Origin of the sequence: Paraburkholderia nodosa (genome assembly GCF_001718195.1) — a bacterium.
Classification (GTDB): Bacteria; Pseudomonadota; Gammaproteobacteria; order Burkholderiales; family Burkholderiaceae; genus Paraburkholderia; species Paraburkholderia nodosa_A.
The window spans coordinates 282,401-339,128 of record NZ_MCNV01000003.1 but is presented as its reverse complement, the minus strand read 5'-3'; the positions used below and the strand labels follow the sequence as shown (position 1 = coordinate 339,128).

The following is a 56,728-nucleotide window of genomic DNA, read 5'->3' as shown; positions in this document are numbered from 1 at the left end:
CGCCGCACATCACTGTTTTTTTTGTCCGTGACCTGGATGCTTGGCTCGCCACCAAGGCCAGCACGAGTGCCGCATCGCGCGCGGCGCAACTCAAGCGCGTGAGCGCGCACCGCGCGAAGCACGGCGAAGCGGATGCAGCGATGGATCGCGCAGCTGAACTGCTTACTGATGCCGAAGCGGCGGCAGCACTGGGCGAAACCGTCGAGACGATGCGCATGTGGGCCGCAACCCGCGAGGGTCGCATCAAGCCTGTATTCCGGTATTTGTGTGAGGGGCGGCGATGGCGGGCGGCCGATGTCCGCGCAATCGCGGGCGCGCACATTCCTATTGCGACGTCGTCGTAATGAAAAAAGGCCCGCTGCATTACGCGAGTGAGCCAATTGAATCAGCAATGAAAACCATTCTTACAGAAACGAAAGACATTCATCAGGCACTGGCTGACGCATGCCGGGAGGCCGGCATCGTGCCGCCCACCGAGCTTCCGCCCGCCGATGACAAGTTCCACCGGGCCGATGTTGCCGGCGCGAAGAACGGCCGTGGCGACGCGACCATCAAGCTGTTTCGCGACGGCGACGGCGGCATTGTCTGCAACTGGCAATCCCGCGAGCCTCTCGCTTTCTTCGTGAAGAACGACAGCGCGCTCTCCGACGAGGAGCGAGCCGAACGCGAGCGCCGCAGCGACGCGGCCCGTCGTGAGGCCGAAGCCGAACGCGAGCGCATCGCGAAAGATGGAGCGGCGAAAGCATTTGCGATCTGGAGCGCTGCCACGCCCGCCGATGTGGGCCATCCGTACCTGATGGGAAAGGGTATGAAGCCGGTAGAAACACTGCGCGAAATCGACGTGAAGAAGGCGAAGGCGCTCGCCAGTTGGGCACCGTATGCCAAGGGTAAGTTCTTGCGGGGGCGCTTGCTGGTTGTGCCGATCCATTCGGCTGACGGCAGGCTGATGAGTGTCGAATTCATCGACGTGGTGGGCTTAAAGTCCGCGCTCAAGGGCGCCGTGAAAGATGGCGGGTACTGGTCCGCTGTGCCACTCGAACCGCATCACTCGCGGTTGATCGTCGCCGAGGGCGTCGCGACAGCGCTCTCGATCCATGAGTCCACCGGTACACCCACCGTAGCGGCACTCACGTGCGGCAACCTCCAGAACGTGGCTGTATCGATGCGCTCGCAACATCCCGACGCCGAGCTGATTGTCGCCGGCGACATCGGCAACGGCTCCGACGACGCCCGCAAGGCCGCGCTCGCGGTGGGCGCGCGGCTCGTGTTCCCGGACTTCGGCATGCAGCGTCGCGACGATCAAAGCGACTTTAACGACCTGATGCAGACGCATGGCGTCGACGAGGTGCGCAGGCAGATCGAGGCCGTGACTGCGCCTGACGCGGAGCGCGAAACCGCGCCGACTGAAACGGACGACGAGGCGATTGCGCGGCTCGCAGCACTACCGCCGATGGCCTATGACCGAGCGCGCAAGCATGAAGCCGCGCATTTGAAGGTGCGGCCGGCCACGCTCGACCTGATGGTCAGACAGGCGCGCGGCGACGCCGAGACCAACGAGGCTGCGCCCTTCGAGGAGATCGAGATGTGGCCGGAACCGGTGGACGGCGCCGCGCTGCTCGACGATATCGCGGACACGCTCGCGCGCTTCGTCATCTGCGACGGCGAAATTATGGCCGCCGTCGCCTTGTGGTGCGCTGCTTCGTGGCTAGCGGAGTCGGTCGGCGTCTGTCCGATCCTCCTCATAAATGCGCCGGACAAGTCGTGCGGCAAGACGCTGTTGCTGTCACTCGTCGGGCGGCTCGTGCCGCGACCCGCGCAGGCCGCCAGCATCTCGCCGTCGGTCCTGTTTCGCATGATCGAGAAGTACCGGCCGACGCTTCTGGTTGACGAGGCGGAAACGGTACTGACCAAAGACGCGGAGGATTTGCGCGGCCTGTTCAATGCCGGTCATACGCGCGATTCGGCGTATGTCTGGCGTAGCGTGCCGGTTGGCGACGACTTCGAACCGCGCCGCTTTCGCGTGTTTGGCTTCAAGGCGCTGGCCGGCATCAACGCCGACCGGCTGGCGGAGACGGTGACAAGCCGCTCGATCATCGCGACTCTGCGGCGCAAGCTTCCCGGCGAAAAGATCGAGCGGCTGCGCCACGCCGAGCCGGACCTGTTCGATACGCTGCACGCGAAACTGGCGCGCTGGGCCGACGATCATGCGGAGACCGCCCGCAACGCCCGCCCCGAGTTGCCGGACGCACTGGGCGACCGTGACCAGGATAACTGGGAGCCACTGTTGACCGTCGCGGACCTGGCCGGCGGCGACTGGCCGGAACTCGCGCGCACGGTGGCGCTCAAGCTATCCGGCAACGGCGATGCATCGCAGAGTGCAGGCGCCGAACTTCTCGACAACATTCGGGACATTTTCGCGCGCCTTAACGTGCGCCGGATCGCGATGGCGGATTTGCTGGCCGAGTTGCTGATTGACGACGAGGCGCCTTGGCGTACGTGGAACCGCGGACACGAAATGACACTTCGGCAGCTGGGTAAAAAGTTGTCGGAATACGGAATCCGAAGTCAGACGGTGAAGATCGACTATCAGTCACCGAAAGGCTTCAAGATCGAGCAATTCACCGATGCGTTTGCGCGATATTTGCCTGTTGCGCTGACTACACCGTCCCCGTCGGTCACCGGGTCACCGGCCAATACTGGCGCGGGTTTTGCGGTGACTGGAGTCAAATTGCGCGATCCGGCAAAAACGCCTTTAGTCACCGTGAAACCCTTGTCGGACGGGCAAAGTGACCAGGTGACCGGCGGAAGGGAGGTAGCCGGCGAAGCGGAAGAAATTTTCGACAGAAGCGGCCGGCATGAGCGGGCGCGGAGCTGAAGCTTTTATGGACGAGACCATCGAGCTGATCGAACGCGCGGCGGCCCTTGGCGTCGGTTTCCGTCTGGACGGCGAGCGCCTGCACATGACCGGCCCGAAGGACGCGCGCGACCTGATCCGGGACGAGGCAACCGAACGCCGGTCGGAACTGATCGCGTATCTGCGCGCGAACGGCGGCGCCACTGAACCGGATGGCGGACTTTCGCTCCCCTGGGGGCCGTACCTAGACGCCGACGATGTGCGTGAATTGCGCACCGAACTGCGCGCGGCGATCGAGGCGTTGTGCGAGCTAGAGAACTGGCCGGACGCGCTTCTTGTCGACGTGATGACGCGCGCGATGCGCGGGCCGCTCAGTGACTTGTTGCCGAACGTCCATCACTTCCACCAACGGCTCGACGCCGTGAAGGCCGAAACGGCGGTGCGCGCGGTGCTGACAGAGCGCACGTGGCGTTACGACCAAGGACTGAGGTGAGCATGAAGATCGACGCGGCGCAGGCCGAAGCGTGGGCGAAGCCGGCGGTTCAGGGTAAAGCGGCGGAGACAGTCTCCGCCATGAAGCCACGCCAGACAGGGCTTCTGGAACATCCGACATTGTTTCCCCCGCTCCTTCCCACACGCGCCGCGTATGCTGTCATCGCGTCGTGCACGTAATACGGATGTGAAGTAGATCAGCAACCGGAGATCGGCATGACGAACGAAACGAAGCCCCGGCGCACCAAACGCGCCAGCCCGTCGCGGCGGGCTGCATGACCGGCGACGCGCTGAATTTTTGAGGTGAACCACCTAAAAGGAGGCGACGATGAGCAACGAAACCAGGACCGGGCTCCCGGATGCAACGGTCTATGTGCAGAACAACACACATACGCCATTCGTAATGCGCGACTACCGTGTGCCGCCGTGTTTTCAGCGCACGTGGTATCTCGAACCGCATCGTGTCATGCCGGTTCCGGCTGACGTATGGGCCGATTGGGTCAATGGCTCGTTTGACAGGTGGGCGCAGCGCGAGTGCGGCGCGCTGGCCGAGGTCACGCGCGAGCGATACGAAGCGCAGTCGCAGTCGTTGCGCGATTGGGAAATCACCGATCGGGACGCGTATGAATGGGCAATCGCGCAGCAGGAGGCGGAAACGAATGCGTGGAAAGAGACCCGGAATGAGTTCGGCGACTGCTGACGTGGTATGCATTACTAAACAATGGAGGGGTCGGCCGTGAACGAAACGAAGGATATGCACGACGCCAAAGCCGCCGCTGCTGCCCCCGCCGGTGGCAAGTCTGCTGGCAAAGCCGCCGCTCCCGCTGCCAAACCGGCGCAGGCCTCGGCCGTCAGCCGGAACCGTCGCCTCAATACCGACCCGGTAGCGCGCGCTGCAAGTGCGGCAGAGAGCGGGGGGGCCACCAGTCACGCCCCGACGCCCGCGACGCGCCAGGCTCCGCGCGGGCACACTTGGAACGCAGCGCTGAAACGATGGAGGTGAGCCATGAAGGCGCAGTCTCTAAAACCGGCTCCAGCCGGCGACGCTGACAGCGAAGCGCCGGCCGGACCGGCACCACAGGCAATCGAGCCCTGGCGGCTCGATGAAGCGAAGCTCATAGGCGCGCTCGACGCGCTGCACGCGAAATACGATGACGTGAACGAGCGCATCCGCGCACTTCACGCACGTCCGGCGCAGCCGCCCGATTCAGCGGCACAGCGCGAACAGCTCCAGAGGCTATACGACGAACGTGCGGCGCTGGAGCTGCACGGCACCGAAGCGAACCTGCGCAGGTTCGACAGCGAGCACGCCGAACAGATCACGCGGCTGCGCGCCTTCATCTCGTCGGCCAGCGATGAATCCGGTCTTGAAGGCGCGCGCCGGCGGGCATTCAGGCACGCGCGGAACGAGCTCGAACGTGAGCGCGCCGGGCTCGAAAGCGAACTCGAATTGTTGCTGGTTGAAAACCTTCCGCCGGTGATCGAGGCGATGCAGGTCCGCTTTGAGCGGACGATTCACGAAGTCTCGCAGCTTGCCGGGCAGATCCACGCGCTGTGCGCGCTCGGTTACGGCTACGGCAGGCGGCCTTATCTGAGCGGACTCGAACGATTCCGGCGGGACTACTTCCCGCGATGGGCGTATGCGCAGCGCGTGATAGATGAGGCATCCCGGCGTCTGATGGAGCGCATCCGCCCGTTCGAACGGGACTGAATGTTTTCGGGTTGCGGCCGGCCGCCCCCGCTCCTGGTTCTACCGGCGGCCGTCCGCTTTTTTACAGGGAGACCCATCATGCTCTTCTGCGATGTTATCAATCCGCGTACCGGACTGCGCGACTGCGATTGCAGAGTGGTCGCGGACGCAACCATCATGCAACTCGTCAATAACCCCGCCTTGCCGGTCGAAAAACGGCTCGAACGGATTACGCGGCTGCTCGGCGCGCAGTGGGCGGATGTGGACCCGGACGCGCGACGCCGTATTGTCGACTTAGCGCTGCGCATGGCGATGCAATGGCGCGACGAGGCGCGCGCGGCATGGATCAAACGCATCACCGCGACGGCTGCGACGAAGTTCGCGACGCAGGACGGTCTGCCCGACCCGGACGCCGCCCGCGTCGATTACGTGCGCCGGCTGCGCGAGGGACCGGGCCGCAGCGCATAGGCGCGTGGCGGTGGATTATCTGCAACGCTTTGGGGGGTGCAATCTGGTTGCAGATATTCGATGAACGGAGGGCATGATGCAGCGTGGCAAACCGAGATTCGAGGCGACAGACGCCGACCGGCGTGTCGTCAATGCGTTGGTCTTGAGCGGCGTGCCATTGCTCAACATCTGCCAGCACGTCATCAACCCCCGCACCGGCCGGCCGGTCAACTACCGGACGCTAGCGCGCGTGTTCCGCACCGAGATCGAGACGGCGGTCGAGGACGCCAACGGCAAGGTGACGCGCAACTTGCTCCGAATCGCGACGATGGAGAAAGAAAGCGCGCCGGTCGTGGCGGCGGCGATTTTCTGGCTGAGAACGAAAGGCGGCTGGCGCTATGCGGACGAAGCGCCGCTGCCCGCGCAGACTGATGAGCCGATGGTCGAGAACGAGGAAACCGCGCGGCGGATCATGGATGAGGAACTGCGCAAATATGGCCGCGTACGGCTGACCGATCCTGAAGCGTGACAAAAGCCCCTTTTGGTTTTTTTTGGGGCACTGCCCCTCCGAAGAGCATTTCTGTTTTAACTGGCGCGCCACTCGCGCGGGCACGCCTGCCGACGGGTGGCCATTGCTGACGAATGCGCAACGTTGGCCTGCGTTGTAGCGCAGTATCCTTCTTTCCGAGTCCATGATAAATTGTTACGGAACGTAACACGAAACAATCCAAAAAGCATAAATATGAATATTAATTTTACACGCTTTTCGATAATAGGCCTTCATGGGAAATACGACATCGAAATCCCTATTTTCGATAATAAAATAATCTTGATCGGCGTGAATGGATTGGGAAAAACAACGGTCATTAATTTCATTTATTTTGTTCTGACGGATCAGTGGTCGAGGCTGATGGATTATGATTTTTCGGCGATTGAATTGACTCTGAATGGCCGGGAGATTGTGATTTCAAGAGGGGATATTGCAAGTAAAATTGGCGCTCAGCGACGTCACAATAGACTGGTGGCCCGATATTCGTACAAGTCTCCATATCCGCGATCCGTGGTTTCAAAAATCTTTTCGCATCCGTTATTCCGTCATTTGAGAAATAAATCGGATTTTCCGATGGAGGGTGTGCTTCATAAGATTGCAGAAGACACTGGTGTCTCCGCGTTAATGATCCGCCGCATGATTGCCGATTTCCCTTCGGATGCGCAGGAAGAGTTGTTCAGTGAATTTCATGAGCCGAGGTGCTTTACTGAATTGTCTGAAATTCTCGAAAATGGCGGGATAAAGCAGGTTATCTATATGCCGACATATCGAAGAATTGAGCAAGATATTAAGGCAATTTTCCCTCTTGCAAGCGAAGAAGAACTCAAGAAACTTGCGACGTCAATGGGGGTAATCAATAAATCGGGGCCGCGCGGTTATGTCGAGCTGGTGCAATTCGGCATGCAGGACGTCGAAACAATTCTAGCGACGGAGCTGGGGCTCATCGAAAATAAAACGAGAGAACAACTGACCGGGCTAACCGCGAGTTATCTTCAGGATATCATTCGTAGTCGCGCGGATACCATTGAGCCGTCCGTAATTGCTTCTATGACTGACCCCGTCGTGGAAAGGGTGCTGAAGCGGGTTGAAGAAAACACGCTGAGCGCTGAAGACAAATCCGCTATCCAAAACTCTATTCGACGGATGCGTGCTGGCGATGGCGCCCCCGCTGTAGCGCGTGACCTATATCTGACGTATTTCTTCTCTCGCCTGTTGGAAATCTATACAGACTTGTATCGTCGGGAGGAAGCGATCAGGCGGCTCGAGGAAACCTGCAATAGTTATCTTGTTGGTAAAAAGCTACGTTACAACGACGGGAATTTTACCGCGCGTGTCTTCGATAGAGATGGAGCGGAGCTGAGCTGGCGCGCACTGTCGTCCGGCGAAAAGCAGGTGGCTTCGCTGTTCACGCACCTGTACTTGTCACGGGAAACTTCCCAGATTGTTTTAATTGACGAGCCGGAGCTATCGCTTTCCGTACGCTGGCAAAAAAATTTGTTGCCTGACATTTTGAATTCTGGGAATTGTGATTTGCTGGTTGCTGTCACGCATTCGCCATTTATTTATACAAATAGTCTGCGTGGTCATGCCGTGGATCTGGCTAAGTTGATTAAACCTCACACATCGAAATCGTAAAAATATGGATTATGTCGAGGAGCTGGAGGCCGAGGCTAGAAATGCAGAATCGGTGTTCCATGAATTTACGCTGACGATTGCAGATGTCCCGGAGGACGCTTTTTTTGGTTTTTTCGAGGGCGATGAGGATCCAGCCTTTTATATGGCACATATAGCACCCAGACTTAACGGGCGACAATTTATCTCCTTCATATGCAATGGGCGCACTGAGGTGCTAAAAGCCAATGAAATGATTTTGTCAGATGGGAGATCCGTCGAGAGAACTCTGTTTTTTGTCGATAGAGATCATACTGAGATTATGGGCGGCGCTCAAAATGATTTGCCTGGGAATGTATTTCAAACGTCGTTCTACTCTATTGAAAATTATCTAATTTGCGACGAAGTCTTTAGAAGATTTTGGGTCGAGCGTCTCCATCTTTCGGTGAGGGATTCAAGGTTTGACGGATATTTAAGTAGATTTAAAAAACTGCGTGGTTCGTTTTTGAAGCGTGCAAGAATTTTGATGGCAATTGTCTTGTTCGGGAGAGGAATTGATGGAAGGGGAACAATAAAGCTTAATTTGAATAATGTGCAATTTGATCGGGTGATACGAATTGATTTTGGAAATGAGAGGTGCGCGTATCGAAAAAAAGCCGGGAAGCATTTCCTTGCTTCGTCGAATATATCGCAGTTGCCTCAGAAGCCGGGTAGTGCTGAGTTGAGGATGATCTATCGGAAGTATTTGGCTCCTTTAGCGCCAAGTGTGTATGTTCGGGGTAAATATGAACTGTGGTTTTTTTGGAAATTGTTGACTTCATTCACGCGAGAGCTGGGTGACCGTGAAGCGGCAAAGTCGTCTGGGGCCAGACGAGCCACTCCCGCGTGGAATTTGCCAGAGTCTGGTTGCGTCGAAGGACTTGCTTCGCTAATTTCTTGTCCCGCTCAGCTCGCCCAGTTCCTCGACGCGCGCATCCTTGCAGCTTCCCTAAATAAAGTACCTGCGTAGGGGGAAGTGCAGCAGTTGGTAGGCTCGCATTGGCTGGGCCTACCGTCGAAACGAGCGCCCGCAAAACCTCAACGCGACGCTATGCTGCTGAGGGGGCATTTGCAGATCGCGCTCCTGGATCGTCAATCTAGCGGGATACGGCGAACGTCTTAAACTGGCCAAAGGTTGCGTCATAAGCCTACGTGTCGTCCAGTTGAAGCGTACTTCAACCGGGACGTCGGGTGTCGCGCAAAGTGCGTCAGATTGAGGCGTTTTCGCGATTGGTTGACACGGCAGCATCAACGACGCTCGTCCGGGTACGTCAAGAATCGCGGCCGTGCCCCAAATTGTGGATAATCGTCTGCGTGTTCCGGCGATGGCGCGCACCCGTGACGCGCCGGGATCGCGGCAAGGCCATCCTCCGGGATGTGCGCGGCGTGCCCGGAACATACGCCCGCGTACTCCAGTTCCTTAAACAGGCTGGAGGTTAAGTATGAATGAAATCAGTGACGAACTGGCCGCGCAGATCAAACGCGGAGTGGCCGAACTGGCGGCGTGCGAAAAAGCCAGAGAGCGTGAGGAGCAGGCTGCCCGGATTGCGCGCGAGCAAAACCGCAAGCTTGCCGAACACGCTGAACGCGAGCGCTACGCCGAAATAGTGGCGGCTACGGTTGCACACTTCCGCGCCCAGCGTTGAACGAGCAATAGCGCAGTAAAGGGGCGGCTCTCCGGAGCCGTCCTTTATTTTGCGGGTTCCGGGCTATCCCCTCGACATGAATCCCGTGCCACGCTGGCGCGCTTCTGGAGGGATCTGCGCTGCCTGGAGTGCGCGCACCATCGATGCGAGGCGCTCATCCTCGCGCGCCTGCTGGAGTCGTTCGTGATCAACGGTGCAGAAGGCGCTACTGTTGGCGCGTGGAACCGCGATGACCAGATAGATCAGGGCGAGCGGGAAGAAGATCAGGAAAAGGAGCAAGGTCACGACAACCGACACCGGTTTGTACTGGTGCAGGGTCTGTTTCTGGCAGATCGGGCAGAACTGTTTTCGGGTTCGCATGGACGCTCCTCATCTTTGATTGCAAAAGAGAGGGTCGATGCGGCCCTAGGTCATTTCAAGGCGGCGAACTGCGGCGAACCGGCGCACGAGCTGCGCGTCGCGATGCGGAGTGTGGGATAGGGTGTGGGAATTTCCACAGCTCGCCCGCAGACCCTTGTCGGGCGGGGCATGCTGGCGGAGGCGGTGAGATTCGAACTCACGGAAGGGTTACCCCTTCGCCGGTTTTCAAGACCGGTGCATTCAACCACTCTGCCACACCTCCGAAGCCGCGCATTGTAACCCGAAACGCACGCGCGACGGCAGTCGCACAGGCGACCGGCGTCGACCTCAGTGCGGGTCTTTCAGGAACAGCGCCTGCAAGTCGTTGAGGAAGCGCTGCCCCAACTCGGTCGGCGCGATCTTCTCGTAATCGCGCGTGATGAGGCCGCGCCGCTCCGCTTCCTGCAGCGCCGGTTCGATCGTCGTGATCGGCAGGCCCGTGCGCTCGATGAAACGATGTACCGGAAACCCTTCCACGAGCCGCAGCGCGTTGAGCATGAACTCGAACGGCAAATCGCGCGCGCTCACTTCGTGCTCTTCCTGGACCGGCGTGCCCGCGCGCGCCTGCTCGATAAAGGTCGCCGGATGCTTGTAGCGCGCCTGGCGCACGATACGGTTCGGAAACGAGAGCTTCGTATGCGCGCCGGCGCCGATCCCGAGATAGTCGCCGAAGCGCCAGTAGTTAAGGTTATGCCGGCATTGGCGATCCGGCTGTGCGTAAGCCGAAACCTCATAGCGTCCGTATCCCGCGCCCGACGTGCGCTCGTGAATCCAGTCCTGCATGTCGGCGGACTGGTCGTCGTCGGGCAGGGCGGGCGGAAACTTGGCGAACAGCGTGTTCGGCTCGAGCGTCAGGTGATACAGCGACAGATGCGGCGGCTTGAACGAGAGCGCCGTATCGATGTCGGCCTGGCATTCCGCGAGCGTCTGCTGCGGCAGAGCGAACATCAGGTCGAGGTTGAAGTTGTCGAAAGTATTCGCCGCGACCTCGACCGCATGGCGCGCCTGCGCCGCGTCGTGAATGCGTCCGAGCGCCTTCAGATGCGCCTCGTTGAAGCTCTGGATGCCCACCGAAAGCCGGTTCACGCCGCTCGCGCGAAACTGCGCGAACTTCGCGGCTTCGAAGGTGCCTGGATTCGCTTCGAGCGTGATCTCGGCGTCAGCGTCGAGCGGCAGCAGGGCGCGCACGTCCGAAAGCAGTCGATCGAGACCCGCCGCGGAAAGCAGGCTGGGCGTGCCCCCGCCGATGAACACCGTATGCACCTGGCGCCCCCAAACGAGCGGCAGCGCCTGTTCGAGATCGGCGCGCAGCGCGTCGAGGTAATCGTCTTCGGGGAAGCGTTCGCCCTTCCATTCATGCGAGTTGAAATCGCAATACGGGCACTTGCGCACGCACCACGGAAAATGCACGTAGAGCGCGAGCGGTGGCAGCGACGTGAGGCGAATGCTGCCAGGCATCGTGAACGACTGGACCACTTCGATGCCGATTCGATGCTGCTGGCTCACGCTTCCTCCTGGAGGCGCGCGAGCAGTTGGCGCAGCGCGATGGCGCGATGGCTCGACGCGTTCTTGAGCGCCGGATCGAGCTCGGCGGCCGTGGCCTCGAGTTCCGGAATGTAGAAGTAAGGGTCGTAGCCGAAGCCGTTGTCGCCGCGCGGCACGTCGAGTATTACGCCGTGCCAGCGGCCTTCGGCGATGAGCGGCTCGGGGTCGTCGGCATGGCGCACGAGCGCGAGCACGCAATAGTAGTAACCGCGGCGATCCGCGTGATCTCTCAGGTTCGCGACGAGCAGCGCGTTGTTCGCCGCGTCGCTCTTCTCGCCCCCCGCAAGCTGCGCGTAACGCGCCGAATACACACCCGGCGCGCCGTGCAGTGCGCGCACGCACAGGCCCGAGTCGTCGGCGAGCGCGGGCAGCCCCGTGAGCTTCGCCGCGTGGCGTGCCTTGGCGAGCGCGTTTTCCACGAAGGTGGGGTGCGGTTCCTCGGCCTCGGGCACGTTGAGTGTGCCTTGCGGCACGAGCTCGATGCCGGCCGCGCCGAGCAGCGCCGCGAACTCGCGCAGCTTGCCTGCGTTGTTCGAAGCGAGCACGACGCGCGAGAGCGCGTCCGCCGCGGTTTTAGCCGCTGAATCCGGCTGCAGATCAGCCATGCGAAATCTCCAGCGCCGCCTTTTGCTTCTCGATCAGCGAGCGGATGCCGCTTTGCGCCAGATCGAGCAGTGCATTCAGTTCTTCTCGCGAGAACGGCGCACCTTCCGCTGTGCCCTGGACTTCGACCATGCCGCCCGAGCCCGTCATGACGATGTTCATGTCGGTGTCACACTGCGAGTCTTCGTCGTAGTCGAGGTCGAGCACGGGCACGCCGTCGTATACGCCCACCGAAATCGCGGCGACGTAGTCGGAGATCGGCGAGCGTTCGATGCGGCCCGTGGCCAGCAGCTTCGAGACGGCGTCGTGGGCCGCCACGAACGCGCCCGTGATGCTCGCCGTGCGCGTGCCGCCATCGGCCTGCAGCACGTCGCAATCGATGTTGATGGTGCGCGCACCCAGCGCTTCGAGGTCGAACACGGCGCGCATCGCGCGGCCGATCAGGCGCTGGATTTCCTGTGTGCGGCCCGTTTGCTTGCCGCGCGCGGCTTCGCGGTCGCTGCGCGTGTGCGTGGCGCGCGGCAGCATGCCGTATTCGGCGGTGAGCCAGCCCTGGCCCTTGTCGCGCAGGAACGGCGGCACGCTTTCGGACACGCTCGCGGTGCACAGCACCTTGGTGTCGCCGAACTCGACGAGGACCGATCCTTCGGCGTACTTCGTGTAGTTGCGGGTGATGCGGACTTCGCGAAGCTGGTCGGCGGCGCGGCCGGAGGGGCGCTGGATGGATTGGGTCATCGTGAAGGTGCGCGAGGGCACGAGAGGGAAGGGGAAAGCGTGATTTTACCGCCTCCGCGCGCCTCGCGACGGGCACGCCCGGAAGGCGGCGGGAGCGCGAAAACGGGGTCGCCCCGGCCAGGCGGACCGCGCAGCCCGCGCTTGCGAAGGCGCGCCCTCAAAAATGGGATAATGCGATTTCTCCGCCCCGCGCTTTTCGTCCATTCGCGACAACACGCCGGGCGCCTCGATTTCCTCGCCGTGACCCGCGCGCCCAGCGCACGACGCCACGGCTTTCTTCGCGAGACGAACCATGATTTACAGCATGACCGGCTATGCCAGCGCCACGCGCGAGCTTGCTGCGGCTTCGGGCACGGGCGGCGCGAGTGTCTCCGTCGAATTGCGCACGGTGAATTCGCGCTTTCTCGATCTGAATTTCCGCATGCCCGAAGACGTGCGCGTGTGCGAGCCCACGCTGCGCGAAATGCTGATGACGAAGCTCTCGCGCGGCAAGGTCGACATCCGCATCAACATCCAGAAGAGCGAGCAGGGCGCCAATGCGGGCGCGCTCAACCGCGATGCGCTCGACCAGCTCGCCGGGCTCGAGCGTGCGGTGCTCGAAGCGTTTCCCGAGTCGGGTCGTCTGCGCACGGGCGAGATCCTGCGTTGGCCCGGCGTGCTGGCGGAAAGCGGCGTGGCGCCCGAGGTGCTGCGCGACGCCGTGCTCGGCTGTGGCAAGCAGGCCATCGCCGACCTGATCGAAGTGCGCGCGCGCGAAGGCGCGCAGCTCGCCAACATGCTGCTCGCGAACGTGACCGAAATGGAGGCGATCGTCGCGCGCATCACGCCGCTCGTGCCGGAGCTGATCGCGAAGCACCAGCAGAAGATCGTCGAGCGCCTGCAGGAAGCGCTCGGCATCGCCGCGCCGGACAGCAACGGCAACGGCGGCAGCATCGGTAACATCTCGCGCGAAGAAATCGCCGAGCGCATTCGCCAGGAAGTGACGATGTATGGCATTCGCATCGACATCGCCGAAGAGCTCTCGCGCCTCACGGCGCACCTGAACGAAACGCGTCACGTGATCGAGAAGGGCGGCCGCGTCGGCAAGCGTCTCGACTTCATGATGCAGGAGCTCAACCGCGAAGCGAACACGCTCGGCTCGAAGGCGGCGGCGAAGGAGCTCGCGGACGCTTCGATGACGCTCAAGCTGCTCATCGAGCAGATGCGCGAGCAGGTCCAGAATCTCGAATGAAGGAAGCAACGAACATGACCGACCAAAGCAGCGCCCCCAAAACGGACGCGAAGCACGACAAGAAGCGCAATCCGTACGCGGGCATGTACCCCGGCAACCTCTTCATGGTGGTGGCGCCGTCGGGTGCGGGCAAGTCGACGCTCGTGAACGCGCTGCTCGCTGAAGACAGCGCGATCCGCCTGTCGGTTTCGTACACGACGCGCGCGCCGCGTTCGAAGGAGCGCGACGGCGAGCACTATCACTTCACGACCGTCGACGACTTCCTCACGCGCCACGCCGCGGGCGAGTTTCTCGAGAGCGCGGAAGTGCATGGCAACTACTACGCCACGTCGCGCGTGTGGATCGAAGACCAGATGAAAATCGGCCATGACGTCCTGCTCGAAATCGACTGGCAAGGCGCGCAGCAAGTGAAGAAGCAGTTCCGCAATGCGGTGGAAATCTTCATCCTGCCGCCCTCGCTCGAAGCGCTCGCCGACCGCCTGAAAAAGCGCGGCGAAGACGAGCCGAACGTCATCACGCGGCGCCTGCTCGCAGCGGGCAGCGAGATCGCGCACGCGAGCGAATCGGAGTATGTCGTGATCAACGAGAACTTCGATCGCGCGTTGCAGGAGCTGCGCAATATCGTGAGTGCTACGCGCCTGCGCTTCGCTTCGCAATACGCGCGGCATACCGAGCTCTTCGTGCAGCTCGGTATCCACCACCCGCAGCCCGGCGCGTCGGGCACATAAGGTAGAATAAGAACCTGCTGAGAATGAGAAGGAACCCGACATGGCCCGCATCACCGTCGAAGATTGTCTGAAACAGATTCCGAACCGCTTCGAACTGGCGCTCGCCGCGACGTATCGCGCCCGCCAGCTCGCACAAGGTCACACGCCCAAGATCGAAAGCCGCGACAAGCCAACCGTTGTCGCGCTGCGCGAGATCGCGGCTGGCCAGGTCGGCCTCGAAATGCTGAAGAAGGTGCCCGTCTAAGGGCGCGTTCCGAGGCATTGTCGATCGCCATGTAGTTCGTACCGCCGCAGCCGCTTAACCGTCAACGCCAAACCTGATACGGAGGGGAACATGAGCATCACGCCCTCGCCGGCCACCGAGGTGGACCAGGAAGCCGAGACTGCGAGCCCTGCGCGCAATTACATCGACGCGGTCCTCGAACAGTCGTTTCGCCATCTGTTCGGTCCGACCGCGACGCCGGAGCAGCCCCGCAAGCACGGGGTCGTCTCCATCGCCAATCTGACCGCCGCGCTCTCCGGTTACCTCACTCCCGAGGAAATCAAGGAGGTCAAGGCGGCGTTCCACTTCAGCGATGAGGCCCACCTCGGGCAATATCGCCAGAGCGGCGAACCCTATATCACCCATCCCGTCGCCGTCGCGGAAATCTGCGCCGGCTGGAAGCTCGACGCGCAGTCCATCATGGCCGCGCTCCTGCACGACGTGATGGAAGACCAGGGCGTGACCAAGGCGGAACTCGCCGAGCGCTTCGGCGCGAAGGTCGCGGAACTGGTCGATGGCCTGTCGAAACTCGACAAGATGGAGTTTCGCAACCGCGAGGAAGCGCAGGCGGAGAACTTCCGCAAGATGCTCCTCGCGATGGCGCGCGACGTGCGCGTGATTCTGGTGAAGCTCGCCGACCGGCTACACAACATGCGCACCCTCGGTGCGGTGCCGCCAGAAAAGCGCCGCCGCGTGGCGCGCGAGACCATCGACATCTACGCGCCCATCGCGCACCGTCTCGGTCTGAACAACACCTATCGCGAGCTGCAGGACCTGAGCTTCGCGAACTTCAATCCGAATCGCTACGCCACGCTCGAGAAGGCGGTGAAGGCCGCGCGCGGCAATCGCCGCGAAGTGGTCAGCAAGATTCTGGAAGCGGTGCAGCGCGCAATTGCCGACGCTAAGCTCGACGCCGAGGTCACCGGCCGCGAGAAGACCATCTTCAGCATTTACAAGAAGATGCGCGACAAGCAGTTGTCGTTCTCGCAGGTGCTCGACGTGTACGGTTTTCGCGTCGTGGTCGAGTCGGCGCTCGAGTGCTACACCTGCATCGGCGCGCTCCATGCGCTCTACAAACCGGTTCCGGGCAAGTTCAAGGACTACATCGCCATTCCCAAGGTGAACGGCTATCAGTCCCTGCACACCACGCTCGTGGGCCCGTTCGGCGCGCCGATCGAGTTCCAGGTGCGTACGCGCAAGATGCACGAGATCGCCGAAGCCGGCGTGGCGGCGCACTGGCTCTACAAGAACGGCGGCGCCGATCTCAACGACGTGCAAAAGCGCGCGCACCAGTGGCTCAAGTCGCTGCTCGACATCCAGAGCGAGGTGGGCGACTCGAGCGAATTCCTCGAACACGTCAAGATCGACCTGTTTCCGGACGCCGTCTATGTCTTCACGCCGAAGTCCAGGATCATGGCGCTGCCGCGCGGCGCCACAGCGCTCGACTTCGCTTATTCGATCCACAGCGACCTCGGCAACCAGTGCGTGGCCGTGAAGATCAATAACGAGTTGCTGCCGCTGCGTACGGAACTGAAGAGCGGCGACATCGTCGAGGTGATCACGGCGCCGTACTCCAAGCCGAATCCGGCGTGGCTCGGCTTCGTGCGGACCGGCAAGGCGCGTTCGGCGATCCGGCACTACCTGAAGACGATGCGTCTCACGGAGTCGGTGCAGCTGGGCGAGCGGCTCGTCGATCAGGCGCTCAAGGGCTATGGCTACCAGCTTTCGGAAGTCACGCCGGAAGTGTGGGAGAAGCTGGTCCTGTGGACCGGCAACAAGAACCGCCAGGAAATTTTCGCCGACATCGGTCTTGGCCGGCGCGTGGCGGCGGTTATGGCCAAGCGCATCGAAGTGCTGATGAGCGGCCAGGACGCCGACGACGCCGAGCATCACCATCCGCCGCGCGACCCGAATGCGCCGCCGGCGCCGCCTGTCGTCATTACGGGCACCGAGGGCATGTCGGTGCAGCTTTCGGCTTGCTGCCGCCCGATTCCCGGCGACGACATCATGGGCTACATAGGCATCGGCCTCGGCATGGCGATCCATACGACCGACTGCCGCGTGGCACAGCGCATCCACCGGCGCGACCCGGGCCGCTGGATCGACGTGGCGTGGGCGCCGCAACCGGGGCGTCTGTTCGACGTCGCCGTCAAGGTGCTGGTCAAGAATACCAAGGGCGTGTTCGCGCGCGTGGCGGCCGACATTACGTCGGCAGACGCCAATATCGTGCACATCGCGATGGACGACGATCTGGCGCAGGAATCGAACATGTTGCGCTTCGTGATCCAGGTGAGCGATCGCGTGCACCTCGCGAACGTCATGCGCCGCGTGCGCACGAATCCGGACGTGATGCGCATCGCGCGCGAGCGCTCGAGCGACGACGGGCACCATCGCCACGACGGCGGCATGCGCATCGAGCGCGAGCGCGCGGACTATTGATCGGGGCGCGTGCGCCCTCTTCCTTCGAACCGAAACGAGGGACTCGCAATGAACGTAGCTGAACTCACCGGCCTCGCACTCGATTACTGGGTGGCACGCAGCCTGCCGGACTTCGTGCGTGAAATCTATTTCACCGACAGCGGCGAGACCGTCGCCGTGCGCGGCAACGACCGCGGGCGCCCGTGGGATGGCCGCTTCATGCCCACCGATTCGTGGGAGGCGGCCGGCGTGGTGCTCGACCGCGCGAGGCGCGTGGAACTGCGCGAAGGCGAGCCGGCTTCTTGTGTGGCCGAGTTCGAGGGTGAATCGCGTGCAGTGCAAGCCTACGGAGAAACCACGCGCGAGGCGCTGCTGCGGGCGTTTGTCGCGAGCCGCTTTGGTGGGACGGTAGGGGAGATGCTGCGTCAGCCCCAGGCATTGCTCGGGATGGGCATGGAGCCTGTGGCGGAGCCCAGTGCGATTGGCGACGTGGAGGACCTGCCGCGTCCCGACGCCCAGATCGGCGATATCGGCGCGCCACCGCGCTAGGCTCCGCTTCTCGCGCGAACCCGGCGCAGACAATTCAGCAGCTGAAAAGACAAAGGGCCTTTCCATTCGGAAAGGCCCTTTATTTGGTGGCGCGGCTGGCAGGATTCGAACCCACGACCCCTTGGTTCGTAGCCAAGTACTCTATCCAACTGAGCTACAGCCGCACGCTAAAACGATACCACTTACAACAGTGTACTGCTTGAAACCCTTCCCGGATCGAACAGACGGGAAACGTTTCGAATAAGTGGCGCGGCTGGCAGGATTCGAACCCACGACCCCTTGGTTCGTAGCCAAGTACTCTATCCAACTGAGCTACAGCCGCACGCAGAAAAGAGATTATAGCAGGGCTTTAAAAAAAGGGAAGGCCCTGTCGTGATTTGTGTTGCGGCGAGGTTCGTGTACGCTGGTAGTCATGACTGAATCAGTACACGTACCGCAGTGATCCCATCATGAACAAGGCATTTGTCAAAGAATCGACCGACAACGACGACGACGATCTCGAAGCCGGTCTCCCGGAAGTTCCCGCCGGCACGAAGAACTACATCACGCCCGCCGGCTATGAGCGCATGCGCAGCGAACTGCTGCACCTGATCGACGAGGAGCGGCCCGAAGTGGTCAAGCTCGTCTCATGGGCGGCCTCGAACGGCGACCGTTCCGAAAACGGCGACTACATCTACGGCAAGCGCCGGCTGCGCGAAATCGACCGCCGCATCCGCTTCCTCACGAAGCGACTGGATCTGGCCGAAGTCGTGGACAGCAGCCGGCAGGAGAGTGTGGACCAGGTATTCTTCGGCGCGACCGTCGAGTACGGCACCGCGGACGGCGAGGCGCATTCGATCACGATTGTCGGCATCGACGAGGTCGATCTCGACCTCGGCCACGTGAGCTGGGTGTCACCCATCGCGCGGGCGCTTCTGAAGGCGAAGATCGGCGATCAGGTCACGCTGCACACGCCGGCGGGGCCGGAGCCGATCGACGTCCTGGACGTGCGCTATCCGCCGCCGCGAGGCTGAGCGTATCGGTTGCCGCAGAAATAAGAAAAGGCACCCGCGGGTGCCTTTTTCAGCTGCAGTGCTGGCCGAGACGGCCAGCAGCGTGCTGCTTAGAAGCGGTGACGCATACCGACCGTCACAGCAACCTGGTCTTGACGGGTCGAAGCCGAACCCAGACCGTTCAGGTACGCGCCGATACCGTCCTGGTTCGACGACACGTGCTGCCAGTCGCCTTGCAGGTAGACGTCGGTGCGCTTCGACAGTGCGTAGTCCGACTGCAGTGCGACCGTGTTGTAGTTCGGGTTCACGCCGCCGCCGAAGTTCGCACGGGTGTACGTGTACGCGCCAGCCAGGCTCAGGGCCGGGGTCAGAGCGTAACGGATGTTGCCTTCAAAGTTCTGGAAGCGTGCGCTGTTACCGCCCAGCGAGATGCCCTTGCTCGTACCCGACTGCGCCGGCGAAATGTTGATCGCGTTGCCCAGTTGGGTTTGCGTGTAGACGAAGCCAGCCGTTGCCGGGCCGAACGTGTAGTTTACGCCGCCGCCGAACGTGCTTTGGCGGCCTGCGCCGAACGTGTAGTCGCCCGCTTGCGCGCCCGAGAACGAAGACGAGTTGAACTGCTGGTTGTTGATGTTGTTGTTTGCGTGCAGGTAAGCAGCTGCAACGTTCAGGCCGGCGTAGTTATACGTCGCGCCGAAGCTGTACGCACGGTTGTTCGCGAATTCGGTGCTGTTCGAGAACGAGTACGTGCCGCCGAACTTGAAGCCAGCGTAGTTGACGCTCGAGTACTTGATCGTGTTGTTGAAACGGACCGAGTTGTTCAGATTGTCGTTGTCATACGGGTGGGCAGCGATCGTGCCACCGTATTGCGTGCCGGTGTTCGACAGCGGTGCAAGGTAGTCGACCACGGAGTCGTACTGGCGACCGAGGGTGACCGCGCCGAACTGGTCGCTTGCCAGACCGACGAACGCCTGGCGGCCGAACATGCGGCTCGACTGGCCAAGCGTACCGTTCTGGATGTTGAAGCCGTTTTCCAACGTGAAGATGGCCTTCAGACCGCCACCGAGGTCTTCAGCGCCACGCAGGCCCCAACGGCTGCCGTTGACGGTGCCGCTCGATGCCTTCCAGAGGCTGTGGCCGCCGGAGTTGTTTGCGTACGTGATGCCTGCGTCGATCAGGCCGTACAGCGTAACGCTGCTTTGCGCGTGTGCAGCCGTTGCAAAAACGCCCGTCAGGGCGGCGACCATGAGAGTCTTTTTCATCTTTGTAACTCCGAGAACAGAGGTGGGTTTCGTTGAACCCTGTTTGGGAAACCGACCATGCGAAGCGCAGCGAGAGGCAAAGTTCGCGTGGTACGAATTAATCAGTCCGAGACAATCAGTCCGAGACGGTTTCCAGACAGGCAGAGTGTAGAGAGGGTGCTCGAAGAGGGGGTATTCCGAATTCCGCAATAAAGTATTGCGATATCGGAAATGATTATCTCGCTCGTCTTAAGCCCTGCTGGTAAAGGCTTTGAGCGGATTTCTCGGGAGAGGGATGAAACTGTCAACCGATCGAGCGTTGTGCGATCGCTACAACAATCGGTTGCGGAAAACGGCCTAAAACGATTTCAACTGATTATTGCGCGCAGCGTAACAGATGATTGCGCGCCGTATACTTAATCGTGAGACCTGGCTCCGGCTATACTTCAATCGCTGCTTTCCGAAGCAGACTTTTTCGTTGACGAAAAAGATCTCCAAACCTTTGTCGGCGCGGCCTTTTCAGCCGCGCTTTTTTTTGCCTGTCTTCAGTCACGCGCGCTACGCGTACCTTATCGGGTGCCCGCATGCGGCGGTTCCGGCTGCAGGCTCCAGTCTTCCATTACGTAGTGCCTGGCGTCCATAGGGGAACACAGCAGGTTGTGCCAGTGGTCCCCGTGCCATGCGCCGTAGGTTTCGGCTTCTTCAGCCGTTGGCGCAATCCCGTCCGTTTGTACGAGCCAGTGAATCCATCGCTGCAGAGCTGTCAGCATGATGACCTCCGATGCCGCTAACAATATGAATCATGAATTGAATGTATTACTCGAACAACCGGGAGAAACACTTACGTTTGACACGAATTGTTACACTTCGGGAAAACTTCCCGGTAGAAATGACGTGAGCGAGATAATCGGGTAAAAACGACGTACTTTTATATATTCATTCGGATGGCATACGGTTTTCTTGCCGCTTTTTGATGCGTACCGCTTTTATCGCTGAATCGGGAATGCTGTTATAAAAAATTCGCTTGACTGGCGATTGTCGTTCCCCGTATAACGGCAAGGCTGATTTTCGTTCTGCTGCATTTCAAACCTGGAATTCGCGAAGCGGGACGGCGGGAATTGGCTGGATACGGCGTGAGGGTTATTACCCGCGTCATTAAAATCTCGAGGGAAACTGAAACATGGAAACCGGTATCGTCAAATGGTTCAATGATGCGAAGGGCTTTGGCTTCATCACGTCTGACGCGGGCGGCGACGATCTGTTCGCGCACTTCTCGGAAATCCGCGCCGACGGCTTCAAGTCGTTGAAGGAGAACCAGCGTGTGTCGTTCGACGTCAAGGTCGGTCCGAAGGGCAAGCAGGCCGCGAACATTCAGCCGCTGTAAGTACAGCGTGCGAGCGCTCGCTACGCGTACGCTCATGCGACACCAGGCCCCGGGCAAACCCCGGGGTTTTTTATTTTGACATATTGATATTTAGTCAAATTGACTTGTCATGCTTTTAGTCGCGGAATTAATCGGGAAAACCCTGGAATCCGGGATTCTTCTGATTCGGGTTTTCACTAAAAGGCAAAAGTCGTAGTTGCACTGCCGGAACCGTCGGCGCATGGCGTCCAAACGGTGCATACTTGGGCCGTTTTCCATTTCCCCTGTCGTTTTCCCATGTTTGAATCCTCCTTGAGCGCCGCACAGCCCGCCGGCGATCTTCCCATCGTCTTCGTGGACCTAGAGACGACCGGCGGTTCGCCAGGCGAGCACCGCATTACCGAAGTTGGCGTTGTAGAGGTGGCCCAAGGACAGGTGACACGATGGAGCACCCTCGTCGATCCCGGTCAGCCTATCCCGCCCTTTATCCAGCAGCTCACCGGTATTACGGACCAGATGGTGCGCGGCGCGCCGCGCTTCGACGAGATTGCGGCGGAACTCCACGAGCGACTCGCCGGCAAGCTCTTTGTGGCGCACAACGCGGCCTTCGATCGCGGCTTTCTGCGCGCAGAGTTCGAGCGTGCCGGTTATTCCTTCAACCCCGATGTGCTGTGCACCGTGCGCCTGTCGCGGGCGCTTTTTCCGGGTGAGAAGCGCCACGGGCTCGACGCGCTGGTCGAACGCCACGCGCTCGTGCCGTCCGATCGACATCGCGCGCTCGCCGACGCCGATCTCCTCTGGCAATTCTGGCAGCGGCTACCCGTGCTAGTGCCCGGGGAAGCGCTGGCGTCGCAGATCGAGCGTACGACGCGCCGCCACGTACTCGCCGGCGACATCACCGACGAACTCATCGACACGGCGCCGGCAGGCCACGGCGTGTATGCGTTCTACGGCGAGAACGACGTCCCGCTCTATGTGGGGCGCAGCGTGCGGGTGCGCCAGCGTGTGCGTGCGCATCTTTCGGGTGAGCGGCGGTCGTCGCGCGAACAACGGATGGCGCAGCAGGTCCGTCGCGTGGAGTGGCGAGCAACAGGCGGCGAGCTTGGCGCGCTCCTTGTCGAGGCGCAATGGATCGCCACGCTCAAGCCCTCGTTCAATCGCATGCCGCGTGTGTCGAAGCGCGACCCTGCCGACCTTGGGGCGGCGCCCTGGCCATTCGGCGGCGCAGTGGTCGTGCTCGAGCAGGACTCGACGAATGGCGCCGACGTTTATCACCTGATCGATCGCTGGTGCTATATGGGCGCCTTTCCCACCACTACCGAGGCTGAGGCGCTGGTGGACCACAGCGCCGAGCGGGTATTCGAGCTCTCGACCTGGCGCATCCTGCAGACGCACTTCGAACGCGGCCTTCGCGTGCAGGTGCTGCAGCCCTCCGAGGCCGACGGCCTCACGAGCGCGGCATAGCAGCGCTTAGGCGGTTCCGCCCACGCCGCCCGATTCGCACACGTGTTCCAGCGCCTGATTCATCGCATTCGTGCGCGCGGAGTCGTATCGTGTGAGCTCTTTCCAGTTCGCCACCGTCCTTGCGACGCGCGCCGGGCAATCCGGTGCGCTGCGCAGCGGCTGCACGCGTGCGAGCGCGCCGATCAATTGTCCGGTGAGTCTGTCGAGTTGCGGCCGTGTCGCCGTAGCGAGATCGGGTGCCGGGTCGCTGGGCGCCTGGGAGGCACGCCACGTGTCGAATAGCGACTTCTGCATTTGCGTGCTGGCATCGATCTGATCGCGGAAGAATGCACGCGCAAACGCGGGATCGACGCCGGCTGCCGTGGCGCGCTTCTGCACGTCGGCGAGCAGGGCGTCTTCGCGGGGCGTATCGGTGATCGGCTTGTGATGCTGCCATTTCCAGTGCGCGACCGGTTCGGCGAGCGCCAGCCGCTGGGAAACGAGCGCGACGAGGTTGGTCAGGGCGGTGTCGTCACCGTCGGCGTGGACGGATGCGATCGGCAGGGCGAAGAGCAGCGCTGCAGCGCAACGCGCGCTCGCACGGGTCAGCAATGTCATCGAGTGGAAGAGAGACGCCGGCAATAAAAACCGAAGCATAGCCGGTTATGGTGCGCTTGCGTCTAACGGCGGTGAGGTCGAATCTTCGAGATGGTCGCATCGAGGCGCGCCCGCGATCGAGCGCGCCGGGTGCAAGCTGCTATTGCGCAAAACTGCGCGCAGCACGACACGCGCGTCCCCGAGCTACGCGTGTCTTTAGGCACACGAACGTCTACCGCGTGCTCGCGAGCGCGTACGTGTGCATTTCCCCGTCACTTCTGTTCGTGTGCCTTGCGTTGCTCATCGAGAAATGCGCGCACGTGAGCGGGCAATTCATCGCCGAGAAACTCAACGGCCACCGGTTCCGGATCCGGGCTGAAGACTTGGTCCGGGGTCGGAACCCTTGGCGGTTTGGCGTCCATGATCTTTCTCCTATGTAAGCCGATTATCCGGCTCGCTACTTCTGCTGCGCTAGTCCCGCTTACGGTAACAGTGCTTTTCTCGCACGCGTGTTGCTTCTTCGCACAGCGATACAAATGATTAACGGCGCGGGAATATAATTGTTGAGATGTCCTTCGTACTGTCGCATGCTGCGTGAATCGCGCACGTCCCACCGCACGTCCCACGTTTCTCCCAACACTCCCGCGCAGCATCTGCTGCACTCGCACAACGCCACGAGCGCACTTCCCCCGGGTCTGAGCACGGCGCGGGTCCTGCCGCCTTGCCGCGTTCGTATTGCGCGACGCCGCAAGGGCGGGCCGGTCCCTCGGGGCTTGGCTTGCACATACCGTCTATGTACAACGGTCGATTATGCTTAGCCGTTGACGTCGAAACGTTAATAAGAATTAAAACTATGTAAGCGACCGTTTCTATCCAATTAGGCGATTAATACTTTGTTGCGCGTCATTTGGGCGCGATTAATGACCGAACGTGCGTAAATGGCCGCGCATTGGGGCGCGCCCTATTGATGCACTCCGATAATTCGTTACGTTTGGGCCTCCGGCGGCGCCGGCACGCGCTGCACGTGAGCATGGTTTGCGGGCGTCGCGCGCACGTCCACCTGACCGTGAATACGTGACTGGTGGACGTCCGCGAACATGTAGTACGGGAACGGGTGTGCGGGCTCGGAGGCCGCATCGAGACGCGCGACCAGTTCGGGCGCGAGCGTGAAGTCGAGCGCGCCAAGCGACTCTTCGAGTTGCTCCGACCTGGTCGCGCCCACGATGATGCTCGCCACGCCGCGCTTCTGATACAGCCAGTTCAACGCGACCTGCGCCATGGGCCGGTTGGCCTCGTGCGCGACCCGCTCGAGCTCGGCGACGATCGCGAAGTTGCGCGCCGAGAGCTTGTCGAAGCCGGGCGGCGGCTTGGCGCCCATCGTGTGCAAGCGGCCCGCACCGCTCACGCCTTCGCTTGCCTGCGACGGCCGATATTTTCCCGACAGCACGCCCATGCCGAGCGGACTCCAGGGCACGAGCCCCATGCCGAGTTGCGTCGCGAGATCGGCGAATTCGTGTTCCGCGTTGCGCTCGATCAGGGAGTATTCGAGCTGCATGGCGGCTACCGGCTCGAAGCCGCGCCAGTCGGCCAGCGTCTGCGCGCGGCCCGCGTACCAGGAGGGCACGTCGGAGAGGCCCACGTAGCGGATCTTGCCGGCGCGCACGGCGTCGTCCATGGCGCGCATCACTTCGTCGACGGGCGTCATACGGTCCCACGTATGCAGGTAATAGAGATCGATGTAGTCGGTGCCGAGGCGTTTGAGCGAGCCGTCGAGCGCACGCAGCAGGTTCTTGCGATGGTTGCCGCCGGCGTTCGGATTGCCCGCTTGCGCGTTGTATGAATACTTGGTGGCGATGACGAGTCGCTCACGCAGACCGCGTGCCGCCGCGAAGCGCCCGACCCAGGTTTCGCTCGTGCCTTCTGTATAGAGATCGGCGGTATCGATGAAATTGCCGCCTGCGTCGACATAGAGGTCGAAGAGTCGCTGTGCGGCGGCTTCGTCGGCGCCCCAGCCCCATTCGGTGCCGAACGTCATCGTGCCGAGGGCGATGGGGCTGACGCGTAGGCCCGAGCGGCCGAGCAGGGTATAGCTGTCGAGTTTCATGGCGGTTTCCTCAAAGAGTGATTGGCGAACGCGAACTCATCTTGCGCTATTCCTTTTTGTGGAAAAATCGGGTTCACCTGAAAGCACTGTGAAGTCAGGCTTCACAATGGAGACGAGATGAGCCCGGTTTCCACTCCGGCGTTAGCGCCGCCCGTCACCTCGGGACTGGCGGGACGCCTGCCTGCACTGCTGGCGGTGGCTGCTGTCGCGCGCCACGGCAGCTTCACGCGTGCGGCGTCCGCCGCGGGCTTCTCGACGTCGGCGCTATCGCAAACCGTGCGTGCGCTCGAAGCGCAACTCGGCGTGAGGCTCTTCAATCGCACGACGCGCCGGGTCGCGCTGACCGAGGCCGGCGCGCAGTTTCTCGCGCGCGTCCAGCCCGCGCTCTCACAGATCGAGGCGGCGTTCGAGGCGCTCGACGCCTCGCGCGACGCGCCGGCCGGCACGCTGCGCATCAACCTGCCGCGCGTGGCGAGCGAGCTGCTCGTCATGCCGCACCTCGCGGAATTCATGACGCGTTATCCGCAGATCAAGCTCGAACTCGCGCTCGACGATGGTTTTGCCGATCTGGTCGGCGACGGGTTCGATGCAGGCATTCGCCTGGGCGAATCGGTTGCGCCGGGCATGGTGGCGGTGCCGATCGGCGGGCCGATTCGCATCGTCGTGGTGGGCTCGCCCGCATACTTCGAACGCCACGGCCGGCCGGTCACCCCCGACGACCTGGCCGCGCATGATTGCCTGCACTATCGCTTCACGACGGGCGGGGTCTACCGATGGGAGTTCGCGCAGCCGGGCGACCCTGGGCGCGTGTTCGAAGTGGTCACCGAGGGCCGCTTCGTGACGAACGATCTGCGTACGATGGTGCGCGCCGCGGAGCAGGGCGTGGGTCTTCTGCACGTGATCGAGGATTACGTGCGCGCGCCGCTGGAGGAAGGCCGGCTCGTGCCGGTGCTCGAGCCGTGGGGCGCATCGTTTCCGGGGTTCTATTTGTATACGGTCGGGCGTGCGCAGTTGCCGCCCAAGCTGCGTGCGTTCATCGACTTTCTGCGCGAGAAGCGTGAGGGCGCTTAAGCTCAGGTAGCGCGACTTGGGGCGATGGGAGGATGGGATGGCAGAGGCGGGCGAGGCCGCTGCGCGCACGCCGACGCCACAAAGCAAAAAGCCCAGTCGAAGACTGGGCTTTTTGCTTGAATCCTGGTGCCGGAAAGAGGAATCGAACCCCCGACCTTCGCATTACGAATGCGCTGCTCTACCGTCTGAGCTATTCCGGCGCGCATCAGAGAAGAAAGATTATAGGAAGTCTCCGCGAACTATGCAAGCCCTTCCCTCCTCTTTTTTCATTTTTTCGCTTCGTGGTGGTAGCGCGTGACGCGCTCGACCTCGCTCTTCGAGCCGAGGAACACGGCAACGCGCTCATGCAGGCTCTTCGGCTGGATGTCGAGAATGCGCTCTTCGCCGTTGGTCGCCATGCCGCCCGCCTGTTCGACGATGAACGACATCGGGTTCGCTTCGTACATCAGGCGCAGCTTGCCGGGCTTGGACGGATCGCGCTTGTCGGCCGGGTACATGAAGATGCCGCCGCGGTTCAGAATGCGGTGCACGTCCGCGACCATCGAGGCAATCCAGCGCATGTTGAAGTTCTCGCCGCGCGCGCCGTCCTTGCCGGCGTTCAGCTCGCCGATGTACTTCTGCACCGGCTCATACCAGTGGCGTGCGTTCGACGCATTGATCGCGTATTCGCGCGTCTCTTCCGGGATGCGCATGTCGCTTTGCGTGAGCACCCACGAGCCCAGTTCACGGTCGAGCGTGAAGCAGTTCACGCCGTGGCCGGTCGTGAGCACGAGCACCGTTTGCGGGCCGTACACGGCGTAGCCTGCGGCGACCTGCTTCGTGCCGGGCTGCAGGAACGATTCCTCGGTTGCCTGCTGGCCGTCCGGGCAGCGCAGCACCGAGAAGATCGTGCCGATCGACACGTTCACGTCGATGTTCGACGAGCCGTCGAGCGGATCGAACACGAGCAGGTATTCGCCCTTCGGATAGTTGGCCGGAATCGGGAAGAACGTTTCCATTTCCTCCGAGGCCATCGCGGCGAGGTTGCCGCCCCATTCGTTGGCGTCGAGCAGGATTTCGTTCGAGAGGATGTCGAGGTTCTTCTGCACTTCGCCCTGGACGTTCTCGCTGCCGGCCGTGCCGAGGGCGTCACCGAGCGCGCCCTTGCTGACGTTGAAGCTGATCGCCTTGCACGCGCGCGCGACGACTTCGATCAGAAGACGCAGGTCGGCGGGCAGGTTGCTGTGCTGGCGCTGCTGCTCGATCAGGTACTTGGTGAGGGTGGTGCGACGTTGCAAAGCCATTGCAGTACTCCGGATACGCTTAGGGATGTCGCAATTCTACCCGCTCGACTGTGACCGCCCGCCGCACAGCCACGCAAAATAAAGCGCCGGGGCGCCGCTGGGCTTGCTGGAGCGGCTTTTCGCGCGGCGACGGGTCGCTTCACCCCGCCAAAAATAATCGTGAAAAAATGCGCAAAAAAACCGGCGCGAAGGCCGGTTCGTGTGTCGCCGCGCGGCGCTGCCCGGCCGCCGCGCGTTGTTCGCCCAATCGCTATGTTTCGTCTGATCAAGCCAGCGCTTTTTCGACGATCTCGCGTACATCGCGCGATTTGGCTTCGGCGGCGACGCGCTCCAGCGCCGCTCGCATCGCGTCACGCAGTGCGGGCGTGAAGCGGCGCCACAGTTCGAGATTGCGGGCGAGGCGCGCCGCGACCTGCGGATTGAGCGCGTCGAGCGCGATCACCTGGTCGGCCCAGAACGCGTAGCCCGATCCGTCGGCGGCATGGAACTGCGCGGGGTTCGCCGCGCAGAAACTGAAGATCAGCGAGCGTGCGCGGTTCGGGTTCTTGATGTTGAACGCCGGGTGGCCCATCAGCGCGCGCACCGTTTCGATGGTCGGGCGTTGCGCAGTGCCCCGTTGCGTGGCTTGCAGCGCGAACCACTTGTCGATCACGAGCGGTTCCTTCTCGAAGCGCACGTAGAAGTCTTCGAGCGCGCGGCGCGCGACGTCGCCGCCCGTGGCCGCCTGCACGTTCAACAGCGCGGAAAGCGCCGCCGAACGGTCGGTCATGTTGTTCGCGGCGTCGTACTGCGCCGTGGCGAGCCGTACCGCTTGCGCGGAGTCGTCGAGTTCCGGGAGATACGAGAGCGCGAGGTTCTTCAACCCGCGGTGCCCGGCCGCCTCGGGCGTCGGCTCGTACGCGCCAGGCGTGACATTGCGCTCATAGGCCGCGAGCCATTCGCCTTGCAGCGCCGTTGCCAGTTGCTTGCGCACGAACTGGCGCGCGGCATGCACGGCGGCCGGATCGGATTCGGTCATCTGCTCGGCGAGATACGTTTCCGAAGGCAGCATGAGCGCAAGCTCGCGGAACGACGGCGAGAGCGATTCGTCGGTCAGCACGCGGCGGAAGGCATCGACGAGCGCGTCGTTGATGTCGAGCGGCTGGCCCGCGGCGGCGCGCCCGGCGAGCGCGAGCAGTTCGCGCGTGGCGAGGCGCTGGCCCGCTTCCCAACGGTTGAACGCATCGCTGTCGTGCGCGAGCAGGAACGCGAGTTCGTCGTTGCCGTAGTCGTAGTCGACGATGACCGGCGCCGAGAAGTTGCGCAGCAGCGAGGGCAGGGGCTTGGCCATCACATCGGCGAACGTGAAGGTCTGCTGTGTGTCGGTCAACTCCAGCACGCGCGTCGTGCCGTGCGCGGCGGCTTCGCCTTCGAGGCGCAGCGGCAGGTCCGCGCCGTCCGGGCCGATCAGGCCGATCGCAAACGGAATGTGCAGCGGGCCCTTCTGCGTTTCGCGCGCGGCGGGCGAACCGTTGGCGTAGCCCTGCGTGAGCGTCACGCTGTAGCAGCGCGTGCCCTCGTCATAGCTCGTGCTCACGCTCACGCGCGGCGTGCCCGCCTGGCTGTACCAGCGCTCGAACTGCGCGAGGTCGCGGCCATTGGCGTCGGCCATGGCGTGGCGGAAGTCGTCGCAGGTCACGGCCTGGCCGTCGTGGCGCTGGAAGTACAGGTCCATGCCTTTGCGGAAGCCATCGCGGCCGAGCAGCGTTTGATACATCCGCACGACTTCCGCGCCCTTTTCGTAGACGGTCATCGTGTAGAAGTTGTTGATCTCGACGTAGCTCTCGGGGCGCACTGGATGCGCCATCGGGCCTGCGTCTTCGGCGAACTGCATCTGGCGCAGCACGCGCACGTCTTCGATGCGTTTGGTCGCGCGCGCCGCTTCGTTCTCGTCGCCGCCCGACATCGCTGCCGAGAACTCCTGGTCGCGGAACACCGTGAGGCCTTCCTTCAGGCTCAGCTGGAACCAGTCGCGGCAGGTCACGCGGTTGCCGGTCCAGTTGTGAAAGTACTCGTGGCCGACCACGGCCTCGATGTTGGCGAAGTCGACATCGGTGGCCGTTTCCGGATTCGCGAGCACGTACTTCGTGTTGAAGATGTTGAGCCCCTTGTTCTCCATCGCGCCCATGTTGAAGTCGCTCACGGCGACGATCATGAAGCGGTCGAGATCGAGCTCGAGGCCAAAGCGCTGCTCGTCCCAGTGGATCGAGTGGACGAGCGAGTCCATGGCGTGGCGCGTCTTGTCGAGATCGTGCGGCTCGACCCAGACCTGCAGCAGCTTTTCCTTGCCCGAGCCGCTCTGGATGCGCTCTTCCAGCGCCACGAGCTTGCCCGCCACGAGCGCGAACAGATAGCTCGGTTTGCGGAACGGGTCTTCCCATTTCGCATAGTGACGGCCGTCGGGCAGCTCGCCTTCGGCGATCAGGTTGCCGTTCGAGAGCAGCACCGGGTAGGCGGTCTTGTCTGCGCGCAGCGTCACCGTGTACGTCGCCATCACGTCGGGCCGGTCGAGGAACCAGGTGATGCGGCGAAAGCCTTCGGCTTCGCATTGCGTGAAGAAGTTGCCGCTCGACACGTACAGGCCCGAGAGCGTGGTGTTGGCGGCGGGCGCGCACGCGCCGGTGAGCGTGAGCTCGAAAGCTTCGGGCACGTTCTCGATCGTGAGCCCGTGTTCGTGTGCGCGCACATTCGCGCAAGGCTTGCCGTCGATCGCCGCGCCGATGAATTCGAGTTGCTCGCCCATGAGTTCGAGATGCGCGGTGGGCTGCGCGTCGGGATTGCGACGCACGCGCAACGTGCTCTTGACGATCGTGCGCTCGGGCACGAGGTCGAATTCGAGGTCGACGGTATCGATCAGAAACGCGGGCGGCGCGTAGTCTTCGCGGCGGATCACGGTGGGCGTGGCGGTATCGGACATGGTCTGGATAGGGGCGGGTCGGATCGGGGGGGATCGCTCGGTGTTGATCGAATGGGCCGGCCGCGGCGGCGTGTGCGCCCGCGGGCGCTGCCTGCCGTCGCGGGAGCGCGGCGGATCGCCCCATTGTACAAAGGCTCGGGCCGCTTTGTCCGTCGGGGCACGGCTGCCGAACTTTCGCGCCGGGCCGCGAGTCAGTATGATCAGGCCCTGCCGCGCGGCTGGCGGAGCGCAAAACAAGACACGACCGGCGCGCAATGCGCACGGAGCGGATACGGAATAAGCGCGGCGCAACGATCGTATCGGAGAGAGCGGCCCCCACGACTGCACTTTTCCAACTGAAGCAACACTGCTATGAGAAGACCATGATGCACGACAGATGGACCCGCCGCGCCCTCCTGATGCTGGCGGCGCTCGCTCTCACGCTCTCCGGCTGCACGACGTACGTGACGAGCCAGGTGACCGCCTTCTCCGCATGGGACGGCGGCAGCGACGCCACGCGCACCTTCGCGTTCAAACGCAGCCCCGAGCAGAACCAGAGCATCGAGCAGAGCACCTACGAGCAGTTCGTGGCCAACGGGCTCGCCATGCACGCGTTCCGCCTCGTGCCCGAGCCGCAGGCGCGCTATCTCGTGGGCCTCGCCTACGGCAGCCGCACCGACACGGTGACGGTCGCGCAGCCCGTGTTCTACAACCCCTGGCCGGGCCCGTACTGGGGACCGTGGAACCCGTGGGGCGCGTGGGGACCGTATCAGCCCGCATACGTGAACCAGAGCTATCCGGTGTATTCGCATGCGCTCGGCATTCGCATCACGGAAAAGGCGAGCGGCAAGGAGATCTATAACGTGCAGGCGCGCACCTCGGGCGACGATCCCTCGCTCGTGCGCGTAATGCCATTTCTCGTGCAGAGCGCGCTGGGGAATTTCCCGCTGGCCAATGGCACGGTCACGGAGGTCAAGATCCCGGTCGGCAAGAACGGCGGCGCGCCGAACGAGACAGCCGCGGCCCCGGCGGGTGCGGGGCAGGGCGGGGCGGCCGCGACGGGGAACGCGCCGGCGAAATAGGCACGTATCGTCGTGCCCGCCCAGTAAGCGACGCGCCGGGCCTCGTATCCGGCGCCCAGGCGCGGATTGCAGTCTGACGCTTTTTCCTGTAACCCGCGCCGGGCGGGGCCTTCAGCGCCGCGCGCCGTCGCGGCTGTGCACGCGCTTGCCTGCCGCGTAGGTCTCGAACACGGCGCGGTCGTCGCCGAGCAGGGCGAGCGCGAACAGCAACTCCTCGAGCGATTCGGCGCGCGCCGTGCGCCGCGCGAGCAGCGGCGTGGCCTGCGCATCGAGCACGACGAAGTCCGCTTCGCTGCCGGGCGCGAGCGTGCCGATCTTGTCGGCGAGATCGAGCGCCTGCGCCGCGCCCGCGGTCGCGAGCCAGAACATGCGCGTGGCCGTGAGGTGGTGGCCGCCCATGCGCGCGACCTTGTGCGCCTCGTTCATGGTTTGCAGCATGGAGAACGAGGTGCCGCCGCCCACGTCGGTGGCGAGCGTGACGGGCATCGACGATTCGCCCGCCTTGTCGAAGTCGAACAGACCGCTGCCGAGGAACAGGTTCGAGGTCGGGCAGTGCGCGGCGACGGTACCCGTATGCGCCATGCGGCGGCGGTCTTCATCGTCGAGCCAGATGCAGTGGCCATACACGGCCCGCTTGCGCAGGAGTCCGTAGTGATCGTACACGTCGAGGTAGCTGCGATGACCCGGGAACAGTTCCTTGACCCACTTCACCTCGTCCGGGTTTTCGGCCACGTGGCTCTGGATGAAGATATCGCCATGCGCCTTCGCGAGCGCGCCGCACGCTTCGAGCTGCGCTTCGGTCGAAGTGGGCGCGAAGCGCGGCGTAAGCGCATACATCTGGCGCCCGCGGTTGTGCCAGCGCCCGATCAGCTCGGCGCTGTCGTCGTAGCCCGTTTGCGGCGTGTCGCGCAGGAACTCGGGGCAATGGCGGTCCATCAGCACCTTGCCCGCGACCATGCGCAGGTTCTTCGCTTCGCTCGCGGTAAAGAGCGCGTCGGCGGACTGCTTGTGGACGGTGCAGTACACGAGCGCCGTAGTCGTGCCGCAGGCGAGCAGCTCGTCGACGAAAAAGCGCGCCGTGTCCTGCGCCACCGCTTCGTTTTCGAAGCCGCGCTCGGTCGGGAACGTGTATGTGTTCAGCCACGGCAGCAGACCCGGCGCGGGCGAGGCGATCATGTCCGTCTGCGGGTAGTGGATGTGCGTGTCGATGAAGCCCGGCACGATCAGCTTGTCGCGCAGATTGTGGACCGTCGCGTTTTCATCGACGCGCGACTTGAGCGCGGACCACGCGCCCGAGGCGACCACGTGGCCGTCTTCGACGATCACGACGCCGTCCTCGTCAAAGACAGCGGCGTCGGACGATTGCGCAGGGTCGCCTGTGAACGTCAACAGTTTCGCGCGGTAAGCCGTTTGAGTCATGGGAACTTCGTCTCCGAAAAATTCAGGTATTCGTCCAATGCATGCCCCGCATGACGCGTGCCGCTCCTGAAAACGTGTCGACCAGAGTTGGCGCTTCAGCGCTTACTCTGGTCCCATGCCAGAAGGGCACGCGCGAGGGCCCACGGTCCGGCGCTCGCGCGCTGGACCGGATTCGTGTGACAGCCCGGGCTGGGGCTTGCTGTGCGGACGAGTCCGCTTTTCAGTTTGCGCCTGAGTCGACGCTTAAGCCGTTGCGCGACGCCAGTTCGCGTCGAGCTTCGCGATCAGCGCGGCGCGCTCTTCGGGCGTGACGAACGACGCCTCGAAGCCGTTGCGCAGGATCGTGTACACCTCGTCGTCGTCGAGCTCGAGCGCTTCGATGATGGCGCGGTAGTTCTCGTTGACGTAGCCGCCGAAGTAGGCGGGATCGTCGGAATTGACGGTCACTGCGACGCCCTTGTCGAGCAGGGCCTTGAGCGTGTGCTGCGTCATGTCGTCGAACACGCACAGCTTGGTGTTCGAGAGCGGGCACACCGTGAGCGCCACGCGCGTGTCGGCCAGACGCGTGACGAGCGCCGCGTCTTCGATGCTGCGCACGCCGTGATCGACGCGGTCGACCTTGAGCAGGTCGAGCGCTTCGTAAATGTAGGAGGGCGGACCTTCCTCGCCTGCGTGCGCGACGAGCTTCAGCCCCAACGCCCGCGCCTTCTCGAACACGCGCTCGAATTTCGAAGGCGGATGACCGCGCTCCGACGAGTCGAGGCCCACGCCGATCAGGCGCGCATAGCGCTCGAACAGCGGGCGCGCGGCTTCAAAGGTGGCGAGCGCATCGGCTTCGCTCAGGTGGCGCAGGAAGCACAGGATCAGCTTGCTCGTGAGGCCGCGCTTTTCGGCGTCGCCAAGCGCACGGTCGATGCCCGCGACCACGGTTTCGATCGGCACGCCGCGTTCGGTGTGCGTTTGCGGATCGAAGAAAATTTCGGTGTGCACGACGTTGTCGGCGAGCGCGCGCTCGCAGTACGCCATCGTCATGTCGTAGAAGTCCTGCTCCGAGAGCAGCACGCTCGCGCCCGCGTAGTAGATGTCGAGGAACGACTGCAGGTCGGTGAACGCGTAGGCGGCGCGCAGCGCGTCGATCGAGTCGTAGGCGAGCTTCACGTTGTTGCGCTGCGCGAGCGCGAAGATCAGCTCGGGTTCGAGCGAGCCTTCGATATGGATGTGCAGCTCGGCCTTCGGCGCATTGGCGGCCTTTTCGACGAGCGCCTTGGCGTTGGCGGCGGTGTTCGCGGTAGTCGTGATCGTCATGTTAGGTTCGATTCGCTGATGGGTTCTTCAGTGTTTGACATCACGCGGAATGGGTGGCGGGGGCATGCGCCGCGCTCGCCCGCTTCGCCGCTTCGATCGCCTGCAGCAGTTGCGCGGCGGCCGACACGGCGATGACTTCGGGCGACTTGTCGACGATACCGTCCACGCCGAGCGGGCAGTGCATGCGCGCGATCTGCATGGGATCGATGCCGCGCGCGGCGAGCCGGTGCTCGAACTGCTTGCGCTTCGTGTGCGAGCCGATCATGCCGAAGAACACGAAGTCGCCGCGGCGCAGGATGCGCTCGGCGAGATCGAGGTCGCGCGAATGATCGTGCGTCATCACGATGAAGCTCGTGCCGGGCGGGGCCGTGTCGACGGCTTCGTCGGGCGCGTCGTTGGCGTCGATCGCCACGTTGGGCGCGTTCAGCAGCGCGAACGCCTCGGGCGTCGGAAACGCCGCGTCGCGCTCATCGACCCACAGCACGCGGCAGGGCAGCGTGCCGAGCACACGCACGAGGGCCGCGCCCACATGGCCCGCGCCGAACAGCACGACGGGAAAGTCGTTCGGCGCGATGGTTTCGGTCAGGAGCAGCGCGCCGCCCGTTTCCCAAAGCAGGCAGTCGGGCGCTTCCACGCCCGGTTCCGGCTCGGACAGCATGGCCGGATCGGCCGCGGTGCCTTCGCCCTCCGGGCTCCCGTTCCGCGAGGAGCGAAATGATACGCTACGCACGGTCGACGCGCCTGCCGCGAGGCGGCGCGCGAGCGTGGCGAGCCAGCCGAGGTCGGCCACGTCGAGGCGCTCGAACGCGAGCACCACGGCGCCGCCGCAGCACTGGCCGAGGCTCGGCCCGAGCGCGAGACGCTCGAGGCGCCGCGCGTGCGGCGTGCGCATGCCGTCGCGCAGCACCTGGCGCGCGATTTCGATGGCCTTCCATTCGAGGTGGCCGCCGCCGATGGTGTGGCGGGCCGCTTCGCGCGTGACGATCATCTTCGTGCCGGCCTCGCGCGGCGCCGATCCCTCGACGCGCGCAACGGTGACCAGCACGGCGGCGTCGCCGTGCGCGAGCAGTTGCTGCAGATCGGAAAGCCAGGTTTGCATCTGGCGCTTCTCCCTACGGGGCGGCACGTTCTTGCCTGTGCCGCCGGTTTATCTTCGTGGCCTCGCGCGCGCGGCGCTTCGCGGTTGGAGTGTGCGAAGCGCCGCCCGGTTCGCGCGGTCAGTTCATTTTGCGGCTGTTTGCCTGCAGCGCGTCCAACGCATCGAGAATCGCTTCAGGCGTCGCGGGCGCACGCAGCGGCGCGGCCTCGCGCGCCTCGGGCACCGCCGCGCCCACGGCCTCGCGAATCGCGAGAAACACCGAGAACGGCAACAGCAGGGGCGGTTCGCCCACGGCCTTCGAGCGGAACACCGTCGGTTCCACGTTGTCGTTGCCGCCGCTGCGATAGAGCCTCACGTCGAACGCCTCGGGCGTGTCGCTCACCGCCGGAATCTTGTAGGTGGACGGCGCATGCGTCATGAGCCGCCCGTCGCGGTTCCACCAAAGCTCCTCGGTGGTGAGCCAGCCCATGCCCTGGATGAAGCCGCCTTCCACCTGGCCGAGGTCGATGGCCGGATTGATCGACTGGCCCGCGTCGTGCAGCACGTCGGCGCGCACGAGCTTCCATTCACCCGTGAGCGTATCGACGACCACTTCGGATACCGCCGCGCCATAGGCGAAGTAGTAGAACGGATGGCCGGTCAGCGTGCGTGCGTCCCAATGCACTTTGGGCGTGGCGTAGAAGCCATCGGACCACAGTTGCACACGCTTCATGTAGGCGAGTTCGACGAATTCGCCAAACGCAATCGCCTTACCGTTCGCTCGCACCTGGCCATCTTCGAACGCGACGTCTTCGGGCGAGCCGCCGTATTGCGCCGCCGCGAAGGCCGCGAGGCGCGCGCGGATCGTGAGCGCTGCGTCTTCGGCGGCCTTGCCGTTGAGGTCGCTGCCCGTGGAGGCGGCCGTCGCCGACGTATTGGCGACCTTCGAGGTATCGGCGGCGCTCACGCGCACGCGTGCGAGCGGCAAGCCGAGCGTGCCCGCCACGACCTGCGCGACCTTGGTGTTGAGCCCCTGGCCCATTTCGGTGCCGCCGTGGTTCACGAGCACCGAGCCGTCGCGGTACACATGCACGAGCGCGCCCGCCTGGTTCAGATGCGGCACGTTGAACGAGATGCCGAACTTGACCGGCGTGAGCGCCAGGCCGCGCTTGAGCACGGGGCTCGTGCGGTTGTATGCGGCGATGGCCACGCGGCGCTCGTGATAGCGGCTCGACGCAAGCAGTTCGTCGGTCAGCGGCGCGAGCACGTTGTCCTCCACGCGCTGGCCGTACGGCGTGACATCACGCTCGCCGATGCCGTAATAGTTCGCGCGCCGCACATCGAGCGGATCGCGGCCCAGTGCGCGCGCGATCTCGTCGAGCATCACCTCCATCACGAGCGCGCCTTGCGGGCCGCCGAAGCCGCGAAACGCGGTGTTCGACTGCGTGTTCGTCTTGCAGCAGAGCGCGACGATTTCGACATCCGAAAGAAAGTAGGCGTTGTCGAAGTGACATACCGCGCGCGTGGCGACCGCGCCCGAAAGATCGGCCGAATAGCCCGCGCGCAGCGCGATCTCGACGCGCGCGCCGAGCAGCCGTCCTGCGTCGTCGTAGCCCGCCTCGTAGGTGTAGAGCGCGTCGTGGCGCTTGCCGGTGATCATGAAGTCGTCGTCGCGATCGGCGCGCAGCTTCACGGGGCGCTGCAGCTTGTGCGCCGCGAGCGCGGCGACGCACGCGAACAGCGCCGACTGCGATTCCTTGCCGCCGAAGCCGCCGCCCATGCGCCGGCATTCGCAACTCACGCGATGCGCGGGCCAGCCGAGCGTATGCGCGACGACCTGCTGCATTTCGCTCGGGTGCTGTGTCGAGCTGTAGACGAGCATGCCTGTCTGCTCCTGCGGGAGCGCGTAGGCCACCTGGCCTTCGAGATAGAACTGCTCCTGGCCGCCCACGGCAAACGTGCCCGCGAGGCGATGCGGCGCCGCGGCGAGCGCGGCATCGGGTGCGCCGCGCACGAGACGCAGCGGGGGCAGCACGTAATGCTGGAGCGTGCGCGCCTCTTCGATGCTGAGAACGGGTTCGAGCGGCGCGTAGCGCACGACGTCTTCGCTGGCGGCGAGCCCTGCAGCGCGGCGTGCGAGCTCGTGGCTCGTGGCGATCACCGCGAACACGGGTTGCCCGAGATATTGCACGACGTCGCTCGCGAGCACCGGATCGTCGTGCACGACCGGGCCGCAGTCGTTCTCGCCGGGGATGTCGGCGGCAGTGAGCACCGCAAGCACGCCCGGCGACGAGCGCACACGGTCGAGATCCAGCGCGACGATGCGTGCGTGCGCATGGCGCGCGAGGCCGAGCGCCGCGTGCACGGTGCCGTGCAGTTCGGGAATGTCGTCGGTGTAGCGCGCCTCGCCGCTCACGTGGGCATCGGCGGATTCGTGCGGTAGCGGCGCGCCGAGCGCGCGCTCGTGGGCGTGCTCATCGCCTTGCTGCGGGCGCATGACGAGCGCTTCGGCCTGATCGTTCATGGCGTGACTCCCGCGGCTGCAGTGCCCTGGTCATCGTCGTCGCCTTCGGCGAAAGCGAACGCGTTGACGTCGCACAGCGCGAGCGGGGCCTCGTCGCGCGTTTCGAGCCAGCAGCGCCACAGCAGATTGCGCGCGACCTTCAGGCGATAGGCACCGCTCGCGCGCATGTCAGTGAGCGGCTGATAGTCGGTGGCGAGCGCATCCATCGCGCGCTGCGCACTGGCCTCGTCCCAGCGTGCGCCGGTGAGCGCGGCTTCGGCAAGCGCGGCGCGCTGCGGGATCGCGGCCATGCCGCCGTAAGCGATACGTGCGCTCGCGAGTGTGCCGTCCTCGCGCACGTCGAGTGCGAACGCGGCGCACACCGCCGAGATATCCTGGTCGTAGCGCTTCGAGACCTTGTAGGTGCGAAAGCGCAGTGTCGGCGCGGGGCGCGGCACGCGGACCGCTTCGACGAATTCGCCCGCTTCGAGCGCGTTCTGCTGGTAGCCCGTGTAGAAGGCCGCGAGCGGCAGCGTGCGCACGTGCGCCGCGCGGCGCAGCACGAGCGTGGCATCGAGCGCGAGCAGCGCGGGCATGGAGTCGCCGATCGGCGAGCCGTTCGCGACGTTGCCGCCGAGCGTCCCCGCATTGCGAATCGGCAGCGAGGCGAAGCGCGCCCACAGTTCCGCGAGTTCGGGGTAATCGATGGCGAGCGCGGCGTAGGCAGCTTCGAGCGAGACGGCCGCGCCGATCGTGAGCGTCTGCGCGTCGCGCGAAACGGTCGTCAGTTCCGCGACGTTGCCGGTGTAGATGAGGTCGCCCAAGTCGCGGAACTGCTTCGTGACCCACAGGCCGATATCGGTGCTGCCCGCGAGCACCCGCGCGTCAGGATGCGCGGCACGCAGCGCCGCGAACGCGGCGAGCGTGCGCGGCGCGTAGAGCGTGCTTTCACCGTGCGCGGCGCCTCGCACGTCGGGGCCGCGATATTCGAAGGTGCCGGTGCGCTGCAGCGCGCGCAGCTGCGCTTCGACGCGGGCGCGATCGAGCGCCACGCGTGCATGGCAGGTTTCGTCGAACATGCGCAGCGACGCTTCGATGATCGGCCGGTAGCCGGTGCAGCGGCAGAGGTTGCCCGAGAGCGCCTCGTTGATCTCCTCGCGGGTCGGCAGGCCCGCACCGATGGGCTGGTTCTCGTAAAGCGCCCACATGGACATGACGAAGCCCGGCGTGCAGAAGCCGCACTGCGAGCCGTGGCAATCGACCATCGCCTGCTGGACCGGGTGCAGTGCGCCGTCCGGCTGGCGCAGGTCTTCGACGGTATAGAGCGCGCGTCCATCGAGGGTCGGCAGGAACTGGATGCAGGCGTTGACGGCCTTGAGCGCGAGATGACCTTCGCTGTCGAGTTCACCCACGACGACCGTGCACGCGCCGCAGTCGCCCTCCGCGCAGCCTTCCTTGGTGCCGCAGGCATGCAGATCCTCGCGCAGATGCTGAAGCACCGTGCGCGTGGGAGGCAGGTCGCGCACTTCGTGCACGGCGCCTCGGTGGAGGAAGCGGATGGTTTGCGTTGTCATGGTGAACCCGGGGACATTGCGGATCAGGCGCGCGTTACGAGAGGGGCGCGCCAACACCGGCCTCGCGCACGTAGATCGCCATCCAGTTCCGAAGATAGCACCGCTTGCCGCAGGAAAGTATTTCCCCCGCAAGATGGGGGTTATGTGACTTGGGTCATGACGCCGTCACAGCGCGCACGGCGGCGCAACGCCGCTGCGTGCGGCAATCGCGCCCGGATGGCCGGGGAAGGTGCGCAAGTCGTGCGCGATTCGATGCTACGGTGCAAGGCTCACGCTCGCCTCGCGCTGGCGGGCGGGCCGCCCGATGGCTGGGCGGCGCAAGCGTTTGAAGAGCCGGCGGAGCCTGAAATGGCGCGGTGCGCCCTTTGACCGGTCAGCGGCGGATGCCGGGCCACGACACCTGGCGGCGCCGGTTGCGCCACAGGCTCAGGATCACGGCCAGGAACACGATGATGAAGGCGAGCAGCGACCACACCGGCATGGTCAGGCCGAGCGTCGGCGGATAGGTGGTTTCGCAAAGACCCTGGACCTTGAACACGCCGGGCAGCCAGTGCGCGAAAGGCAGGCTATCGACGATGGGCTGCAGCGTGTCGAAACCGCAGCTGTAGTTGGGGAACGCCTGCACCCAGACGAGCTTCGCGGACGCGACTGCGCCGCCTGCCGCCGAAAGCACCACGAGCGCTTCGAGCACGCGCACGCCGCGCCAGCTCGTCATACGCGCGCCGAGAAAGGCGAAGACCGCAATCAGGATCAGGAAATAGCGCCCCAGGATACACAGCGGGCACGGGTCCTGATGCTCGACATACTGGAAGTACAGGGCGCCGCCCAGGAGCGCGAGGCAGATCAGGCCAAGGAGGACCAGCAGGCCGCGCTCGCGGCGCAACAGCGCGTTATCGTCGTTCATGAGGCTCGTTCGTTCGGGTTATCTGGCGCAGCGCACGGGCGGCTGCGACGGCGTGACGGGATTCTAGCGCGAAGGTTGCGCGCGGCGCGGACGTGTCCTTGCCCGCGCGCAGGGGGGCTCAAGCGATTTCCGCTCAAATCAGCGCAGCGGCGCGAGCACGGCCTCGACGCCGCGGCCAATGGCGAGCAGCGCGTCATCGTTGTCGGGCGCGGCGGCGAGCATCAGCCCGACTGGCGCTGCGCCGTAGTGGTGGCATGGCAGCGAGAGCGCGCAGGCATCGAGGAAGTTGAACGCGCTCGGGTTGCGCAGCACGAGTGCATTAGTGCGCGCGAAGACATCGTCGTCGGCGGCAAGCGGGGCGACGGGCGGCGGCGCGATGGGGACAGTCGGCGCGATCACGGCGTCGAAGCGCGACCAGAGCGTAGCCTGCGCCTCGGCCATGACCGACGCGCGCGCGGCGATCAGATCCAGATAGTCGACGGCCGTCGCGTGCTCGCCCTTCAGGATGCGCACCAGCACGCGCGGGTCGTACTGGTCCCGATGCTTCGCAATCAGCTCGCGATGCCATGCATACGCTTCCATCGGCGAGAAGCCGATGCGGTTGATCTCGGCGAAGCGCTCGAAGGCGGCGAAGCGGACTTCGCTCACGATCGCGCCGGCGGCATCCAGATGCTTGAGCGCCGTATCGATCGTTTCCGCGACTTCGGGGTCCACGTCGTCGGTCACGTAGTGGGTCAGCACGCCGAGGCGCACGCCTTCGAGGTGGCGCGTGGCCGGCACGTGCGGCGCGAGCCCGGCGAGCACGCGGTCCGTGAGCGCGCAGCACGCCACCGTGTTGCCGATCGGGCCAAACGAGTCGAGCGTGGTGGAGAGCGGCACGCCGCCCGTTTTCGGAATGCGCCCGGCGGTGGGCTTGAAGCCCGTGAGACCGCAAAACGCGGCGGGAATGCGAATGGAGCCGCCGGTGTCGGTGCCGAGCGCGACGGCGGCCATGCCGTCCGCGACCGAGGCCGCCGCGCCCGAGGACGAGCCGCCCGCCACGCGCGCGTCGCCTGCCACGCCGCGGCGCCAGGGCGAGAGCGGCGTGCCGTAGTGCGGATTCAGGCCGAGCCCCGAGAACGCGAATTCGCTCATGTTGGTGCGGCCGACCAGCACTGCGCCCGCATGGCGCAGCCGCGCGACGGCGGTGGCGTCCTCTTTGGCGGGCGCCGCGTTCGCGAGCGCCGTGGAGCCCGCGCGCGTGACTTCGCCCGCCACGTCGAAAAGATCCTTCACCGAGACGGGGATGCCCGCGAGCGGCGAAAGCACCGTGCCGGACGCGCGCAGGCGGTCGTGCGCGTCGGCGGTGGCGCGCACGCGCTCGGCGTCGACCTCCGTGAAGACGGTCGCGCCCTGGCCGGCCGGGTCGGCGATGCGCTCGAGCGCGGCTTCGGCGAGCGCGCGGCTCGTCGTGCGGCCCGCGGCGAGATCGGCCGCGAGCTGGGCGAGGGGAGGGAACGGGGTAAAAGCGGTGGTCATGGCGGCGGAAGACTCGGTCAATGCGCGGCGGCGCGCTGCGCGAAGTTCAGCAAAGCAGGCGGGCGGCCCGTCGGCGAAGGGCGCCGAGGGCGGTCGGCGCCTGCAAGGGTCGCATCATTGTAGGTCGGCTTTTTTCCTCGCGTGCGATTTGGCTCACGCCGTGCATCGGGTAACATGCTCAGACTCGATAGCTATTTGTAAGGAAAGACCTTCATGCACCACGGAATCGGCTTCATTCAGGACCTGGCAGTCGTGATGGCGCTCGCAGGCGTCGTCACCGTGCTGTTTCATCGCCTGAAGCAGCCGGTCGTGCTCGGCTATATCGCGGCGGGCGTGATCATCGGGCCGTACACGCCGCCGTTCCAGCTCATTCACGACGAGCAGACCATCCAGACGCTCGGCGAGCTCGGCGTGGTGTTCCTGATGTTCTCGCTCGGGCTCGAATTCAGCCTGCGCAAGCTCTTCCAGGTGGGCGCGACCGCCATCGTCGCGGCGCTCTCGGAAATCGTGCTGATGCTGTGGATCGGCTACGAGATCGGTCGCGCGTTCGGCTGGGCCACGATGGATTCCCTGTTCCTCGGTGCGATTCTCGCCATCTCTTCGACCACGATCATCGTCAAGGCGCTCTCCGATCTCGGCGTGAAGCGCGAGCCGTTTGCGCAACTCGTATTCGGCATCCTGATCGTCGAGGACATTCTCGGCATTGCCATGCTCGTGCTGCTGGGCGGCATCGCGCAGACGGGCGAGCTTTCGCCGGGCATCGCGCTCATCACGCTCGGCAAGCTGCTGCTCTTCATGCTGGTCTCGCTGCTCGCGGGCATCCTGATCGTGCCGCGCGTGCTCGGCTATATCGCGCGCGTGGGCAACGACGAGATGCTGCTCGTCTCGGTGCTGGGCTTTTGCTTCGGCTTTTGCCTGCTGGTCGTGAAGCTCGACTATTCGATCGCGCTCGGCGCATTCCTGATCGGCGCGGTCATGGCCGAGTCGCGCCATCTGCACCGCATCGAGCATCTCGTCGCGCCGCTGCGCGATGCGTTCTCCGCCATCTTCTTCGTGACGATCGGGCTCATGCTCAACCCGCTCGTGCTGGTCGATTACGCCTGGCCGATCGCCGTGATCTCGATTGCCGTGGTGCTCGGCAAGCTCGTGTCGTGCGGCCTCGGCACCTTTCTCGCGGGCCGCGACGGGCGCACCGCCATGCGCGTGGGCATGACCGTCTCGCAGATCGGCGAGTTCTCGTTCATCATCGCCTCGCTCGGCCTCACGCTGAAGGTGACGAGCGGGTTTCTCTATCCGATCGCCGTGACCGTCTCGGCCATCACGACGCTCACCACGCCTTACCTCATCCGCATTGCCGATCCGCTCTCGCAGCGCCTCGCGCGCGCCATGCCGCCCGCCGTCTCGAACGTGTTCGGCATGTACAGCCAATGGCTGCGCTGCCTCGTGCCGCGCTCGGACGGGCCGACGATCTTTTCGCTCACGAAGCGCATCGTCGTGCAGATTGCCGTGAATCTCGCGCTCGTCTCGGCGATCTTCATCGGCGTGTCGTATGGCGCGCGCTACGCGTCGCCGTTGCTTGCACACTGGATCGGCGACGAGCGCATTCAGCGCGTCGTGCTGTGGAGCGCGGCGCTCGTGCTCGCGATGCCGTTTCTCGTGGCGGTGTGGCGCAAGACGCAGTCGCTCGCGCTGTTGCTCGCCGAAGTGAGTGTGCAGCCGGAGAAGGCAGGGCGCTTCACACGTGCGATTCGTCATGTGATTGCGGAACTGGTGCCCGTGGTCTCGATGTTCGGCGTGTTCCTGCTCGTGGCGGCGCTCTCGGGGACGATCCTGCCGCCCACGGGCTTCCTCGTCGGCGTGCTGGTGTGCGCGGCGGCGCTGACCATGCTGCTGTGGCGCTGGTGCGTGAGGATCCACGCGTCGATGCAGATTGCGTTGCGCGAGACCTTCGACGAGCGTCCGGATGCCTGACCTGAGCATGGTCGAGACGCCGCTGGTGTGACGGGATGTGAGCAATTGTGTGCGGGGGTGGCGGCGGCGTGCCGTGCGACGGATAATCAAAGCCTGTTCATTCGTTCGCGCGCCGCGCGCCTGACCCCACGTCATGAGCGATAACAAATCAGACCAACCCGAGGTCCCTGACGGCGCAAGCCGTCCTGCCGATGCCGGTCCCGCCGGCGCCCCCGCGGCCCCGTCCTCTCCTCCCGCCGGTTCTCCCGGCACTTCTGCTGGTTCTCCCTCCGCATCGCCCTCCGGTTCACCCTCTGGGGAGGCCGCGCAACGTGCCTCGACCGACGCGCCCGAAAGCGCTTCGACCGTTACGCCCAGCGCTGGGGGGGCAGCAGCGGCTTCCACGCCCGGCGAGTTGCCGAAGCAGACGCCGGCGGGCACGACGCCGAGTATTCCGATCAGCGAAACCGCCGAGGCCGGCAAGGCCGCGCCCGCGCCGGCCCCGCATACCGAACCGGCGAGCACGGGCGAGGCGGCAGCGTCTGCTGCGCCGCAACGTCCTGGTGCCGCGCCGGCCGGCTTCGGCCAGGCACCCGACTTTACGGCACATCATCCTCCGCCGCCCGGTGCCATTCCGCCGGAACCGCCGCGCTATCTGCGCGCGAGCGATTCGGCCTGGGCGGTGTTCGGCCGCATCGTCGTGGCGCGAGCGCGGCAACTGTTCGACCGCGCCGGACAGCGCATCACGCAGCGCACGCTGCGCATCGGCGTCTCGGCGCGGATCTTCCACCCGGAGCCGGGCGCGCAAGGGCTGCGCGGCAAGACGTTGCAGTACCTGGAGGAATCGATCGCACACTGGGTGATGTCCCGGGACGTCATCGTGTTCATGATTCCGACGGTCGGGCACCAGGGGATGCTGCACCCGAGCAATATCCGCCTGCGCGATTACGCGAAGCACCTCGATGGCCTGCTGCTCCAGGGCGGCGCCGACGTCTCGCCGCAGACGTATGCGGAAATCTCGCCACGCCCCGAATGGCCGGGCGACCGTGTGCGCGATATGTACGAACTCGAACTGCTGCACGAGTTCGTCGAATCGGGCAAGCCGGTGCTGGGTGTGTGCCGCGGCTGCCAGCTCATCAACGTGGCGTTCGGCGGCACGCTTTACCAGGACATCGCGAGCGACGTGCCGACGGCCGGCGTGCACGTGAGCGAGCATTACGACCAGCATCGACACGCGGTCACGTTCCCGGAGGGCTCGACGTTCGCGACCATGTTCCCGGGGCGGCGCGAGGCGATCGTCAACTCGATTCACCATCAGGCCGTGAGGAATCTCGGACGCGACCTGACCGTCGAGGCCGTGTCGGCGGGCGACGGGCTCATCGAGGCGGTGCGTTACCGGCGCTCGCCGTTCGTCGTGGGCGTGCAGTGGCACCCGGAGTTCCATCGCGCAGGCGGTCCCGAACTGCTCGACTGCACGCCGCTGCTCGACACCTTCTTGCGAACCGCGCGCGAAACCCGCTTCTGATTGCCAACCACGCTGCAACCCCATCCCGGCCGCGCGCAACCTGCGTGCGGCTTTTTTATTTCGGTCGCCTTCCTCGGAGTCCTACCTGATTCCGAGCTCGTCGAGCCGGTATACGTAACGCAGTGCGGTAATGTCGATGCCGCCCATGCGGTCGGGCTCCGAGCCGGAATAGGTCCAACCCTGGCGCTCATAGAACGCAATCGCGGGCGTGTTGCCGTCGAGCACGTACAGATAGAGCTGCGTCTCGCCCTGGGCGCGCGCCCAGTCCTGCGCTGCGCGCATGAGCCGCTTGCCGACGCCGGTGCCCTGATGCGCCGGCAGCGCATGAAGATTGTCGAGCAACACGCCCCAGGGAGAGCCTGGCTGGCGTTCGACGCACACGAAGCCCACGGCCGCACCCGATGCAAGCTCGGCGATCAGAACGAGCCGCCGTTCGCCGCCTGGCGCCTCCATGCGCGCGCGCCAGTAAGCCGCGCGCTCGGCGTCGACTTCGCGCTCGAGAAACGCAGCGGGCAGCAGCGCACGATACGTGGCCTGCCAGCTTGCGGCGTGCATGGCGGCGAGCAAGGGAGCATCGGCGACGGTGGCCGGACGCAGCGTGAGGGCGGGGATTTCGGGCATGCGGATGGCGGACGTGTGGGCGTCTGGATCAGGGCGCGCGTCGGGGGCCGCGCGCCGAGCCCTGCTGCAAGATATTTTGCCCCATTCGAGGATATTCGCGGCGGGCTTGCCACGCATGAAAGCGTGACGAAGTGTAATCGTAATAAAAATGGAAAAAATGACTTCCGTTGATGCTTTTTGCTAGCCTCTTTTAAGGAAATGCCCGAATATCTGAGTCCCGGCGCGTACCGCACAATAAAATGCCCGCGCGCGCGCCCGCGCGACCCTCGCTTTACCGCGAGTGATTGTTTCTCACTGTCCCGCGAGCCGCTCAGGCTTCCCGGTCAGTCTCTTCAGAGAGTGTCATGTCTACCGCGTCCCACGCATCCCCAGGCGAATCAAAGTTCCGGACAGTTTTCCGCGTCGTCAGCGGCAACTTCCTGGAAATGTACGATTTCATGGTCTACGGCTACTACGCTTCGGCGATCGCCCGGACCTACTTCCCGAGTGACAATGCGTTCGCTTCGCTGATGCTCACGCTGTCCGTGTTCGGCGCAGGCTTCCTCGTGCGTCCGCTCGGCGCCATCATCCTCGGCGCGTACATCGACCATCACGGCCGCCGCAAGGGCCTCATGCTCACGCTCGGCCTGATGGCGTTCGGCACGCTCGCGGTTGCCGTCGTGCCGGGTTACGCGACCATCGGCATACTCGCGCCGGCGCTCGTGCTGGTGGGTCGCCTGCTGCAGGGCTTCTCGGCGGGCGTGGAACTGGGCGGCGTCTCGGTCTATCTCTCCGAGATCGCGACCAAAGGCAACAAGGGCTTCTACGTCTCGTGGCAGTCGGGCAGCCAGCAGGTCGCCGTGGTGTTTGCCGCGCTGCTGGGCGTGCTGCTGCATCGCCTGCTGCCGGTCGAGCACATGACGAATTGGGGCTGGCGTGTGCCGTTCCTCATCGGCTGCCTGATCGTGCCGTTCCTCTTCATCATTCGCCGCTCGCTCCAGGAAACGGAGGAGTTCGCGAAGAGGAAGCATCGTCCCTCGATGGGCGAAATCATGGCGTCGATGGTGCAGAACTGGGGCGTCGTGATTGCCGGTATGGGCATGGTCATCATGACCACCGTGTCGTTCTACCTCATTACCGCCTATACGCCGACCTTCGGCAAGGAAGTGCTCAGGTTGAACGAGATCGACACGCTGATCGTGACGGTTTGCATCGGCTTGTCGAATCTCTTCTGGCTGCCGGTTTCCGGCGCGGTTTCGGACCGTGTGGGCCGCCGCCCGATGTTGATCACCTTCACTGTGCTCACGATCCTCACCGCCTATCCCACGGTGCAGTGGCTCGTGGCGGAACCGTCGTTCGGCCGCCTGCTCACGGTCGAGTTGTGGCTGTCGTTCCTCTACGCCTGCTACAACGGCGCGATGGTCGTGGCGCTCACCGAAGTCATGCCCGCCGACGTGCGCACCGCCGGCTTCTCGCTTGCCTACAGCCTCGCGACGACGATCGGCGGTTTCACGCCGGCGATCTCGACCTACCTCATTCACGTGAGCGGCAACAAGGCTGCGCCGGGTGCGTGGATGGGCGTCGCGGGCGTGTGCGGCCTGATCGCGACGCTCGTGCTCTATCGCACGCCGGAAGCGCGCAATCAGTACAAGGCGGCTTGATTTGCGGATCGGTTGATCTGCGATTTCGCGGCAAAAGCAATAAAAAACGGGGCGCTCAGGCGCCCCGTTTTTCATTGTGTCGCTTACGCGTCGCGCAACTCGCGCGCGACCGTCTCCACGACTTCCGTCCACGCATGCGGGCGCGGCTGACGCACGAGTCGCGCGCGCGGGTACCAGGGGCTTTCGTCGGTGCCCGCAAACCAGCGCCAGTCCGCGGCGAACGGCAGCATGACCCAAAGTTTTGCGCCCAGCGCGCCCGCGAGGTGGGCGATCGACGTATCGATCGACACGACGCCGTCCAGACGTTCGATCACGGCAGCGGTATCCGCGAAGTCCTGCAGCTTGCGGCCCAGCCGGTGGATCGAGCGCGCTCGCGGATGCGCGTCGAGCGCCGCGTGCTCAGCGGCGCTGAGTTCGGGCTGCAGGACGATCCAGTCGATGCCGTCGAGCGCGAAGAGCGGTTCGAGCGCGGCGAGCGCAATCGCGCGATTTTCGTGCTTCTGGATGCGTCCGGACCACGCGAGGCCGATCTTGCGCCGCGCCTGGCCGCCCAGCGAGCCGCGCCACTTGCGCCTGTAGGCAGTGCTCGCGTTGAGGTAGGGCGTGCGCGCCGGCAGTGTGTCGATGCTCGTGCCGAGCGCGAGCGGCAGCGAGAGGAGCGGGCAGTGCAGGTCGGCGGCCGGCCGCGGCGCGCCCTGCTCGACGAGCGTGACACGCCAGGCCTCGGCCGCGGGCGCGATGAGCGGCACGAGCGCGCGCTGCACTTCGAGCACGACGCGCGCACTGGCTTTCTGTGCCACGGCCACGACTTGCGGCACGAAGCGCACGAACTGAAGCGTGTCGCCGAAACCCTGCTCGGCCTCTATCAGCAGCGTGCGGCCGTTCAGGGGCTCGCCGTGCCAGCGTGGCAGCGCACTTTGCGGCGTGCGCGGCGCAATCGGTGCACTCACCTGCGGGGGCGGGGTGTAGCCCGCGCCGCGCGGTGCGTTGGCGTGCGCCTCGTCGCGTGCGGCCGGATCGAGCCGCCATTCGTACCCGGGCAGTCCACGCCGGAAGTCGCCGAGCGTGAGCCACGTGAGCGCGCGATTCAAATGCGCGGCGGCCAGATCGGGCCGCACGCGCAGCGCTTCGTCGAAGGCGCGCAGCGCGGCCGCATGGCGGCCGAGCGCGTGATGCGCCACGCCGAGCGCAAGCCAGGCGAGGGCAAATTTCGGATCGAAGCCGATCGCGCGCTCGTAGGGTCCGATGGCAGCGTCGTGGCGGCCGAGCGCGGCGAGCGCATTACCGAGCCCGAAGAGGGCAGGCCCGAAATGCGGCTGCAGCGAAAGCGCCGTTTCGAAGGCGGCCACGGCCTCGCTGTGATGGCCGGTCGCATCGAGCGTATTCGCAAGATTGAAATGCGCGGCGACGAAGCGCGGCTGCACGCGCAGCGCCTTCTGGAACTGTTCGATCGCGCTCGCGCTGTCGCCAAGCGCGTTGAGCGACATGCCGAGATTGTTGTGCGCCCCTGCATGGCCCGGGCGGATCTTGAGCGCGCGGCGAAACGAGTCGGCGGCTTCGGCATGGCGGCCGAGCGCATGCAGCGCGTTGCCGAGATTGTTGTGCGAGGAGGCGTCGCCGGGCTGCAGGCGCACGGCCTGGCCGAACGCGTACATCGCGTCCTCGTGCCGGCCGATCGCCGCATAGGCGTTGCCGAGGTTGTAATGCGCGAGGGCAAAGGCGGGTGCGAGCGTGAGCGCGTTGCGAAAGCGCTCGATCGCGCCTTCCAGTTCGCCGAGTGCCTTGAGCGCGTTGCCCAGGTTCAGCTGGAGCGCGGCGTCGTCAGGGCGCAAGGCGACCGCGCGACGCACGAGGTCCGCGGCTTCGGCGTGCTGGCCTCGCTGATGCCGCAGCACGCCGAGCAGATGCAGCGCATCGACGTGCACGGGATCGGCGGCGAGCGTCGCGCGGTAGTCGCGCTCGGCGTCGTCCAGCCGGCCGTCGCGATGTGCGGCGTACGCGCGGACAAAAAGCTGTTCCATGACTGAAGAAGCAAAACGATCGAGACACAAAGGCGGCATTTTCCCACACTCGCGGACCCGTTCCCGAAGTTGGCCGAATGTTGAATGAAAGTTGACCTGCCGCTGTTGCCGAACTAACATATGAACATCTGTTCATATGTATCGTGCGTAATCATGACCCCAGTTTCCGATGACGAGCGCATCGTACCGCTCGCCGACCTCTTCCGTTTGCTCGGCGACGCAACGCGTCTGCGTATCGTGCTCGCCTGTGTTGAGGACCGCATCGCGGTGGGGGCGATCGCCGACATGCTCGATCTGTCGCCGTCGCTCGTGAGTCACCATCTGCGGCTTTTGCGCGCCGCGCGCGTCGTGCGCGCCGAACGCGAGGGCAAACAGGTGTTCTACACGGCCGCGGACGCGCATATCAGCGCGATGATCGCCGGCATGCTGGAACATGTGGCCGAGCCCTCGGCGCAATGGCAGGAGGGCGCATGAGCGCAGCGGATCACGAACACGCGCATGACGGCGAGGGCGCCGGGAAGCACGAGGGCGAGCACGACCCTGCGCACGACGCCCACGCGCCGCACGGACAGGCTCACACGCACGGCCACCATCACCATCATCACGCGAGCGTCGCGGGCCACGGCCGCGCGTTCGCCATCGCCGTCGCGCTAAACGTCTTCATCGTCGTCGTACAGGCGGTGTACGGCGTGCTCGCGCATTCCACCGCGCTGCTCGCCGACGCCGGCCACAATCTCTCCGACGTGCTCGGCCTGCTGCTCGCCTGGGGCGCCGGGTGGCTCGCCATGCGCCGTCCGTCGGCGCGCTTCACGTTCGGGTTCGGCAGCTCGTCGATCCTCGCCTCGCTCGCCAACGCCGCGCTGCTCCTGCTCGCGTGCGGCGCGATCCTCGCGCAGGCGCTTGGCCGGCTGTTCCATCCGGCGCCGGTCGCGGGCTTCGACGTGTTCGTCGTGGCGACCATCGGCATGGTGGTCAACGGTTTTTCGGCATGGCTTTTCATGCGCGGGCAAAAGGACGACCTGAACATTCGCGGCGCCTTCCTGCACATGGCCGCCGACGCCGGTGTTTCCGCCGCCGTGGCCGTGAGCGGTCTGCTGATTCTTGCGACCGGCTGGAGCTGGATCGATCCGCTCATGTCGATCGCCGTGGTGCTCGTGATCGTGTACGGCACCTGGGGGCTGTTGCGCGAGTCGGTGCGGCTTGCCCTCGCGGCCGTGCCCGAGAACGTCGACATCGTGCGCGTGCGCGGCTTCCTTGTGCAGCAGGAGGGGGTCGTCGACGTGCATGACCTGCACGTCTGGGCGCTTTCGACCACGGGCTGTGCGTTGAGCGCGCACCTCGTGATGCCGGCTGGGCACCCCGGCGACGCCGCGCTCGATCATATGGTCGAGTCGCTCCAGGTGCGCTTCGGCATGCGGCACGTGACGTTGCAGGTAGATCTCGGCACGAGCGAGCATCGCTGCGCACTGGAGATGCCGGACGTCGCGCACAGGCACACGCCAGCGCGCGGGCATCCGCACACGCACTGAAGCGCGGCCATTCGCGCAGCGACTTCCCGCTCGATTCAAAGCGCATTTGATGCGCTGCCGCGCGACCGGTCCCGGCGCGGGCGATACACTAAGGGCCTGCTCACATGAATAACAGGCTTGCGCTGGCCACCAGAAGGGCCGAGCGCAAGGATTGCGACGAAGCGAATACTCAACGTATTCGTGAGGAGCATGACGCAGCGATCGGCCCTTCTGGTGGCCAGCCCCTGTAATGCAATTAGTTGGTTTGGGGAACGTGCCTTGCCGGCCGCATTGCAGCGTCGCGCGTCGCTTGATTGGCTCGGCCAAACGGCGCGCCGCCCTCCTTGCACTGCAGCCGGCAAGGCGCGTTCGCAAGCCTGTTATTCATGTGAGCAGGCCCTTGTATCGTGTCGAGCGCATGGAGGTCTGCATGGCCGTGGCTTCTTCTCTCGCGCCCGTGCTCATCGTGGGCGCGGGACCCACCGGGCTCGCCGCCGCGATGAGTCTTGCGCGCGCGCATATCCCCGTGCGGCTGATCGATCGCGCGCCGCAGCCCGGACGCCACTCGCGGGCGATCGGCATTCAGGCGCGCACGCTCGAGCTGTTCGAGCAGCATCGCATCGTCGAGCCGTTTCTCGAACTCGGCCACCGCGCCCATATTGCGAATCTCTATTCGAACGGTCAGCGCCGCGCGCGGCTCGACTTCGATCCGCTCTTCACGCGCTATCCCTATCTGCTCTTCATTGAACAGACGGTTACCGAACGCATCCTCGGCGGGCATCTCGCGACGCTCGGCGTGGAGATCGAGCGCGGCTGCGAACTGCTGGAGTACACCCAGGGCTCGGCCGGCGCGAGCGCGGAAGTGCGCCGCCCGGACGGGCGCGTCGAGTCGGTGCGCTGCGCTTACGTGATCGCCGCCGACGGCGCGCATAGCACCGTGCGCCATCGCCTCGACATGAAGTTCGACGGCGAGACGATGGCGCAGTCGTTCCTGCTCGCCGACCTGAGCGCGAGCACGCCCTGGTCCGACGACGAGTTCCACATCTTCGCCTCGGGCGACGGTCTCGCCGCGCTCTTTCCGTTCGGCCACGGCCGTTACCGCCTGATCGCCGATCACAAGGCCATGCTGCCCGCCGCGCCCGAAGGCACGATCCCCGTGCCCACGCTGGAAGAGTGCCGCGACATCATCCTGCAGCGCGTGCACCATCCGGTGTCCGTCTCGGACATGAGCTGGGCTTCGTACTTCAGCGTGAACAGCCGCATGGTGCGGCAGCTGCGCGTCGAGCGCACCTTCTTTGCCGGCGACGCCGCACACGTGCACAGCCCCGCCGGCGCGCAGGGCTTGAACACCGGCATCCAGGAAGCCTTCAATCTGGGCTGGAAGATCGCGCGCGTGCACGCGCGCGGCGCGCCCGAGCGCCTGCTCGACACCTATCATGCGGAGCGTTATCCGATCGAGCGGCTCGTGCTGCAGCAGACGAGCTTCATGACGCAACTGGTGGAAGCCGATCACGGCCCGCTCAAGCTGCTGCGCGAGCGCGTGATGCCGGCGCTCGTCGCGCTCGGGCCGCTGCGCGACGCGGCGCGCCAGGCGGTGAGCGAGCTGTCGATCCAGTACCGCCGCAGCCCGCTCACGCTCGAGCGCGTGCTGGACGGCGGCCCTCGCGCGGGCGAGCGCGCCCCGGATGCATTCGTGCGCGTGGTGAACGGTCCGCTTGGCAAGGCGCCGGGCAAGGGGCGCATCTTCGATCTGCACGACCCGGCGTGCTTTTCGTTGTTCCTGCTGGTGGAGGGCGACGCCGAAGCCGCAGCGGCGAAAAACGGTGCAGAGGTGAGCGCAATGCTCAAGCGTCTTGCCGAAGCCGTCGAGCGGCTGTTTCCGCAGGCGCTGCGAGTGTGGTGGATCGCCGATCTCGCCAATGGCGAGACGCCGCTGGCGGGCGAGGGCGCGGCAACGCTCACCGAATCGTACGGGCGCACGCGGCCCGCGTTTTATCTGATGCGGCCCGACGGCTATATCGGCGCGCGGGGGCGTCCCGCGTCGGACCTCAATGCCCTGCTGCGCCACTGCGAGACGTGGTACGCGGCTGCGGGCTTTGCCCAGGCGCCGGCGGTCTGAACCGCGCGGCGCCGTGCGTCTCATGTGACGGGCCGGCTGGCCCCGCTCAAGCCGCCGCGGGCGTCAGCGCCTCGCGATGCTTCGTGAGCGAGGCGAGCACGATCTCCGTGAAGCCCGCTTGTTCGCCTTCGCCATCGAGCGCCGCGAGCAGCGTGCGGCGCATACGCGGCTCCCAGAACTTGCGGATGTGCTCCGCGATGCCCGTGAGCGCTTCCTCGCGATCGGGCAGCGAGTCGAAGAACATGCCTATCTGGTTCGCCATTTCGATCAAGTGATCCGCTTTCATCGCTTTATTTCCCTGAGGTTGTAAGCGGTTCGCGCTTGCTGAGCAGCTCGAGCTGGGTGGTGTTGAAGCGCGAGTATTCGCGCTGCCACTCCGAAGGCTGCTGCACGTGGCTGACCTGTACGGCCGTCACCTTGTACTCGGGGCAGTTCGTGGCCCAGTCCGAGGCATCCGTGGTGATGACGTTCGCGCCCGACTCGGGGAAGTGGAACGTCGTATAGACCACGCCCGGCTGCATGCGCGTGCTGACTTTCGCGCGCAGCACCGTATGGCCCGCGCGCGATTCGATCCCCACCCAGTCGCCGTCGCGGATGCCGCGGTCTTCGGCGTCCACCGGATGGATCTCGAGGCGGTCCTCCTCGTGCCAGCGCGAGTTCTCGGTGCGGCGGGTTTGCGCGCCCACGTTGTACTGCGAGAGGATGCGGCCCGTCGTGAGCAGGAGCGGGAAGCGGCGCGTGACCTTCTCCGGCGAGGCGATGAACTTCGTGATGACGAATTTGCCCTTGCCGCGCACGAACTCGTCGATGTGCATGATCGGGGTGCCTTCGGGCGCATCTTCGTTGCACGGCCACTGGATGCTGCCCATCTCGTCGATCTTCTTGTACGAGACGCCGTGGAACGTTGGCGTGAGGCGCGCGATCTCGTCCATGATCTGCGACGGATGCGTGTAGTCCATCTCGTAGCCGAGCGCACGCGAGAGCAGGATCGTCACTTCCCAGTCCGAGTAGCCGGCGATCGGCGGCATGACCTTGCGCACGCGCGAGATGCGGCGCTCGGCGTTGGTGAACGTGCCGTCCTTTTCGAGGAACGACGAGCCCGGCAGCAGCACGTGCGCGTACTTCGCCGTTTCGTTCAGGAAGATGTCCTGCACGACGATGCATTCCATCGACGCAAGCGCCGCCGCCACGTGCTGCGTGTTCGGGTCGGACTGAACGATGTCCTCGCCCTGGCAGTAGAGGCCCATGAAGGTGCCGTCGAGCGCCGCTTCGAACATGTTCGGAATGCGCAGGCCCGGCTCGCTTTGCAGCGCGACGTTCCAGGCCGCCTCGAACTCGCCGCGCACGATCGAATCGCCCACGTGGCGGTAGCCCGGCAGCTCGTGCGGGAACGAACCCATATCGCACGAACCCTGCACGTTGTTCTGGCCGCGCAGCGGATTCACGCCCACGCCTTCGCGGCCGATGTTGCCCGTGGCCATCGCGAGGTTGGCGATGCCCATCACCATCGTCGAGCCTTGTGCGTGTTCCGTGACGCCGAGGCCGTAGTAGATCGCCGAATTGCCTTGCTGCGCATAGAGGCGCGCGGCGGCGCGCACCTGCTCGGCGGGCACGCCGGTCACTTCGGCCATCGTTTCGGGCGAGTTTTCCGGCAGCGAGACGAAATCGCGCCATTGCTCGAACGCGCGCGTCTCGCAGCGCTCCGCCACGAACGACTCGTTGACGAGCCCTTCGGTCACGATCACGTGCGCGATCGAGTTGATCATCGCGACATTGGTGCCCGGGCGCAGTTGCAGGTGATGCTCGGCCTTCACGTGCGCGGTATCGACGATGTCGATGCGGCGCGGATCGACGACGATGAGCTTCGCGCCCTGACGCACGCGGCGCTTCAGACGCGAGCCAAACACCGGATGGCCGTCGGTGGGGTTCGCGCCGATCACGATAATCACGTCGGAGTGATCGACCGAAGCGAAGGTCTGCGTACCCGCCGATTCGCCGAGCGTGGTCTTGAGACCGTAGCCCGTTGGCGAGTGACACACGCGTGCGCAGGTATCGACGTTGTTGTTGCCGAACGCGGCGCGCACGAGCTTCTGGACGAGGTAGGTTTCCTCGTTCGTGCAGCGCGACGACGTGATGCCGCCGATCGAATCGCGCCCGTGCTTCGCCTGGATGCGGCGGAACTCGCTCGCGGCGTAGTTGATCGCTTCGTCCCAGCTCACTTCGCGCCACGGATCGGTGATCTTCGCGCGGATCATCGGCTTCTTGATGCGATCCTTGTGCGTCGCGTAGCCCCATGCGAAGCGGCCCTTCACGCAGGCATGGCCTTCGTTCGCCTGGCCGTTCTTGTGCGGGACCATGCGCACGACTTCATTGCCCTTCATCTCGGCCTTGAACGAGCAGCCCACGCCGCAATAGGCGCAGGTCGTCACGACCGAGTGCTCGGCCTGGCCCAGCATCACGACGGTCTTTTCCTGCAGCGTCGCGGTCGGGCACGCGGCGACGCAGGCGCCGCACGACACGCATTCCGAGTCCATGAACGATTCGCTCGCGCCGGCGGCGACGCGCGATTCGAAGCCGCGCCCGGCGATGGTCAGCGCGAACGTGCCTTGCGTCTCTTCACAGGCGCGCACGCAACGATTGCAGACGATGCACTTCGACGGGTCATACGTGAAGTACGGATTCGATTCGTCCTTCTTGTCCTTCAGGTGATTCGCGCCGTCAAAGCCGTAGCGCACTTCGCGCAGGCCCGTCACGCCGGCCATGTCCTGCAGTTCGCAGTCGCCATTGGCGGGGCAGGTGAGGCAGTCGAGCGGGTGATCGGAGATGTAGAGCTCCATCACGTTGCGGCGCAGCTTCTGCAGCTGGTTGCTTTGCGTGCGCACCTTCATGCCCGCTTCGACCGGCGTCGTGCACGAAGCGGGATAGCCGCGACGGCCTTCGATTTCCACGAGACACAGACGGCACGAACCGAACGGTTCGAGCGAGTCGGTGGCGCAGAGCTTCGGCACGTTGATGCCGGCCTCGATCGAGGCGCGCATCACCGACGTGCCGGCCGGCACGGTGACGGACTGGCCGTCGATCTCGAGCGTGACGTCCACGTCGGCGTGAACGAGCGGCGTGCCGAAATCGGTAT

Annotated in this window: 49 protein-coding genes and 4 tRNA genes (2 of these 53 cut by a window edge); 27 read left to right on the top strand and 26 right to left on the bottom strand. The window is 64.6% G+C overall.

Features of this window, described 5'->3' with window-relative positions; translation table 11 throughout:
- The 11 genes from BFD71_RS07805 to BFD71_RS40355 all read left to right on the top strand — a co-directional run.
- Window positions 1-344: the 3' portion of a helix-turn-helix transcriptional regulator gene (locus tag BFD71_RS07805; RefSeq protein WP_141710596.1), read on the top strand. Its footprint begins 148 nt before the window's first position; only the last 344 of its 492 coding nucleotides appear in the window; its start codon lies off the left edge, out of view; it ends in the stop codon at window positions 342-344.
- A gap of 47 nt (window positions 345-391) precedes the next feature.
- A complete protein-coding gene (locus tag BFD71_RS07800) occupies window positions 392-2,875 on the top strand; it encodes a DUF3631 domain-containing protein (protein WP_069262688.1) in 2,484 nt (827 codons plus the stop codon).
- Window positions 2,876-2,882: 7 nt separating this feature from the next.
- Entirely contained in the window at window positions 2,883-3,347 is a 465-nt protein-coding gene (locus tag BFD71_RS07795; RefSeq protein WP_083245124.1) for a hypothetical protein, read from the top strand.
- A 2-nt stretch (window positions 3,348-3,349) separates the two neighbouring features.
- Window positions 3,350-3,526 carry a hypothetical protein gene (locus tag BFD71_RS41360; RefSeq protein WP_176732844.1) on the top strand — a complete coding sequence of 59 codons (177 nt, stop codon included), beginning with the start codon at window positions 3,350-3,352 and terminating at the stop codon, window positions 3,524-3,526.
- A gap of 148 nt (window positions 3,527-3,674) precedes the next feature.
- Window positions 3,675-4,046, top strand: coding sequence for a hypothetical protein (locus BFD71_RS07790; protein WP_069262687.1), 372 nt, complete (start codon window positions 3,675-3,677; stop codon window positions 4,044-4,046).
- A 456-nt stretch (window positions 4,047-4,502) separates the two neighbouring features.
- Window positions 4,503-5,057 (top strand): hypothetical protein, encoded by a 555-nt coding sequence (locus tag BFD71_RS07785; protein WP_141710595.1) that lies wholly within the window; start codon window positions 4,503-4,505, stop codon window positions 5,055-5,057.
- A gap of 156 nt (window positions 5,058-5,213) precedes the next feature.
- Window positions 5,214-5,504 carry a hypothetical protein gene (locus BFD71_RS07780; RefSeq protein ID WP_141710594.1) on the top strand — a complete coding sequence of 97 codons (291 nt, stop codon included), beginning with the start codon at window positions 5,214-5,216 and terminating at the stop codon, window positions 5,502-5,504.
- A 73-nt stretch (window positions 5,505-5,577) separates the two neighbouring features.
- Window positions 5,578-6,012: a hypothetical protein gene (locus BFD71_RS07775; RefSeq protein ID WP_176732843.1), complete on the top strand. Its 435-nt coding sequence runs from the start codon at window positions 5,578-5,580 to the stop codon at window positions 6,010-6,012.
- A 213-nt stretch (window positions 6,013-6,225) separates the two neighbouring features.
- On the top strand, window positions 6,226-7,668 hold the full coding sequence (locus BFD71_RS07770; protein WP_083245123.1) for an AAA family ATPase: 1,443 nt from the start codon (window positions 6,226-6,228) through the stop codon (window positions 7,666-7,668).
- 4 nt (window positions 7,669-7,672) lie between these two features.
- Window positions 7,673-8,653 (top strand): DUF4435 domain-containing protein, encoded by a 981-nt coding sequence (locus BFD71_RS38975; RefSeq protein ID WP_083245122.1) that lies wholly within the window; start codon window positions 7,673-7,675, stop codon window positions 8,651-8,653.
- Between the two features lie 472 nt (window positions 8,654-9,125).
- Window positions 9,126-9,329, top strand: a complete 204-nt coding sequence (locus BFD71_RS40355) for a hypothetical protein (RefSeq protein ID WP_141710593.1) — start codon at window positions 9,126-9,128, stop codon at window positions 9,327-9,329.
- A gap of 63 nt (window positions 9,330-9,392) precedes the next feature.
- On the opposite strand, the gene BFD71_RS07760 is transcribed toward BFD71_RS40355, so the two are convergent.
- From BFD71_RS07760 to rph, 5 genes are all read right to left on the bottom strand, one after another.
- Window positions 9,393-9,689, bottom strand: coding sequence for a hypothetical protein (locus BFD71_RS07760; RefSeq protein ID WP_069262681.1), 297 nt, complete (start codon window positions 9,687-9,689; stop codon window positions 9,393-9,395).
- Window positions 9,690-9,861: 172 nt separating this feature from the next.
- Window positions 9,862-9,951, bottom strand: a tRNA-Ser gene (locus BFD71_RS07755).
- A gap of 65 nt (window positions 9,952-10,016) precedes the next feature.
- Window positions 10,017-11,186, bottom strand: a complete 1,170-nt coding sequence (gene hemW / locus BFD71_RS07750; protein WP_141710614.1) for a radical SAM family heme chaperone HemW — start codon at window positions 11,184-11,186, stop codon at window positions 10,017-10,019.
- A 44-nt stretch (window positions 11,187-11,230) separates the two neighbouring features.
- Window positions 11,231-11,878 carry an RdgB/HAM1 family non-canonical purine NTP pyrophosphatase gene (gene rdgB / locus BFD71_RS07745; protein WP_069262679.1) on the bottom strand — a complete coding sequence of 216 codons (648 nt, stop codon included), beginning with the start codon at window positions 11,876-11,878 and terminating at the stop codon, window positions 11,231-11,233.
- Entirely contained in the window at window positions 11,871-12,611 is a 741-nt protein-coding gene (rph, locus tag BFD71_RS07740) for a ribonuclease PH (protein ID WP_069262678.1), read from the bottom strand. The genes rdgB and rph overlap by 8 nt, the downstream gene beginning before the upstream one ends.
- 292 nt (window positions 12,612-12,903) lie before the next feature.
- Here rph and BFD71_RS07735 point away from each other — a divergent pair, with 292 nt between their 5' ends.
- The 5 genes from BFD71_RS07735 (at window position 12,904) to BFD71_RS07715 (ending at window position 17,799) form a co-directional block, all read left to right on the top strand.
- The gene (locus tag BFD71_RS07735; RefSeq protein ID WP_069262677.1) at window positions 12,904-13,842 is read left to right on the top strand and encodes a YicC family protein; all 939 of its coding nucleotides are present in this window, start codon (window positions 12,904-12,906) and stop codon (window positions 13,840-13,842) included.
- Between the two features lie 14 nt (window positions 13,843-13,856).
- Window positions 13,857-14,570, top strand: a complete 714-nt coding sequence (gene gmk / locus BFD71_RS07730) for a guanylate kinase (RefSeq protein WP_069262947.1) — start codon at window positions 13,857-13,859, stop codon at window positions 14,568-14,570.
- A gap of 40 nt (window positions 14,571-14,610) precedes the next feature.
- Window positions 14,611-14,814 (top strand): DNA-directed RNA polymerase subunit omega, encoded by a 204-nt coding sequence (gene rpoZ / locus BFD71_RS07725; RefSeq protein WP_006400783.1) that lies wholly within the window; start codon window positions 14,611-14,613, stop codon window positions 14,812-14,814.
- A 90-nt stretch (window positions 14,815-14,904) separates the two neighbouring features.
- On the top strand, window positions 14,905-17,271 hold the full coding sequence (locus BFD71_RS07720) for a RelA/SpoT family protein (protein WP_069262676.1): 2,367 nt from the start codon (window positions 14,905-14,907) through the stop codon (window positions 17,269-17,271).
- A gap of 48 nt (window positions 17,272-17,319) precedes the next feature.
- On the top strand, window positions 17,320-17,799 hold the full coding sequence (locus BFD71_RS07715) for a phage protein NinX family protein (RefSeq protein ID WP_069262675.1): 480 nt from the start codon (window positions 17,320-17,322) through the stop codon (window positions 17,797-17,799).
- A gap of 87 nt (window positions 17,800-17,886) precedes the next feature.
- On the opposite strand, the gene BFD71_RS07710 is transcribed toward BFD71_RS07715, so the two are convergent.
- Both BFD71_RS07710 and BFD71_RS07705 read right to left on the bottom strand, forming a co-directional pair.
- Window positions 17,887-17,963: transfer RNA gene (locus tag BFD71_RS07710), tRNA-Arg, on the bottom strand.
- Window positions 17,964-18,044: 81 nt separating this feature from the next.
- Window positions 18,045-18,121 (bottom strand) — tRNA-Arg (locus tag BFD71_RS07705).
- Window positions 18,122-18,248: 127 nt separating this feature from the next.
- On the opposite strand from BFD71_RS07705, the gene greB reads away from it, so the two are divergent.
- The gene (greB, locus tag BFD71_RS07700) at window positions 18,249-18,812 is read left to right on the top strand and encodes a transcription elongation factor GreB (RefSeq protein ID WP_069262674.1); all 564 of its coding nucleotides are present in this window, start codon (window positions 18,249-18,251) and stop codon (window positions 18,810-18,812) included.
- Window positions 18,813-18,901: 89 nt separating this feature from the next.
- Here the strand turns inward: greB and BFD71_RS07695 are convergent, their stop codons facing one another.
- Window positions 18,902-20,053 carry a porin gene (locus BFD71_RS07695; RefSeq protein WP_069262673.1) on the bottom strand — a complete coding sequence of 384 codons (1,152 nt, stop codon included), beginning with the start codon at window positions 20,051-20,053 and terminating at the stop codon, window positions 18,902-18,904.
- 548 nt (window positions 20,054-20,601) lie between these two features.
- On the bottom strand, window positions 20,602-20,802 hold the full coding sequence (locus BFD71_RS38970) for a hypothetical protein (protein WP_083245145.1): 201 nt from the start codon (window positions 20,800-20,802) through the stop codon (window positions 20,602-20,604).
- 410 nt (window positions 20,803-21,212) lie between these two features.
- On the opposite strand from BFD71_RS38970, the gene BFD71_RS07690 reads away from it, so the two are divergent.
- Complete coding sequence (locus BFD71_RS07690; protein ID WP_028205165.1) at window positions 21,213-21,416, top strand: cold-shock protein; 204 nt, start codon at window positions 21,213-21,215, stop codon at window positions 21,414-21,416.
- Window positions 21,417-21,692: 276 nt separating this feature from the next.
- On the top strand, window positions 21,693-22,859 hold the full coding sequence (locus BFD71_RS07685) for an exonuclease domain-containing protein (protein WP_069262672.1): 1,167 nt from the start codon (window positions 21,693-21,695) through the stop codon (window positions 22,857-22,859).
- A gap of 6 nt (window positions 22,860-22,865) precedes the next feature.
- On the opposite strand, the gene BFD71_RS07680 is transcribed toward BFD71_RS07685, so the two are convergent.
- From BFD71_RS07680 to BFD71_RS07670, 3 genes are all read right to left on the bottom strand, one after another.
- A complete protein-coding gene (locus BFD71_RS07680) occupies window positions 22,866-23,456 on the bottom strand; it encodes a chorismate mutase (protein ID WP_069262671.1) in 591 nt (196 codons plus the stop codon).
- Window positions 23,457-23,707: 251 nt separating this feature from the next.
- Window positions 23,708-23,857 carry a hypothetical protein gene (locus BFD71_RS41355; RefSeq protein ID WP_176732842.1) on the bottom strand — a complete coding sequence of 50 codons (150 nt, stop codon included), beginning with the start codon at window positions 23,855-23,857 and terminating at the stop codon, window positions 23,708-23,710.
- A gap of 563 nt (window positions 23,858-24,420) precedes the next feature.
- Entirely contained in the window at window positions 24,421-25,539 is a 1,119-nt protein-coding gene (locus BFD71_RS07670) for an aldo/keto reductase (protein WP_069262669.1), read from the bottom strand.
- 117 nt (window positions 25,540-25,656) lie between these two features.
- On the opposite strand from BFD71_RS07670, the gene BFD71_RS07665 reads away from it, so the two are divergent.
- The gene (locus BFD71_RS07665; RefSeq protein ID WP_069262668.1) at window positions 25,657-26,610 is read left to right on the top strand and encodes a LysR family transcriptional regulator; all 954 of its coding nucleotides are present in this window, start codon (window positions 25,657-25,659) and stop codon (window positions 26,608-26,610) included.
- 124 nt (window positions 26,611-26,734) lie between these two features.
- Here the strand turns inward: BFD71_RS07665 and BFD71_RS07660 are convergent.
- From BFD71_RS07660 to pepN, 3 genes are all read right to left on the bottom strand, one after another.
- Window positions 26,735-26,810, bottom strand: a tRNA-Thr gene (locus tag BFD71_RS07660).
- 66 nt (window positions 26,811-26,876) lie between these two features.
- A complete protein-coding gene (locus BFD71_RS07655; protein ID WP_069262667.1) occupies window positions 26,877-27,893 on the bottom strand; it encodes a class 1 fructose-bisphosphatase in 1,017 nt (338 codons plus the stop codon).
- A gap of 265 nt (window positions 27,894-28,158) precedes the next feature.
- Complete coding sequence (pepN, locus tag BFD71_RS07650; RefSeq protein WP_069262666.1) at window positions 28,159-30,849, bottom strand: aminopeptidase N; 2,691 nt, start codon at window positions 30,847-30,849, stop codon at window positions 28,159-28,161.
- Window positions 30,850-31,211: 362 nt separating this feature from the next.
- Here pepN and BFD71_RS07645 point away from each other — a divergent pair, with 362 nt between their 5' ends.
- Window positions 31,212-31,910 carry a DUF4136 domain-containing protein gene (locus BFD71_RS07645; protein WP_069262665.1) on the top strand — a complete coding sequence of 233 codons (699 nt, stop codon included), beginning with the start codon at window positions 31,212-31,214 and terminating at the stop codon, window positions 31,908-31,910.
- A 111-nt stretch (window positions 31,911-32,021) separates the two neighbouring features.
- On the opposite strand, the gene guaD is transcribed toward BFD71_RS07645, so the two are convergent.
- The 7 genes from guaD to BFD71_RS07610 all read right to left on the bottom strand — a co-directional run bounded on the left by guaD (window position 32,022) and on the right by BFD71_RS07610 (window position 42,211).
- Window positions 32,022-33,329, bottom strand: coding sequence for a guanine deaminase (guaD, locus tag BFD71_RS07640; protein WP_069262664.1), 1,308 nt, complete (start codon window positions 33,327-33,329; stop codon window positions 32,022-32,024).
- Between the two features lie 243 nt (window positions 33,330-33,572).
- Window positions 33,573-34,634 carry an adenosine deaminase gene (locus BFD71_RS07635; RefSeq protein WP_083245121.1) on the bottom strand — a complete coding sequence of 354 codons (1,062 nt, stop codon included), beginning with the start codon at window positions 34,632-34,634 and terminating at the stop codon, window positions 33,573-33,575.
- Between the two features lie 40 nt (window positions 34,635-34,674).
- The gene (gene xdhC / locus BFD71_RS07630) at window positions 34,675-35,733 is read right to left on the bottom strand and encodes a xanthine dehydrogenase accessory protein XdhC (RefSeq protein ID WP_069262663.1); all 1,059 of its coding nucleotides are present in this window, start codon (window positions 35,731-35,733) and stop codon (window positions 34,675-34,677) included.
- 118 nt (window positions 35,734-35,851) lie between these two features.
- Window positions 35,852-38,209: a xanthine dehydrogenase molybdopterin binding subunit gene (gene xdhB / locus BFD71_RS07625; protein WP_370684260.1), complete on the bottom strand. Its 2,358-nt coding sequence runs from the start codon at window positions 38,207-38,209 to the stop codon at window positions 35,852-35,854.
- 23 nt (window positions 38,210-38,232) lie between these two features.
- Entirely contained in the window at window positions 38,233-39,789 is a 1,557-nt protein-coding gene (gene xdhA, locus BFD71_RS07620) for a xanthine dehydrogenase small subunit (RefSeq protein ID WP_069262661.1), read from the bottom strand.
- Window positions 39,790-40,162: 373 nt separating this feature from the next.
- The gene (locus BFD71_RS07615) at window positions 40,163-40,693 is read right to left on the bottom strand and encodes a disulfide bond formation protein B (protein WP_069262660.1); all 531 of its coding nucleotides are present in this window, start codon (window positions 40,691-40,693) and stop codon (window positions 40,163-40,165) included.
- Between the two features lie 138 nt (window positions 40,694-40,831).
- Window positions 40,832-42,211: an amidase gene (locus BFD71_RS07610; protein ID WP_069262659.1), complete on the bottom strand. Its 1,380-nt coding sequence runs from the start codon at window positions 42,209-42,211 to the stop codon at window positions 40,832-40,834.
- Between the two features lie 213 nt (window positions 42,212-42,424).
- Between BFD71_RS07610 and BFD71_RS07605 the strand changes: the two genes are divergently transcribed.
- Window positions 42,425-44,182 carry a cation:proton antiporter gene (locus BFD71_RS07605; protein WP_069262658.1) on the top strand — a complete coding sequence of 586 codons (1,758 nt, stop codon included), beginning with the start codon at window positions 42,425-42,427 and terminating at the stop codon, window positions 44,180-44,182.
- A 133-nt stretch (window positions 44,183-44,315) separates the two neighbouring features.
- Window positions 44,316-45,686 carry a gamma-glutamyl-gamma-aminobutyrate hydrolase family protein gene (locus BFD71_RS07600; RefSeq protein ID WP_069262657.1) on the top strand — a complete coding sequence of 457 codons (1,371 nt, stop codon included), beginning with the start codon at window positions 44,316-44,318 and terminating at the stop codon, window positions 45,684-45,686.
- A gap of 81 nt (window positions 45,687-45,767) precedes the next feature.
- Here the strand turns inward: BFD71_RS07600 and BFD71_RS07595 are convergent, their stop codons facing one another.
- Window positions 45,768-46,307 (bottom strand): GNAT family N-acetyltransferase, encoded by a 540-nt coding sequence (locus tag BFD71_RS07595; RefSeq protein ID WP_069262656.1) that lies wholly within the window; start codon window positions 46,305-46,307, stop codon window positions 45,768-45,770.
- Window positions 46,308-46,651: 344 nt separating this feature from the next.
- Between BFD71_RS07595 and BFD71_RS07590 the strand changes: the two genes are divergently transcribed.
- Window positions 46,652-47,947, top strand: coding sequence for an MFS transporter (locus tag BFD71_RS07590; protein WP_069262655.1), 1,296 nt, complete (start codon window positions 46,652-46,654; stop codon window positions 47,945-47,947).
- Between the two features lie 83 nt (window positions 47,948-48,030).
- Here BFD71_RS07590 and BFD71_RS07585 read toward each other — a convergent pair whose 3' ends face one another.
- A complete protein-coding gene (locus BFD71_RS07585; RefSeq protein ID WP_069262654.1) occupies window positions 48,031-49,968 on the bottom strand; it encodes a tetratricopeptide repeat protein in 1,938 nt (645 codons plus the stop codon).
- A gap of 153 nt (window positions 49,969-50,121) precedes the next feature.
- Between BFD71_RS07585 and BFD71_RS07580 the strand changes: the two genes are divergently transcribed.
- The 3 genes from BFD71_RS07580 to BFD71_RS07570 all read left to right on the top strand — a co-directional run bounded on the left by BFD71_RS07580 (window position 50,122) and on the right by BFD71_RS07570 (window position 53,595).
- Entirely contained in the window at window positions 50,122-50,442 is a 321-nt protein-coding gene (locus tag BFD71_RS07580; protein ID WP_256094522.1) for an ArsR/SmtB family transcription factor, read from the top strand.
- A complete protein-coding gene (locus BFD71_RS07575; RefSeq protein ID WP_069262652.1) occupies window positions 50,439-51,497 on the top strand; it encodes a cation diffusion facilitator family transporter in 1,059 nt (352 codons plus the stop codon). The genes BFD71_RS07580 and BFD71_RS07575 overlap by 4 nt, the downstream gene beginning before the upstream one ends.
- A 409-nt stretch (window positions 51,498-51,906) precedes the next feature.
- Window positions 51,907-53,595 carry an FAD-dependent monooxygenase gene (locus BFD71_RS07570; protein ID WP_069262651.1) on the top strand — a complete coding sequence of 563 codons (1,689 nt, stop codon included), beginning with the start codon at window positions 51,907-51,909 and terminating at the stop codon, window positions 53,593-53,595.
- Between the two features lie 46 nt (window positions 53,596-53,641).
- On the opposite strand, the gene BFD71_RS07565 is transcribed toward BFD71_RS07570, so the two are convergent.
- On the bottom strand, window positions 53,642-53,881 hold the full coding sequence (locus tag BFD71_RS07565; RefSeq protein ID WP_042260984.1) for a formate dehydrogenase subunit delta: 240 nt from the start codon (window positions 53,879-53,881) through the stop codon (window positions 53,642-53,644).
- A gap of 4 nt (window positions 53,882-53,885) precedes the next feature.
- Window positions 53,886-56,728 carry the 3' portion of a formate dehydrogenase subunit alpha gene (gene fdhF, locus BFD71_RS07560; RefSeq protein WP_069262650.1) on the bottom strand. It continues 94 nt past the right edge of the window, so 2,843 of the gene's 2,937 nt are visible here — the last part of the coding sequence; the start codon falls outside the window, past its right edge; its stop codon occupies window positions 53,886-53,888.

Bases quoted from the DNA above. Each gene is read 5' to 3' on its own strand.
- BFD71_RS41355 (WP_176732842.1), bottom strand. From the start codon at position 23,857: ATGGACGCCAAACCGCCAAGGGTTCCGACCCCGGACCAAGTCTTCAGC.
- BFD71_RS07760 (WP_069262681.1), bottom strand. From the start codon at position 9,689: ATGCGAACCCGAAAACAGTTCTGCCCGATCTGCCAGAAACAGACCCTG.
- BFD71_RS07690 (WP_028205165.1), top strand. From the start codon at position 21,213: ATGGAAACCGGTATCGTCAAATGGTTCAATGATGCGAAGGGCTTTGGC.
- hemW (WP_141710614.1), bottom strand. From the start codon at position 11,186: ATGCCTGGCAGCATTCGCCTCACGTCGCTGCCACCGCTCGCGCTCTAC.
- BFD71_RS07800 (WP_069262688.1), top strand. From the start codon at position 392: ATGAAAACCATTCTTACAGAAACGAAAGACATTCATCAGGCACTGGCT.
- BFD71_RS41360 (WP_176732844.1), top strand. From the start codon at position 3,350: ATGAAGATCGACGCGGCGCAGGCCGAAGCGTGGGCGAAGCCGGCGGTT.
- BFD71_RS07565 (WP_042260984.1), bottom strand. From the start codon at position 53,881: ATGAAAGCGGATCACTTGATCGAAATGGCGAACCAGATAGGCATGTTC.
- BFD71_RS07775 (WP_176732843.1), top strand. From the start codon at position 5,578: ATGATGCAGCGTGGCAAACCGAGATTCGAGGCGACAGACGCCGACCGG.
- BFD71_RS07735 (WP_069262677.1), top strand. From the start codon at position 12,904: ATGATTTACAGCATGACCGGCTATGCCAGCGCCACGCGCGAGCTTGCT.
- pepN (WP_069262666.1), bottom strand. From the start codon at position 30,849: ATGTCCGATACCGCCACGCCCACCGTGATCCGCCGCGAAGACTACGCG.
- BFD71_RS07695 (WP_069262673.1), bottom strand. From the start codon at position 20,053: ATGAAAAAGACTCTCATGGTCGCCGCCCTGACGGGCGTTTTTGCAACG.
- BFD71_RS07665 (WP_069262668.1), top strand. From the start codon at position 25,657: ATGAGCCCGGTTTCCACTCCGGCGTTAGCGCCGCCCGTCACCTCGGGA.
- xdhC (WP_069262663.1), bottom strand. From the start codon at position 35,733: ATGCAAACCTGGCTTTCCGATCTGCAGCAACTGCTCGCGCACGGCGAC.
- BFD71_RS07685 (WP_069262672.1), top strand. From the start codon at position 21,693: ATGTTTGAATCCTCCTTGAGCGCCGCACAGCCCGCCGGCGATCTTCCC.
- BFD71_RS38970 (WP_083245145.1), bottom strand. From the start codon at position 20,802: ATGCTGACAGCTCTGCAGCGATGGATTCACTGGCTCGTACAAACGGAC.
- BFD71_RS07595 (WP_069262656.1), bottom strand. From the start codon at position 46,307: ATGCCCGAAATCCCCGCCCTCACGCTGCGTCCGGCCACCGTCGCCGAT.
- BFD71_RS07780 (WP_141710594.1), top strand. From the start codon at position 5,214: ATGCAACTCGTCAATAACCCCGCCTTGCCGGTCGAAAAACGGCTCGAA.
- BFD71_RS07605 (WP_069262658.1), top strand. From the start codon at position 42,425: ATGCACCACGGAATCGGCTTCATTCAGGACCTGGCAGTCGTGATGGCG.
- xdhA (WP_069262661.1), bottom strand. From the start codon at position 39,789: ATGACAACGCAAACCATCCGCTTCCTCCACCGAGGCGCCGTGCACGAA.
- BFD71_RS07790 (WP_069262687.1), top strand. From the start codon at position 3,675: ATGAGCAACGAAACCAGGACCGGGCTCCCGGATGCAACGGTCTATGTG.
- BFD71_RS07580 (WP_256094522.1), top strand. From the start codon at position 50,122: ATGACCCCAGTTTCCGATGACGAGCGCATCGTACCGCTCGCCGACCTC.
- gmk (WP_069262947.1), top strand. From the start codon at position 13,857: ATGACCGACCAAAGCAGCGCCCCCAAAACGGACGCGAAGCACGACAAG.
- BFD71_RS07680 (WP_069262671.1), bottom strand. From the start codon at position 23,456: ATGACATTGCTGACCCGTGCGAGCGCGCGTTGCGCTGCAGCGCTGCTC.
- BFD71_RS07645 (WP_069262665.1), top strand. From the start codon at position 31,212: ATGATGCACGACAGATGGACCCGCCGCGCCCTCCTGATGCTGGCGGCG.
- BFD71_RS07635 (WP_083245121.1), bottom strand. From the start codon at position 34,634: ATGACGATCACGACTACCGCGAACACCGCCGCCAACGCCAAGGCGCTC.
- BFD71_RS38975 (WP_083245122.1), top strand. From the start codon at position 7,673: ATGGATTATGTCGAGGAGCTGGAGGCCGAGGCTAGAAATGCAGAATCG.
- xdhB (WP_370684260.1), bottom strand. From the start codon at position 38,209: ATGCGCCCGCAGCAAGGCGATGAGCACGCCCACGAGCGCGCGCTCGGC.
- BFD71_RS07795 (WP_083245124.1), top strand. From the start codon at position 2,883: ATGGACGAGACCATCGAGCTGATCGAACGCGCGGCGGCCCTTGGCGTC.
- BFD71_RS07670 (WP_069262669.1), bottom strand. From the start codon at position 25,539: ATGAAACTCGACAGCTATACCCTGCTCGGCCGCTCGGGCCTACGCGTC.
- rpoZ (WP_006400783.1), top strand. From the start codon at position 14,611: ATGGCCCGCATCACCGTCGAAGATTGTCTGAAACAGATTCCGAACCGC.
- BFD71_RS07570 (WP_069262651.1), top strand. From the start codon at position 51,907: ATGGCCGTGGCTTCTTCTCTCGCGCCCGTGCTCATCGTGGGCGCGGGA.
- BFD71_RS07715 (WP_069262675.1), top strand. From the start codon at position 17,320: ATGAACGTAGCTGAACTCACCGGCCTCGCACTCGATTACTGGGTGGCA.
- BFD71_RS07720 (WP_069262676.1), top strand. From the start codon at position 14,905: ATGAGCATCACGCCCTCGCCGGCCACCGAGGTGGACCAGGAAGCCGAG.
- BFD71_RS07600 (WP_069262657.1), top strand. From the start codon at position 44,316: ATGAGCGATAACAAATCAGACCAACCCGAGGTCCCTGACGGCGCAAGC.
- BFD71_RS07655 (WP_069262667.1), bottom strand. From the start codon at position 27,893: ATGGCTTTGCAACGTCGCACCACCCTCACCAAGTACCTGATCGAGCAG.
- BFD71_RS07585 (WP_069262654.1), bottom strand. From the start codon at position 49,968: ATGGAACAGCTTTTTGTCCGCGCGTACGCCGCACATCGCGACGGCCGG.
- greB (WP_069262674.1), top strand. From the start codon at position 18,249: ATGAACAAGGCATTTGTCAAAGAATCGACCGACAACGACGACGACGAT.
- BFD71_RS07615 (WP_069262660.1), bottom strand. From the start codon at position 40,693: ATGAACGACGATAACGCGCTGTTGCGCCGCGAGCGCGGCCTGCTGGTC.
- BFD71_RS07590 (WP_069262655.1), top strand. From the start codon at position 46,652: ATGTCTACCGCGTCCCACGCATCCCCAGGCGAATCAAAGTTCCGGACA.
- guaD (WP_069262664.1), bottom strand. From the start codon at position 33,329: ATGACTCAAACGGCTTACCGCGCGAAACTGTTGACGTTCACAGGCGAC.
- rph (WP_069262678.1), bottom strand. From the start codon at position 12,611: ATGACCCAATCCATCCAGCGCCCCTCCGGCCGCGCCGCCGACCAGCTT.
- rdgB (WP_069262679.1), bottom strand. From the start codon at position 11,878: ATGGCTGATCTGCAGCCGGATTCAGCGGCTAAAACCGCGGCGGACGCG.
- BFD71_RS07575 (WP_069262652.1), top strand. From the start codon at position 50,439: ATGAGCGCAGCGGATCACGAACACGCGCATGACGGCGAGGGCGCCGGG.
- BFD71_RS40355 (WP_141710593.1), top strand. From the start codon at position 9,126: ATGAATGAAATCAGTGACGAACTGGCCGCGCAGATCAAACGCGGAGTG.
- BFD71_RS07610 (WP_069262659.1), bottom strand. From the start codon at position 42,211: ATGACCACCGCTTTTACCCCGTTCCCTCCCCTCGCCCAGCTCGCGGCC.
- BFD71_RS07770 (WP_083245123.1), top strand. From the start codon at position 6,226: ATGAATATTAATTTTACACGCTTTTCGATAATAGGCCTTCATGGGAAA.